Consider the following 56701-nt stretch of genomic DNA (forward strand, 5'->3'; position numbering starts at 1 on the left):
CTCCCACCACTCGCCGGTGCGGGCGGCCCGGTAGCCGTAGAGGCAGCCGACCAGGGCGGGCGAGTCCGCGACGACCATGTCGAAGTCGGGCTGCTGCACGTCGCGTTCGAGGCGCCGCAGGAATCCCTGCCGGTCGCTGTACTCGGCGCCCGCCATGCCGCGATAGGCCTCCACATAGAGGTCGGCGACGGCCTCCCGCTGCTGCTCGGCCTGCCAGCGGCTCAGCCGCCGCAAGAACACCCCTGCCATCTGTGTCTCCCGCCCCGCCCCACTGAGGACGACCCCCCACTGAGGACGACTCCCCGCACAACCTGGACTCCGCATGGTGACAGCACCGACCGGCCAGCGGAACGGGGCGTCAGGCGACGAATCGATGCCGGATCGGTCGGCGACAGCTCCGGGCGTCTCTGAGAAGCTGGTGGTCCGATTGCTTCCGCTTTGAGGTGAAAGGATCGCCGCCGTGGGGCTGCACGAGGTGTCCAGCGAGACCCGTCAGGCGTACGAAGACATCTACAGCCTGCCGATAAGCATGCGGAGGCTGCCCGCGCTCAAGGTCCCGGAGCACAGCTCCGACCCGCGCGCCGTGGCCGCGATGATCAAGGACGAGCTGGCGCTCGACGGCAACTCGTCCCAGAACCTCGCCACGTTCTGCACCACCTGGGCCGAGCCCGAGGTGCACCACCTCATGGACGTGTGCCTGGACAAGAACATGATCGACAAGGACGAGTACCCGCAGACGGCGGAGATCGAGTCCCGCTGTGTGCACATGCTCGCCGACCTGTGGAACTCCCCCGAGCAGGAGACCACCATGGGGTGCTCCACCACCGGGTCCAGCGAGGCCGGCATGCTCGGCGGCCTCGCGCTCAAGTGGCGCTGGCGCGCGGCCCGCAGGGCCGCGGGCAAACCGGCCGACCGGCCCAACCTCGTCTGCGGCCCGGTCCAGGTGTGCTGGGAGAAGTTCGCCCGCTACTTCGACGTCGAGCTGCGCCAGGTCCCGCTGGAGCCCGGCGCCACCGGCCTGCGCCCCCACCAGCTGCGCGAGTACGTCGACGAGAACACCATCGGCGTCGTCGCCATCCTCGGCGTCACCTTCACCTGCGACTACGAACCCGTCGCCGAGATCGCCGCCGAACTCGACGCCATCCAGGCGGACACCGGCCTCGACGTGCCGATCCACGTGGACGCGGCCAGCGGCGGCTTCGTCGCGCCCTTCCTCCAGCCCGAGCTGGTCTGGGACTTCCGCGTGAAACGGGTCGCCTCCATCAACTCCTCCGGCCACAAGTACGGCATGGCCCCGCTCGGCGTCGGCTGGATCGTGTGGCGCTCGGCCGACGACCTCCCCGAGGACCTCGTCTTCCGCGTCGACTACCTCGGCGGCGACATGCCCACCTTCGCCCTCAACTTCTCCCGCCCCGGCGGCGAGATCGTCGCGCAGTACTACACGCTGCTGCGGCTCGGCCGCGAGGGCTACCGCAAGGTGTACGAGGCGTGCGCGGCCAGCGCCCGCGCGCTGGCCGCCGAGATCGAGCGGATGGGCCCCTTCACGCTGCTCTACGACGGCCGGGGCGCGCTGCCCGCCGTCTCCTGGACCCTCACCGACCCCACGAAGGGGTTCACGCTCTACGACCTCACCGAGCAGCTGCGCACCCGCGGCTGGCAGGTGCCCGCCTACCCGCTGCCGCCCGAGCGCCACGAGACCGTGATCCAGCGGGTCCTGGTCCGGCACGGCATCGGCCACGACAAGATCATGCTGCTCGCCCGGGACCTGCGGGCGGCCGTCGAGCGCCTGTCGGGCGGGACGACGGGGGCGCCGGAGACACCCGGGTTCCACCACTGAGGTCCGCCCGCCGCGCGCGGCACCGGCGACGGGACGTCGTCACCGGTGGGCGCGCGGCTCCGGCGCGGGGATGGCCGCGGTGTCGAAGCTGCCGTCGATGATGCGCTCGGCCAGCTCCGACAGGTGCAGCCGCTGGGCGCGGGCATGGCGGCGGAACGCGTCGAACGCCACGTCCGGCGTCGTCTGCCAGCGCTCGGCCAGGATGCCCTTGACCTGCTCGACCACCACTCGGCTGTCCAGCACCGACCGGAGCTGGATGTTCTCCAGGTGGGCCCGCTCCAGGGTGCGCTGCTGGAGGATCGCGAGGGTGGCGACGTCGGCGAAGGCCTGGGCGAGCGCGATGTCGTCCTCGCGCAGCGGCCGGCCGGCGCTCTGGAAGAGGTTGAGCGCGCCGACGACCCGTTTGCGCAGCCGCAGCGGGATCGCGTGCGTGGTGACGTACCCGGTGGCGAGGGCCCGCTCGGTGAAGCCCGGCCAGCGCGTCAGGGAGCCGGCTGCGGTGAGGTCGATGTTGGGCCGGGGCTCCCCGCTGCGGTAGCACTCGACGCACGGCCCCAGGTCGTGCTGGAGGGCGAACAGTTCCAGGAGCCGGGTGTGCTCCTCGGACGCCGCCATGATCTGCAGCTCTTCGTTGGCGTCGGCGAGCAGGATGCCGGCGGCCGCGACCCCGAGGAGCTCCACGCTCCGGGTGGCCAGCCGCTGCAGCAGGTCCAGCACGTCGAAATCGTCGAGGAGCGTGTCCGCCACCTCGACGAAGACCTGTGCCAGACGCTGTTCGCGGGCCAAGTCGATCATCCCTCTCCACCGTCTTTCGGATACGGCCCACTCATATCGTCGCTGAAGCGAAGCCTTCTGGCGACCACGTCCTGTGCCACGGAGGCCAGTGTGCGCTCACTGGCATACGCGTAGGCGCGCAGCCGCACGACCGCCTCCGCCAGCGTCACGCCCAGCTGCACGCTCACCATGCCGGTCGCCTGGTGCACCACGGCCCGGCCCAGCTCCTTCGGCTGGCCGATGAGCATGGTCGTGCCCGCGCCGCCCGGTCCATCGTTCCCCTGCGCCGGGCCGCGGTCGCCGTTGAGGAAGGCGCTGGTGAGCGCGGCGGTCAGCGCGGCGGCGTCGTCGTACTGCTGCCGGGAGAGCCCGCGGGGCTCGGCGCAGAGCACGGTCAGGACGCCGAGCCGGATCGCGCCGATCCCCAGCGGGAAGCAGCACACGCCCGACACACCGAGCTCGCGGGCCGCGGGCAGGAAGGCGGGCCACCGCGCGGGCCGCACCGTCGACAGGTCCGGTTCGAGCACGGGCGTGCCGGTGCGGACGGCGTCGAGCCCCGGCCCCTCGCCCAGCGTGAACTGGAGCTCCTCCAGACGGACGCTCAGCTCGGGGAAGCACCAGATGGGCTCCGCCACACGGCCGTTGCCGACCAGCAGGGACACCGCGAATCCGGCGGCGTCGAGAGCCCGTGCGGCATCCTCGGCGAGGTGCTCGGCCGAACCGAGGCGCAGCGAGCGCAGAACGCCGGCCATGCCGTCGCTGATCACCGCTCTCCGTTTCGCTGTGGCTGCGCGCCTCACCGGGCGGGCCCGGAGACGGCGCACAGGAGGCGGTCCGGCCGATCGGGGCGGCGTCTCCGTCACGTCACCACCGATACGGACCGTGCTTCTGTGCGCGGGGCCTCTGGAGCGCGAAACGAGCCGGACAGCCGAATACGGAGAGCGCCAGGGTCAGGGGCGCCCGCACCGGCAGCGTACTGCGTGCCGGACCTGCGGACGAGCGGACGACGGGCCACGACGCGGCCCGCTGTTACTCCGTGGCCCGGATGGCGTCCATCTTGCTCCTGAGGTACTCCCCGGCCAGGACGGGCGCGTACGACCTGCGGCCGAGCGGTGCCGGCAGGGACTCGACGGTCGTGCCGGGGGCGCAGGAGTGGAAGTACACCAGCGAGGTCAGCTCCTCGTGCGGGGCGTCCGGCTGCGGGGGCAGCACGCGGTGCCTGCCCGAGCGCCAGCGGTCCCCGCTCCACCGGGCCATCAGATCCCCGATGTTGAGCGTGATCGCGCCCGGCTCCCAGGGCGCGTCCCGCCAGCCGTGCACGTCGTCGTGGACCTGGAGACCGCCCCGGCCCCGCTGCCGGTCCAGGAGCGTGAGCAGCCCGAAGTCGGTGTGCGGCCCGATGCGGTGCTGGCCGGGGGCGGCGGGGCCCGTCTCGTGCGCCGCCGGGTACCGGTTGAGGATGAAGTCCCAGTGGGGGTCGGCGGTGTGACGGGTGAAGAGGTCGGCCGGGCCGCCGAGCGCCGCCGCCATGACGGTGAGGAGGGTGTCGGCCAGCCGGCGCATCCGGTCGGTGTACTCGGTCACGAGCGGGTGCAGGACGGGGACTTCGGCGGGCCAGCGGCGGGGGAACCGGGACGCGCCGTCGGCACAGGCCGACCAGATCTCGACGAGGTCGGGCGGGGTGTCGCGACGGTCGTCTCCGGGCCGGGTGCGATCGCCTCCGGGCCGGGCGGGGTCCCCCGCGACCGGGTCGCGCTCTTCTGCGGATGTGCCGTACTCCTCCGGCCGGGCGGGGGCGCCTGCGGACCGGTCGGGGTCGCTTGCGAACCGGTCGGGGTGTCCTGCGGATGTGCCGTGTCCCTCCGGCCGGGTGCGGTCGCCTCCGGACCGGGCACGGCCGCCTGCGGGCTGGGCGGGGTCGCCTCCGACCGGGTCGCGGTCTTCTGCGGATGTGCCGTACTCCTCCGGCCGGGTGCGGTCGCCTGCGACCCGGGCGGGGTCACCTGCGAACCGGCCGTGGTCTCTTGCGGATGTGCCGTGTCCTTCCAGCCGGGTGCGGTCTCCTCCGGACCGGGCGGGGTCGCCCGCGACCCGGTCGCGGGCTCCTGTGGACGTGCCGCGTCCCTCCGGCCATGCGCGGTCCTCCTCGGACCGGCTGACGACGAACCGCTCGCGTCCGATCCAGCCGCGGCGCCCGTCCGTGTAACGCCCCTTGACGTCCGGGTCCAGCCGGAAGAACTCCCGTGCCGCCGCACGGACCCGTCCGGGCAGGGCGGCCGGGATCCCGTGCCCGGTGATGAGGAGGAACCCGGTGTTCCGCAGGGCCCGGTCGACGAGGGCCGGGGTGTCGGGGGAGGCCGAGGGGCCGATGTCGACGACGGGGATGGGCGCGTGCGCCATGAGGGGTCCTTTCGGGTGGGCGTTGGTGGTGCTGTCCGGCACCTTCGGCGCGGGAGCAGCGGTTGCGTCGGCGGGGCGGGAGCGCCCCGCCGGTCGGTGCCGGACCACCATCCGGACCTCGACCGGCCCGCCCCAAGCCCTACCGTGGGAAACGGCAGGATCAGGCGGCGCGAGGGGCGGCAGCGGTGGAATCCGGCGTACTCGACGAGCTCGACCAGCGCCTGCTGCGCGCCCTTCAGCTCGACGGGCGGACCCCCTTCAGCCGCGTCGCCCGCGAGCTGGGCGTCTCCGAACGCACCGTCGCCCGCCGCCACCAGCGCCTTCGCGCGCTCGGCCTGCGCGTCGTCGGCCACCCCGTGCCCGCCCGCCTCGGGCTGACCCGCTGGCTGCTGCGGCTGCACTGCACGCCGGACGCCGCGGGCACCGTCGCCGAGGCGCTGGCCCGGCGCCCCGACACCTCCTGGGTGACGCTCGCGGCCGGCGGCACCGAGCTGTACTGCGCCCTCGACGTCCGCACCTGCGACCAGCGCGATTCCCTGCTCCTGGAGAAGCTCCCGCGCACCCCGCAGGTCCTCTCCGTCGGCGCCCACTGCATGCTGCGCACCTTCGTCGGCGCCACCAGCACCTGGCACGCCACCCGTTTCGGGCCGACGGGCGGCGCCGGGGCCGCGGTGGATTCCGGCACCCCCGCCGCCGACGGCGTCCCCCTCTCCCTCGACGCCACCGACCGCACCCTGTTCACCCGGCTGGCCCGCGACGGCCGCGCGACCCTGCCCGAGCTGGCCGCGGCCGCCGGGCGCTCGCCCTCCAGCGTCCAGCGCCACCTGGACCGCCTCCGGGGCGAGGGCGCCCTGGGCTTCGCGGTCGACTTCGACCCCCGGCTGCTCGGCCACCACATGGCCACCCGCATCTGGCTGAACGTCGCCCCGGCCAGGCTGGGCGCCGTCGGCGAGGCCCTCGCCACCCACCCCGAGATCGCCTTCGCCGCCGCGGTCACCGGCGACGCCAACCTCGTCGCCAGCGGGATCTTCCGCGACCCGGCGGGCCTGTACGAATACCTCGACCGCCGCGTCGGCGCGCTCCCCGGCGTCCAGGGCATCCAGACCTCGCCCACCCTCCGCGAGGTGAAGCGCGTCGCGCCCGCCGGGCCGGCCGCCCCCGTCGTGTCATGAGGGGCGTCCGGACACGCTGCCGTGGGCCTTTCCTCGGCTAGGCTCGCCGCGTGACGGCAGACGAGCCCTCGGCCGACCGGTATGCCATCGTGGCGCTCGCCTCCTCCGCGGGAGGCATCAGCGGCCTCGTGAAGCTCCTCGGCGGCCTCGACGCGGATCTCCCGGTGCCGATCCTGGTGGTCCAGCACCTCGACCCGCGTCACCGGACCGTGCTCGCCGACATCCTCGACCGGCGCACCACGCTGCGCGTCAAGCTCGCCGATGCCGACGAGGCCGCGGTGCCCGGCACCGTCTACATCGCGCCCCCCGACCGGCATCTGCTGGTCGGCACCGGCGGCGTCCTGAGCCTTTCGAGCACGGAACTCGTGCACTTCCTGCGGCCCTCCGCGGACCTGCTGTTCGAGTCGGTCGCGGGCGCCTACGGGCCGCAGGCCATCGCCTGCGTCCTGACGGGCACCGGGAGCGACGGAGCCATGGGCGTCGACGCGGTGAAGTCGCGGGGCGGCACGGTGATCGTCCAGGATCCCGAGACGGCAGAATTCAAGGGCATGCCATCGGCGGCGGTGGGTACGGGCTCAGTGGACTATGTTCTGCCTCTCGACGAGATCGCCGCAGTGATCCGAGGACTAGTCGAGACCAAGAGGCGATGATGAGCCAAACGCCGGACGTTGAACCGGACGAGGAGCTGGAGGAGCTGCTCGGCTTCCTGCGCGACGCGCGCGGATTCGACTTCACGGGTTACAAACGCTCGTCCCTGGGGCGGCGCATCCACAAGCGCATGTCCGACGTCGACGCCACGACGTACGCCGACTACCGCGACCGCCTGGAGACGAACGCGGACGAGTTCGGGTACCTGTTCAACACGATCCTGATCAACGTCACCTCGATGTTCCGGGACACCGACGCGTGGACGTTCATGGAGCGCGAGGTCGTCCCCGAGGTGCTGTCCCAGGCGGCGGCCGACGAGGAGATCCGCGTCTGGAGCGCCGGTTGCTCCAGCGGCGAGGAGGCGTACTCGCTGGCGATCATGTTCGCGGAGGCGCTGGGCACGAACGAGGCGCTCAACCGCGTCAAGATCTACGGCACCGACGTCGACGAGGAGGCGCTGCGCACCGCCCGCTCCGGGATGTACCCGGCCAAGGTGCTCGAACGCCTCGAACCCGCTTTGCGGGACCGCTACTTCGAGCCGAACGGCACGCAGTACAGCTTCCGCCAGGACCTGCGCCGGCGGGTGATCTTCGGTCGGCACGACATCACCCGTGACGCCCCGATCTCGCGCCTCGACCTGCTCGTGTGCCGCAACACGCTGATGTATTTCAACGTGGAGGCGCAGACCCAGATCATCGACCGCTTCCACTTCGCGCTCCGCGAGGGCGGTTTCCTCTTCCTCGGCAAGGCCGAGATGCTCCTCAACGACGCCGACCGGTTCGATGTCCTGAGCATGCGTCAGCGCGTCTTCCGGCGCCGCCCCGGCGAGGCCGGGGCGCCCTACCAGCCGGCCCCGATCAAGGGCAGGCCCGGCCTGGGCCCCGAGATCGGCACGGCGGCCCGGCACCGCCAGCTGCGCGACCTGATCGCCGACTCGATCCCGGCGCCGACCGTGGCCGTGGACGGCGACGGCCAGGTCATCCTGATCAACAGCAGCGCGCGCTCCCAGTTCGGGCTCAGCACGAACGACGTCGGTCGCCCCTTCCAGGACCTGGAGATCTCCTACCGGCCGGTGGAGCTGCGCTCGCTGATCGAGCAGGCCTCGCACGAGCGCCGCACCCTTCGGCTCAACGGCGCGCAGCGGCAGGTCAGTGAGGACGTGCAGTACTTCGACATCCTCATCCACCCCCTCATGGCCTCCAACGGCCTGCCGGCCGCCACGAACATCACCTTCACCGACGTGACCGTGGCCACGCAGCTCAAGGCCGAGAACAAGCGGGTGCGCGAGGACCTGGAGACCGCGTACGAGGAGCTCCAGTCCACGAACGAGGAGCTGGAGACGACCAACGAGGAGCTCCAGTCCAGCATCGAGGAGCTGGAGACCACCAACGAGGAGCTCCAGTCCACGAACGAGGAGCTGGAGACCACCAACGAAGAACTCCAGTCGGGCAACGAAGAGCTGGAGACCATGAACGAGGAGATGCGGGTCCGCACCGAGGAGCTGGACGAGGCCCGTGCCTTCCTGGAGGCCGTGGTCGGCAGCATCGCGGCCGGAGTCGTGGTCCTGGACGCGGGCAAGCAGGTGAAGTGCTGGAACCGCGGTGCGGCCGACCTGTGGGGCCTGCGCTCGGACGAGACCGTCGGCGAGGCCTTCTTCGACCTCGACTTCGGACTGCCCGCGGAGGCCCTGCAGTCGGTCATCCAGGAGTGCCTCGAAACGGGCAAGCGCGTCGGGCCCGTGAGTGTTCCGGCCACCAACCGCCGTGGCAGAGCCATCACTTGTGCGGTGGTGTGTACGCCGTTCGACGGGCACAACGGCGGGGTCGTCCTGATGATGGAAGAACAGCCGGCAGCGGAGCGCTGACTCCCTCTTCCCGGCGTACGCTAGCGATATGAGCCGGGGAGAGAACCCTGTGGGCGTGGCGGCGGTGGTGTGGCGCCGGGCCGCGAACGCCCGCGAGCGGGCGCGCCGGGCCGAGGCCGCCGCGGACGCCCAGGAGATCCTCGCGGCGCGCGGGACGCAACGGCGCGACATCCATCTCAGCGTGGCCGCCGCGCACCGTCGGATCGCGGCCCGGCACCTCTCCTCGGCCCGGCTCCAGGAGGCTTTCGCCCGACGGCTGACGGAAGAGGCGCGGCGACAGAATCCGCGCCCGCTCTTCATGACGGGGGTCGCCGAGGCGTGCGGTGCACGCAGCGCGGCCCTCACTCTGGTGGGCCAGAACCGCTCGCAGCTGGCCGTCGCGGCGTCCGACGACTCCTCCCGCGCCGCCCAGGAGCTGGAGTTCATCCTGGAGGAGGGCCCGGTCAGGGACGCCACCGACCGCCGCGTCCCGGTCAGCGCCAGCGGTCCGTCGGCGATCGAGGCACGCTGGCCGGGGTACGGCCCGGAGCTGGTCGGGCTCGGCCTGAAGTGTGTGCTCGCGGTGCCGCTGGAGGCCTCGGGCCTGTGCCTCGGCGCCCTCACGCTCTACGAACCCCGGCCGCGGCAGATGGGACAGGCGGTCTGTGCCGAGGTCGCCGAGGCGCTGACGCACACGGTGCTGCTCGGCCCCGATCCGGAACCGGAGCTGTACGGGGGCACCGACCACCGGGACACCGTGCACCAGGCGGCGGGCGCCCACTCCGTGCGGATGGGCGGCTCCGTCGAGGACGCGCTGTCCGTGATCAAGGCCAGAGCCTTCGCGGAGGGCCTGTCCACGGACGTCATCGCGCAGCGGGTGCTGGCGGACTCCGGCGAACTGTACTGACGGCGCGGGCGGACGGCTCCGTCGACGCCGCCGACCGAACCGATCCAAGGGAAGAAGGGCTCGGGTGTGACTCCACCGGAACAGCGGCTCGCAGAGGTGTTCGTCGACCTGGCGGGCGCATCCCTTTCGGCGTCCGCCGAGGGCGCCGGTGTCCTGGACCTGCTGGCGCGGTACAGCGTCGAGCTGCTCGACGGCTGCGCGGCGGCCGCCGTGCGCGCGGGGCGCGCCGACGGCGTCGAGACGGCGGGTTCGGAGCCCGCCGTGGGCCGTCTGGAGCTGGCCGCGGCCGGCTGGCGCGAGGGTCCGGGACACGACTGCGAGAGCGCCAACTCCCCTGTGCGGTACGCCGATGTGACCGAACCGGTGGTCCGCACGCGCTGGCCCCGGTACACGGCCGGGGCGAAGGACCTGGGGCACCGCTGGGTCACCGCCCTGCCCCTGCGGACCGCGGACGAACCGCCCGGCGCGGGTGCGCTGACCCTCCTCGGCCCGGCGCCCCTCGGTCCCGGCGCCCTGGCGCTCGGGCAGTCCCTCGCGGACGCCGCGGCCATCAGCCTGGAGCGGAGCCGCCTGCTCGACGAGAGCCGTGTCCTGGTCGGCCAGCTGGAACACGCCCTCGTCAGCAGGGTCTTCATCGAGCAGGCGAAGGGCGCGCTCTCCGTCCGGCTCGCGGTCCCGCCCGACGAAGCCTTCGCCCTGCTGCGCGGCCACGCGCGCGCCGGCCGCCGGCGGCTGAACGACGTCGCCCAGGACGTGATCAGCGGCCGTCTCGCGCTCGGCCAGGAGGACTCCGCCGCCGGCCGGGAGTCCTCCTGACGCGCGCCGGGAGCGCCGCCCGCGGCCGGCCGAGGCGCTTCTGACGTGCCCCGGCGCGCGGACCGACGGATGATCGGTGCGTGAGCCCGACGGACGACCGGAGCGTGCGCGACGACGGCCCCGGGGCACCCGGGGTGCCGTCCGGAGCACCCGGCCGGGTGCCGCCCGGCGGACGGCGGGCGTGGGTGCGGCCGGTGGCCTGCGCCGTCCTGGCCCTGTCGGTGCTTGTCCTGGTCCTCGCCGGCACCGCGCGCAGCACGCTGCTCAACCGCGCGTACTACCAGAGCGTCCTGGACGAGCAGGACGCCTACGAACGGCTCTACGACGAGGTGCTCGTCGACCCGGCGACCACCCGCGTCACCCGCGACCTGCTCGGGCGCCTGCCCGTCCCGCAGGCGCAGGTGACCGCGAACCTGAAGAACGTGCTGCCGCCCGCCACCCTGCGCACCCTGGTGGACGAACAGATCGGCCACGCCGTGGGCTATCTGCGCGGCGACGAGCCGAAGCTCGCGCTCACGGTCGACCTGGAGCCCGTCCTCACCAACATCGGCGGTCTGGCCCAGATCTACCTGGGCGATCTGGTCGCCTCCGTGCAGGGCCGCGAGACGGCCGACTTCCCCGCGTTCACGCGCGAGCTGTCCGGGGCGCTCGGCGACATCGCGGCCGGGCGGCGCCCCGAGTCGCTGCCCGAGCTGCGCCTGGACGCCGAGGGCGCGCGGCAGGCGACGGACTGGCTCCTTCGGCCGGTGCCCGAGAAGGAGCGGGCCGCCCTGCGCCCCCAGGTGGCGGCGGCGCTGGCGACCGGCGACGTGGCCTCCGCGCTCGCCGCCGTGGGCCCGTACGCGCTCGGCGACCGGCAGCGCGACGCCACGGGCGACCTGTCCGCCCTCACCGACGACGGGCACTGGAACGTGGTGCCCGACCTGGAGGAGGCGGGCGTCGACCTGGGCGCGGTCAAGCAGGCGCGGGCCTTCACGAAGCTGACGCTGGGCGTGGTGCAGGGGGCGGCCGTGGCGCTGGGGCTCGCGGCGGTGGCGCTGCTCGCCCGGACCGGGCCGCCGTCGTGGCCCGCGCGGCTGCGCCGGGTGGGGACGGGGCTCGCGGCGGGCGGCGCCCTGGCGGCGCTCGTCCTGCTGTACGTGCGCGGGCAGGTGGACGGCCTGGTGGCGAGGCCGCCCGCCACCTGGCCGCCGTCCCTGAACCGGCTCCTGGACGACCTCCAGCACGGGGCGGCCGACGCCCTGGTGACCGTGGGGTTCGTCGCGGCGGCCCTGCCGCTGCTGGCCGGGCTCGTGCTGGTCGGCGGGGCGTTCGCGTACGACCGGTGGCACGAGCGGGTGCGCGAGCGGCTCTCGGGGACGGCGCTGACCCGGCGTACGGCCGGCTGGTCGCCGCGAAGGCGCACCGGTGTGGTGGGCGTGGCGGTGGGTGTCGTGGTGGCCGCCGCGCTGGCGGGCGCGGTGCTCGCCCCGGCCGCTGCGGGCCGGGACGCCCGCGAGCTGTGCCTCGGCTCGGCGGCGCTGTGCGGCAAGCGCTACGACGAGGTGGCCTTCCTCGCCACCCACAACTCGATGTCCACGACGGCGGACAAGTTCATCGGGCCGCTCCAGGACCCCGACATCGAGGAGCAACTCGACGCGGGCGCGCGCGGCCTGCTCATCGACACCTACACCTGGGAGAAGCCCGACGAGGTCGCGGGCCGCCTCCAACTGGCCGACTTCCCGCCCGCGACGAAGAAGCAGATCACCGGGCTGATCGCCGCCGCCAACCCGCCGCGCCCCGGCCTGTGGCTGTGCCACGGCGTCTGCCGCGCGGGCGCGATCCCGCTCGTGGAGACCCTGAAGCGGATCGGCGCCTGGCTGGACGACCACCCCGGTGAACTGGTGACGCTGGTCGTCCAGGACGCCATCACCGGCGAGCAGACCGAGCGGGCGTTCCGCGAGGCGGGCCTGGAGCGGCTGCTCTTCACCCCGGACGCCGACCCGGACCGCCCCTGGCCCACCCTCGGCGAGATGGTCCGCTCGGGCCGCCGTCTGGTGGTCTTCGCCGAGCAGGCCGACGGTCCCGCGCGCTGGTACCGGAACTTCTACACGTACGCCATGGAGACGCCGTTCGCGTTCCGCACGCCCGGGGAGATGTCCTGCGTGCCCCACCGGGGCGGCACGGGCAAGCGGCTGTTCCTGCTCAACCACTTCATCACCGACGCGGGCGGCAGCCGCCTCGACGCCGCCGAGGTCAACGCGCGGCGCTTCCTCCTGGACCGCGCGCACCGCTGCGAGCGCGAGCGCGGCCGGCCGGTGAACTTCGTCGCGGTCGACTTCGCCACGCTCGGCGACGCGCGGGGCGCGGTGGACGCGCTCAACAAGGAGCGGTGACGGCCCTGTTGGCTCGGGGTCAGAGGTGCATCATCGACATCAGCTCGGGGCTGCGCAGGCCCGTCGACACCTCGGGGAGCGGCTCGCCGGGCCGCAGCCACCCCGCCCGCTCGGCGGCGGCGACGGCCGCCGCCTCGGCCTCGTCGGCGCGGGCGTTCAACTCCGCGTTCTCGCCCAGGTGTTCCTTGCCCGCGGCGTCGGACGCGGCCTGCGACGCCTTGAGCGCGGCCTCGCAGGCGGCGACCGCGAGGTCGCCCGATCCGTCGTGGAGCCGGCCCATCTGCGCGGCCTGGGCGGCGGACGCGGCGGCGTTGCGCGCGCAGCGGGAGTCCGCGGCCGGGTGGGCGGCGCTCTCGGCGAGCACGGCCAGCGCCTGGGCGGACACACGGGCCGCGTGGGCGGCCTTCCAGGCGATGTTCTCGCCCTCGGCCTGCCGCGGCTGTTCCGTGCGCCGCTCCTCGGCGTCCGCACGCTCGATGTACTGGCAGAGCGCGGCGGCGCGCACCGCCGCGCTCCTGGCCCGCGCCGCGTGACTCGCCCTGAGTGCGTCGTGGTTGCGTTCGCTCATGGCCATCTCCTCGTCGGGTGAGCGGCAGGGTGGCACGTCGGGCCTCAACAGAACAGAGACAGGGCCCCGGATGTCGGGGCCGGGACGCCGAGGGCGGGGGCGCGTCGGAGGGCGGGCGGTGCGTGAGAGGGCGGGCGGTGCGTCAGAAGAGGCCCAGCGCCGCGTCCAGCGACCACGTCTGCCAGCTCGCCGCGAACAGGGCGACCACCGAGATCAGCGCCATCATGGCGTTCTGCCCCTGCTCCGCCCAGTCGTGGATCATCAGCACGAGGTAGATCAGGTTGAGCACGAGCCCGCCGACCAGGGCGATCGGCGTGAGGAAGCCGAAGATCAGGCCGAGTCCGAGGGCGAGCTCCGCGTAGGCGACGACGTACGCCATGACGACGGGCCGGGGCTTGACCACGACGTCGAAGCCGCTGCGCACGGCGGACCACTTGTGCTTCTCGGCGATCCCGGCGGCCCAGCCGATCCCGCCCCCGCCGAACCACTCCTTCTTGTCCTTGTGCCGCCAGCTCTCCAGCCACCACAGGCCGAGCCCGATCCGGAGCACGGCCAGCCACTCGGCGCCGCCGAGCCACATCGTCTGCATCGAGAGCCTCCTCAACCGAATCTGACGAGTCGTCAGTTCACCGGATCCGCCGGGATCGCGCAAGGGGTCGAGTTCCGGGTGGGCGCTTGCCGAAGTTCCGGTCGGCCCATAACCTCGATCTGATGGACCGTCAGATACGAGCCGGGGAAACCGGCAGGCAGTAGGGGGCACATCAGTGGTCAGCAGCGAGGACGGCACCAAGGAACTCCCCCGGGTCATCAGCGTGGACGACCACGTGATCGAGCCCGCGCACCTCTTCGAGAGGTGGCTCCCGAGCAAGTACCGCGACCGCGGACCCAAGCCCTTCACCGCGGGCATCGGCGAGTTGGCGTACATCGGCGGCAAGTACAAGTTCACGACGGATCCGGAAGGCCAGATCACCGACTGGTGGGAGTACGAGGGCGACCTCTTCCCGTACAAGCGGATCATCGCGGCCGTCGGCTTCTCGCGCGACGAGATGACCCTCGACGGCATCACCCGGGAGCAGATGCGGCGCGGCTGCTGGGACCCCAAGGCCCGCCTGGAGGACATGGACCTCAACCACGTCGAGGCCTCCCTCTGCTTCCCGACCTTCCCGCGCTTCTGCGGCCAGACCTTCGCGGAGGCCAAGGACAAGGAGGTCGGGCTCGCCTGCGTGCGGGCGTACAACGACTGGATGGTCGAGGAGTGGTGCGGCGACAGCGGGGGCCGGCTGATCCCGCTCTGCCTGATCCCGCTCTGGGACATCGACCTCGCCGTCGCCGAGATCAAGCGGAACGCCGCCCGGGGCGTGCGCGCGGTGACCTTCTCCGAGATCCCGACGTACCTGGGGCTTCCGTCGATCCACTCCGGCTACTGGGACCCGTTCTTCGCGGCCTGCGAGGAGACCGGCACGGTCGTCAACATGCACATCGGGTCCTCGTCGCAGATGCCGGCGGCGTCCCCCGACGCGCCCCCGGCCGTCCAGGCCTCGCTGAGCTTCAACAACGCGATGGCCTCGATGATGGACTTCCTCTTCTCCGGGGTCCTCGTGAAGTTCCCCCGCCTCAAACTCGCCTACAGCGAGGGCCAGATGGGGTGGATCCCGTACGCCCTGGAGCGCGCCGACGACGTGTGGGAGGAGCACCGCGCCTGGGGCGGCGTGAAGGACCTGATCCCCGAGCCCCCGTCGACGTACTACTACCGCCAGATCTTCTGCTGCTTCTTCCGCGACAAGCACGGCGTCGACTCCATCGAGACCGTGGGCGTGGACAACGCGACCTTCGAGACGGACTATCCGCACGTCGACTCGACCTGGCCGCACACCAAGCAGGTGGCGCAGGAGCACGTGGGCCACCTGCCCGACGAGGTCGCGTACAAGCTGCTGCGCGGCAACGCGATCCGGATGCTCGACCTGCCCTTCGACAGGGACTGAGGCCGCGTACGGTCACGCCGGTGGCCGGAAACGATCACCGCTCGCCGCCGAACCGGTGGCGCCCGGGCCCCCGGCGCTATCGTGCGGGTGTTCCCCGGTGGAGAGGCGAGCGGATGACCGACCCCATGACAGAGGCCCTGGTCACGCTGGGCCGTGCCTATGTGCGCCGGGCGCCGGGGATGCTCTTCAAGAGCGCGCTCGCCGCCCGCTTCCTCAACCCGCACCTGCGCGACCACCCGCGCCGCAGGGTCGTCGAGGTGGCGTCCGGCGCGCGCTTCGCCGTCGACACCCAGGACCTGATCCAGCGCTATCTGTACCTGTTCGGCGGGTGGGAGCCGAACATGACGCGGTGGCTGACGAGCCGGCTCGGCCCCGGTGACGTGCTGGTCGACGTCGGCGCCAACATAGGCGTGTTCGCCGTGCTCGGCTCCCGACTGGTGGGCCCCACGGGCCGGGTGGTCGCGGTCGAGGCGTCGCCCGCCTTCCACCGGCGGCTCGTGCGCAACGCCGGGCTGAACGGCTGCGACAACATCCGGGCCGTCGAGGCCGCCGTGTCGGACCGCAGGAAGAAGCTGACGTTCGTCCTCGCCAGCTCCCGCAACATGGGCGCCAACTCGATCGTCCCCTACGACGGTCCCGCCGAGTCGACCTTCGAGCGGGAGGCGGTCACGCTGGCCGAACTCCTCGACGCCGACGAGGTGGCGCGGGCCCGGGTGATCAAGATCGACGTGGAGGGCGCGGAGGGCGGGGTCGTGCGCGGACTGCGGCCCGTCCTCGGCCGGCTCCGCCCGGACGCGGAGATCGCCGTCGAGGTCACCCCCGAGCGCATGGCCCGGCTCGGCGACTCGGCCGACGAACTCCTCGCCACCATGCGGGAGTACGGCTTCCACACCTACCGGCTCGGCAACGACTACGCCCCCGGGGGCTACCCGCGCGCCCTGCGGCACCCCGCGCCGCCCGAGCGCTGGCGGGGGCCGGTGGTGGGGGAGACGGAGCTGGTGTTCTCGCGGGTGGACGCGGAGGTCCTGTGAGCCACGGTGTCCTTGGCGGGGTGCCTCAGGGGGACGCCGGGTCGCCGGAGTGGCGCCATCGCAAGTGTTCCAGGGCCCGCGCCCGTGCCGCCACGACGGCCATGCGGGCGGTCCGTTCGGCGCCGTCCGTGTGCGGGGCCTGGCCGGTGACCTGGCCCTCCCACTTGCGGTAGAAGAGCCCGACCTCCGACGAGAACCAGCCGCGGGCAACGGAGTTCAGCGCCAGCAGCAGCCCCGTGTCCTCGGACGCCGGGAGGGCCATCCAGCCACCCAGCGCGAGCAGCAGCCCGCGCCGCACGCACAGCGAGGCCGGGTGCACCTGCGCGAGATGGTCGTGCGCCGCCCAGTGGTCGAGGACCGCACCGCGCTCGACCGGCCCGTGCGCCGGGTCCCCGGGAAAGCCCACGGTCGAGCCGTCGGGCAGCAGGTCGAGCACGCGGGAGGTGGTCCAGCCGAGCTCCGGGTCGTCCTCCAGGGCCGAAAGATCGCGGGCCAGCACGCCCGGCGCCAGCCGGTCGTCGGCGTCCAGGACCTTGACGTACGCCCCCTCCGCGCGCGCCAGCGCCATCGTGCGGGCGACCCCCGGGCCGCCGGGGCGCCCCTGCCGGAAGGAGACCCGCGCGTCGTCCGGGACGTACCGCGCGACCTCGTCGGTCCTGCCGTCCTCCTGGATCAGCCAGTGCCACTCCCAGCCCGCGGGCAGCTCCTGGGCGCGCAGGGAGTCGTACGCGTCGGGCAGAAAGCGCGCCGAGGGCGCGTGCACGGCCGTGACGACGTCGATCCGCCGGGGCACGGCTCACCACCTTTCCGGGGCTCGTCCGACCGTCGGACGCGGCTCAGGATACGGCCCCGGACTGTTCAATGGCTTGAAGGTTCCGGCTTGTTACCGCAGGGGCAATCCGGCGAAATCCAAGGACCGCCCGCACGGAGTTCCAGGGTCCGTCCGCCACGGAGATCCAAGGCCCGGCCGGACGGAGATCCAGGCCCTGCCCGCACGAAGCATGGCCACACCACCGAGCTGACCCGAAGATATTCGGCCGACCCGGGGCGCAAGGGAACGCGAGGATCTCCATTGCCCGAATTCCGGCCACGCGAACCGCCGTATCGAAAAACTTCTCGCCACGGGACACCTGTACGGGGAGGGCGGATCTCGGCCATGGCCGGCGGGACCACGAAAAATGCCCGACCGCTGGCGACGGGGGATGCACCAGCGATCGGGCTGTTGCCAACACTAACAAGGCTGCTTGTCCGAGGGGAATCAACTGCCGTGTCGAATTGAGGAGTTGTGATCGGGATCACGCTGCGGAACCGGGGCTTCCAGGTGTCGGGCGGCATTGACCGTGCCGTGCCGCCACATTGGTCACGCCTTGGCCCCGTTACGCCTCGCAGGGCGGCTCGTAGTCGAGCCGGGACAGATACTCGCTCCATTTCTCCCGCGTCAGAACACCCCGAGTGGTCGAGCAAACGCGGCTAATTGCCGCGTCGGTGTCCAGGTTCCACAGGCGGACCGTATCGGTGCCGCTGGACACCCCGAGCATGTGGCTTTGCGGGCTGAACGACAAAAAGCTGCCGGTCTTGGCGTTGGGGCTCATCGACTCGCCGATGGCGGTGGCCTCGGAAGGCCGCTGGACGTCCCACAGCCGCACCTTGTTGTCGTTGCCGCCGCTCGCCAGCGCGTCGCCGTCCTCGCTGAACGTCAGCGACACGACCGCGTCCGTGTGCCCGGTGAGCGTGGGGCCGAACCGCTTGGCCCTGCGCGGGTCCGCGACGCTCCACAGCCGGACCGTGCCGTCGTCGCTGCCGCTGGCCAGGGCGTTCCCGTCGGGGCTGTAGGCGAGCACGTTGATCGCGCCGAGGTGTCCCTTCAGGGCGTCGCCGAGCCGCTTCGCGCGGCGCGGGTCCCGCACGTCCCAGAGCCGGACCGTGCCGTCCGCGCTGCCGCTGGCCAGGGTGTGGCCGTCCGCGCTGAAGACCAGGGCGTTGACGTACCCCTTGTGCCCGGTGAGCGGCGCGCCGACCGCACGCGGACGGGCCGGGTCGGCGACGTTCCACAGCTGGATCGTGCGGTCCGTCTGCGCGGTCGCCAGCGTGCGCCCGTCCGCACCGAACGCCAGCGCGTGCGACCCGGCGAACCGCGTCCGCAGCGCGACCGGCGGCCCGTAGGCGACCGGGTGCGCGGGATCCCTGACGTTCCACAGCTGCACCGCGCGATTGCCCGTGAGCACCGCGAGCGTGCGCCCGTCGGGCGAGAACACCAGGGAGCGCACGTCCCCCTCGGCGGGCTCGAACGGCTTGCCCAGCGCCGTGGGCCGGTCGGGGTCCGCCACGTTCCACAGCCGCACCCGCTCGTCGCGCGCGGCCGTGGCGAGCACCTTCCCGTCGGGGCGGAACCCACCGATCCGGCCGAGCATGTCCGACGTCGGGATCGACCACAGGCGGACCTTGTTGTCACCGCTGCCGGTGGCGAGCGTGCGCCCGTCGGGGCTGAAGCCCAGGGCGTACATCTCCCCGCTGCTGCCCGCGAGCGGCTCGCCGACCTGCGAGGGACGCGCCGGATCGCGGACGTTCCACAGGCTCGCGGTGCTGTCCGCGCTGGCGGCCGCCAGCATCGTGCCCTCGGGGTTGTAGGCGACGGACCACATGGGCCCGGTGTGGCCGGTCAGCGGCGCGCCGAGCGCCTTCGCGTGCGCCGGATCGCGTACGTCCCACAGCCGGATGGTCTCGTCCGAGCCGCCGCTGGCCAGGGTGCGGCCGTCCGGGTTGAAGGCCACGGAGTGCACCGTGCCGGTGTGCCCGGTCAGCGGCTCGCCGACCCGCTCGGGACGGCGCGGATCGGCCATGTCCCACAGCAGGATCCTGCCGTTGTCGCCGCCCGCGGCCAGCGTCCGCCCGTCGGGGCTGAACGCCACGGAGCGCACGGCGCCGGTGTGGCCCCGCAGCGTGTCGAGCCGCTCGGGCCTGCCCGGATCGGCCACGTCCCACAGCCGCACGGTGTTGTCCTCGTTGGCGGAGGCCAGGGTGTGCCCGTCCGGGCTGAAGGCCAGCAGATACGTGGTGCCGCCGTGGTTGGCCAGCGGCTCGCCCAGCGGGCGCGGGTGGCGCGGGTCGGCCACGTCCCACAGCCGGATCGTGCCGTCGTCCGACGCGCTGGCCAGCGTGGTGCCGTCCGGGCTGAAGACCGCGCTGCTCACCCAACTGGTGTGGCCCGTGAGGGGCTTGCCCAGCGGCTCGGGGCGCGTGGGGTCCGCGACGTTCCACAGCCGGACCGTCCGGTCGTAGCTCGCGGTGGCGAGCAGCCGTCCGCTCGGGCTGAACGAGGTGAGGTAGACGGCGCCGGTGTGGCCGAGCAGCGGGGTGGCCAGCGGCGCGTTCACGATCGAGATCAGCCGGTTCTGCGTGGCCTCGTCGTCCGGCCGCAGGCGGTGCGCCACCAGGTCGAGCTGCGCGGACAGCGACGGATCCGTGGTCTGCGCGCGGTCGGCCTCGGCGACCACCTGCTGGAACACCGCGTCGTCCCGCTGCTGCCCGGCGACCACCGCGGAGACGACGGCCACGATCGACAGGACGACCAGGGCGGCCACCGCGCCACGGGCGATCCAGACCGTACGCCTGCGCAGCCGCGCCGAGGCCGCGAGGAACTCCACCGCGGCCCGGGTCAGGAAGGTGTCCCCGGCCGACTTCGCCCAGGCGCGCGCCTGTTCCAGGCGGGAGCCGCGGTAGAGCAGCGACGCGTCGCGGTCCGACTCCTCCCAGGCCCGGCCGTCCTCCTCGAGGCGCTGGCGCAGCAGATGGTCGTTGCGGTCCTCGTCGATCCAGTCGCGCAGCCGCGGCCAGGCGTGCAGCAGCGCCTCGTGCGTGATCTCCACGGTCTCCGCGTCGAGCGTCACCAGGCGGGCCTGGACCAGCGCCTCCAGCGACTCCTCGGTCTTGCCGGGGTCCGACGACTCCTCCGCGAGCTGGCGCCGCGTGCCCCGTCTGCGGGTGGCCTGGGTGTCCTCGCCGAGGCGGACGAGACGGAGCAGGAGGAGGCGGGCGGCCGAGCGTGCCGCCGGGTCGAGGCCGGACCAGGCGCGCTCGGCGGTCGCCGCGACCGCGCCCTGGATGCCGCCGGCCGCGCGGTAGCCGGCCAGCGTGAGCCGTCCGGTCTTGCGCCGCTGCCAGGTGGCGAGCAGGGCGTGCGAGAGGAGCGGCAGCACGCCCGCGTCGTGCGCCCCGCGCGGTCCGTCCGTGCTCACCTCGCGGATGATCAGCTCCGCGAGACCGGGTTCGAGTTCGAGCCCCACGGCCTTGGCGGGTCCGGTCACCGCCTCGCGCAGCTCGGTGGTGGTGAGCGGCCCCAGCACCATGTGGCGGTGCTGGAGGGCGTCGGCGAGCTCGGGGTGGGCGAGGCACTGCTCGTAGAAGTCGGCGCGGATGCCGAGGACGACGAGGGCGGGGGCGCCGCCGGGGCCACCGCGTCCCTCGGCGTCGCCGGGCTCGCCGGGGTCCCTGGGCTCGCCGGGCTCCCTGGGCGAGCACGCGGCGTGCAGCAGCCGCACGAAGGTACGCCGCTCCGCCTCGTCCGAGCAGAGGGTGAACGTCTCCTCGAACTGGTCCACGATGACGACCGGACGGCCACCCTCCGGCGCCTCCCGCCGCGCCCACTCGCCGAAGGCCCCCCGCACGGCGGACGCGAACGCGGCGCCGCCGGGCTCGTCGCCGTCCGCGGCCGGGCGGTCGGACGACGTATCGGACAGGACGCGCTTGAGCTCGGGTATGCGCTGTACGAGTTCCGCGAGGGGATCGCCGCCGGGCACGAGCTGGAGCACGGGCCCCGCCGGGCCGTCCGCACCCTCGTCGCTCAGTACGCCGTCCCGCAGCGCGGGCACGAGACCGGCGTTCAGCAGAGAGGACTTCCCCGCGCCGGACGCGCCCACGAGCATCACGAGCCCGCCCGACTCGCCGGTCGCGCGGAGCTGCTCGACGAGCGCCCGCGTGCTGCGCTCCCGGCCGAAGAACCACCGGGCGTCCTCCTGGCGGTACGAGGCCAGCCCCCGGTAGGGGCACACACCGGGGATGGCGGGCGCCTCGGCGGGGGCCCGCGTCTCGTCCTCGGCGCCCGACGCGGCACGGTCGGCGGCCGGGTTGGCCACCGCGCGCTCCCACAGGAGCTGCCACTGGGCGAGGTCGTACAGTCCCGCGGACACCGGCGAGGGCCGCTCGCGACGGGCCTCGGGGATCAGGACGTGGAGCACGGCGGCGAGGGCGGCGAACTGGGCGGGCACGTTCCTGGCCCGCCGCCAGTCACTGATCCGCTGCGCGGAGACCCGTACGGGACGGCCCCGCTCGTCGATCCGCTGAAGCCGCACGACCGACTCGGCCACGCGCTGGAGGGGCGGATTGCCGGCCTCCTTGTAGAGCAGCGCGAGGCGCTCCGCGAAGGCCGTACGCGCTCCCGAGTCGGAACCCACGGCCTCCACCCTTCACTTCCGCCGCACCTGGACATCCGGACCGGAAAACTCACTTTATACGGCTGACCTGCGGCTAAGCGGTCCGGATGACTCCGGAACCTCCTCGGGGAGAGCCACAGCTGGCAGGATCGCGACCAGTTGCCGACCAACCGCGCAGCGTCAGGGCAGGCCAGCGGCCCGTTCCTCGGACGGGCCTCCTGAGGCGCGCACACGCTCTTGGCCGGCTTTCGCCGGACGGACGAAGTGGTGGCGGTGATCCCGCCACGTGAAACTCGCAAGACCCGTGCAGTCGGTCATCTCCGGACCACCTTTCGCGAGGAACGCGGATCCGGACTCTCCACCGACCCGCGCCGATACGCCGACATGGCGCGGTTCGACAGCGGCCGCGTCGTTCGGCACCGGTCCCCACGAGGGGAGGGACCGGCGCCGAAACGACGCGGCACAGCACGCTCCCCGGCACGCTGTTGGGCACCGGGCGACCTCATGAGCGGCACTCCCGACCGCTCCGGTCCCTCCGGCACCCCGGTCCGCGCTGCGCTGCTGCTTCACGGCACCCTGCTCCTCACCCTCAACAACGCCGAGGGGCACACCCTCCTACCCGCCCGCTGCCCCTGATCGACCACCGCAAACGGCCGTGGCCCGCGCCACGACGGCCCCGCCCGCACGCGCCCCACCGGCGATTGTCATCATTTGCCCCATGAAGGGACGCGCCGCACGCCGCCGCGAGCCGTCGCGCCGCCGACGCGCCCTGCACGCCACCTGCTACCTGCTGGTCGCCCTGGGCATGCTCGGCGGCTCCGTGGCGTTCGGCGCCCTCGAACTCGCGGCCGCCCTCGGCAAGGGGACGTCGACGGGAACCCTGACGGTCGACCACTGCGAGACGAGATCCAACGCCCGCAGCGGCGACAAGCGCGTCTGCCTAGGCACCTTCCGCCCGGACGGCGACGGCACGCCCGACAAGGGCGCGGAGACGGACTCGGTCGACGGCGAAGCGGGCCAAGGCCTGCGCGTGACGCGCACGCTCCTGGGCGAGTACATACGCCACGACCGGCGCGACGCCGGCGGAGCCTTCGTCCGGACCCTGGCCTTCGGAGTCGGGGGAATCGGCTTCGGGGTGGCCGCGGCGTACCGGGGGAGCCGCAGGGTGCGGCGGAGGATGGACTGAGCCGAGCCACTGGCCCCACGCAACGCATCAGGGCCAGTACCGGAACTCCGGTACTGGCCCTGATCACTGTCGGGGTGGCGGGATTTGAACCCACGACCTCTTCGTCCCGAACGAAGCGCGCTGCCAAGCTGCGCTACACCCCGATGTCGTTGCTCCACGGGCTCGCATTGCTGCGGGTCGCGGCGACATCGATTACTTTAGCGGACCGGCGGCCGGAGACGAAATCCGGTTTTCGCGGGGCCGGGGCAGGGGCGGATCCGGTCCAGGCCGACGACCAGGAGGGCCAGCGCGTAGAAGGCCAGGCCGAAGACGACCGCGTTGCCGAGGACCCCGGCGTAGCCGTGGGCGTCGACGTCCAGGAACGGGTACGGGTAGCGGGCCGTCGAGCCCGGTGACATCAGGGCGCCGCGGGTCAGCGCGAACGCCAGGTATGCGAGCGGGTAGAGCAGCCAGAGGCCCGCGTGGCGCGGGCGCAGGCCGCCCGGTCTGGTGAGCAGCAGCCAGTCCAGCGCCACGGCGATCGGCGTCACGGTGTGCAGGAGCTGGTTGGAGACGGAGTGCCAGCCGGCGTGGGTCCCGGTGTCCGCCGTCATGGCGAAGCCGCTCGCGTCGTTCGCGAGGACCAGGTGGTAGACGAGGCCGGTGATCGAGATGAAGAGCAGCGTGCCGGCCGTCACCCAGGGCGGCAGCGGCGACCGCCCCCGCCAGGCCCGCCACGCGGACATGCCGAGGACCACCGCCACCAGCACGTTGCTCTGGATCGTGAAGTAGCTGAGGACGCGCAGCGGGCTGCCGATGGCCAGGTCGATGACGATCCCGGTCACCGCGGCGAGCGCGATCAGCGCGCGGAAGGCGGCCGTGAGGGGACGGCGTACGGGCGGTACGACCGCTTCCGCGGGGATACCTGTGGGAATCGGCGCGATCATGCCCCCACCGTAGGCACCGTTCCTGTCAGCCGCCCGCCGGGCGTCACCGCGCCCCGGAGGGACGCCGTCAGCCCCGTTCCGTCAGCGTCAGCAGCGTCGCCTCCGGAGGGCACGCGAACCGCATCGGCGTATAGCGGTTGGCCCCGCACCCCGCCGACACGTGCAGGAACGAGGTCCTGCCCTCGGCCTCGTGCGTCGAGAGGCCCTTCACGCGGTCCGTGTCCAGGTCGCAGTTGGTGACGAGGGCGCCGTAGAAGGGGATGCAGACCTGCCCGCCGTGGGTGTGCCCGGCGAGGATCAGCGGATAGCCGTCGGCCGCGAAGGCGTCCAGCGAGCGCAGGTACGGCGCGTGCACGATGCCCATGGAGAAGTCGGCCCCGGTGTCCGGGCCGCCCGCCACCTGCGCGTACCGGTCGCGCTTGATGTGCGGGTCGTCCACACCGGTGAGCCCGATCTCGTACCCCTCGACCTTCAGCGAGCCGCGCGTGTTCGTGAGGTTCACCCAGCCCGCCGCGTCGAACCCGTCGCGCAGGTCCTCCCAGGGGTTGTGGATGACGCCGACCGCGGGCGCGTTGCCGTTCAGGCCGTGCCTGCCCTGGACCTTCTCGACCAGGTAGCGGGCGGGGTTGCGCGGCCTGGGGCCGTAGTAGTCGTTCGAGCCGAAGACGTACGCCCCGGGGAACTGCATCAGGGGCCCGAGCGCGTCCAGCGTCTCCGGCACGCCCTCCGGGTCGGAGAGGTTGTCGCCGGTGTTGATCACGAAGTCGGGCCGCAGGCCCGCGAGCGAGCGCAGCCACCGCTGCTTCTTGCGCTGCCCCGACACCATGTGGATGTCGGACACCTGGAGGACCCGCAACGGCCCCATCCCCGACGGCAGTACGGGCACCGTGACCCGCCTCAGCCGGAAGAACCGGGCCTCGAAGCCGACCGAGTAGGCGAGACCGGCCGCGGCCGTCGCCGTGATGCCCAGAGGTACTGCGTATCGCGCGCGCATCTCCCCATCGTGTCAGACCTCAGAGGCCCCGAAATCCGCAGGGCGGCACGGCAACGGGCGCGCACCCCAGGGAAATCGGCGGGCAGGAACCCGTCCGCACCTGCCACAATCAACCCATGACCACGCTCAAGTCGAAGCTGCAGGAACACCTCAACGCCGCGATCAAGGGGCGCGACGAGCTGCGCTCCTCGACGCTCCGGATGACCCTCGCCGCGATCACGAAGGAGGAGGTCGCGGGCAAGGAGAAGCGCGAGCTCTCCGACGACGAGGTGCAGAAGGTGATCACGCGCGAGGCCAAGAAGCGCCGCGAGGCCGCCGACGCGTTCGCCCAGGGCAACCGCCCCGAGCAGGCCGAGCGTGAGAAGGCGGAGGGCGAGGTCCTCGCCGAGTACCTGCCCAAGCAGCTCTCCGACGACGAGCTGGCGGCGATCGTCGCCCAGGCCGTCGAGGAGGCGAAGGCCGCCGGCGCGGAGGGCCCGCGCGCCATGGGCCAGGTCATGAAGATCGTGAACCCGAAGGTCGCGGGCCAGGCCGAGGGCGGCCGCGTCGCCGCCACGGTCAAGAAGCTCCTCGCGGGCTGAGCCCCTCTTTCCCCGGCGTACGCGCAAGACGTACGCACATGAGGGCGCCCCCTGACCCAGGGGGCGCCCTCATTCCTGTGCTCACGGCCCGGCAGGGCTACCGCTTCCCGTGCTCACGGCCCGCCAGGGCTACCGCGGCCAGCCGCCGCCGATCCCACCGTGGCCGCCGCCGCCGTTCCCGTTGCCGTTTCCGCCCAGCATGTCCGGCGGGATCGAGATGTCCGGCCAGGGGTCGCCGCCGCCGTCGCCGCCGTTCCCGCCGCCGATGAGGCCACCGCCACCGCCACCGTTGCCACCGCCGCCGCCCGGCTTGCCGTCGTCGTGGTCGCGGTCCCGGCCCTTGCCCTTGTCCTTGTCGTCGCCGGGCAGGCGGACCGTGTTGAAGCCCGGCGCCGGCTTGCCCGCCAGCGCGCCGCTCATCGCGTCCCGCCAGATCGGACCCGGCACCTCACCACCGAAGACCTTGCCGTACGGGACACCGCCGATGGTGATGTCGACCATCTGCCGCTTGTGCTGCGGGTCGCCGACCCAGACCGCGCCCGACATGTTCGGGGTGTAGCCCACGAACCAGGCGGCGTAGCGGTAGTCGGTCGTACCGGTCTTGCCCGCGCTGGCGCGCGAGCCGAGCCCGGCCTGCTTGCCCGTACCGTCCTCGACCACGCCCTTGAGCAGGGCGTTGATGGTGTCGGCGGTCTTCTGGGACATCGCGCGCGAGCACGTCGACTTCGGCACCGGCAGCGACTTGCCGCCGAGCGTGGTGATCGACTCGATGGCGATCGGCGTGCAGTACGTGCCGCGCGAGGCGAAGGTCGCGTACGCGCCCGCCATCGTCAGCGGCGACATCTCCTGGGTGCCCAGGGCGATCGACGGCGCCTGGATCATCTCCTTGCCGTCGGCGCGCTTGATGCCCATCTTGTCGGCCAGCTTCGTCACCGGGCAGATGCCGATGTCGCCGATGAGCTGCACGTAGTAGGTGTTGACCGACTTCGCGGTCGCCTCCCGCATGCCGTACGGGCCGACCTCGGACTCGTTCTCGTTGGTCAGCTTGTCGCCGCCCGAGTTCACCCAGTCCTTGCCGTCGCACGCCGAGACCCGCTGCGGATACGGCATCTCGTACGGCGACGAGTAGCTCTGCCCCGCCGACTTGCCGCCCTCCAGGGCGGCCGCCGCGACGATCGGCTTGAACGTCGAACCGGGCTGGTAGCCCGCGCCGCCGCCCATGGAGTCGTCCACGGAGAGGTTGATCGTGGTCTCGTCCTTCTTGAAGCCGTAGGGCCGCGACTGGCCCATGCCGAGGATCTTGCCCGTGCCCGGCTCGACGATGGAGGCGGCAGTCGCCACGTCGTCGGTCTTGTTCACGTGATCCTTTATCGACGCCTGCACCGACTCCTGCGTCTGCGGGTCGAGCGTCGTGCGGATCTTCAGGCCGCCGCGGTTCCAGACCTTGGCCCGCTCCTCCTTGGTCTTGCCGAAGACCGGGTCGTTGAGGAACACCTCGCGGACGTAGTCGCAGAAGAAGCCGGCGCCGTTGACCGAGGTGATGCAGCCGTTCTTGGGGCGGCTCACGTTCAGCCCGAGGTCGGTCTTCTTGGCCTTGTCGGCCTCCGCCTGCGAGATGTCGTGCGTGTCGGCCATGCGCTGGAGCACCACGTTGCGCCGCTTGGTGGCCTCCGCCGCGTCGTTGACCGGGTCGTACCGGCTGGGCGACTGCACGATGCCGGCCAGGAGCGCGGCCTCCTGGACCTTCAGGTCCTTGGCGGGCTTGGAGAAGTAGCGCTGGGCGGCCGCCTCGATGCCGTACGCCTGCTGACCGAAGTACGTGATGTTCAGGTAGTTCTTGAGGATGCGCTTCTTGCCCAGCTTGTCCTCGACCTGAATCGCGTACTTCAGCTCGCGGATCTTGCGGCCGAGCGTCTGCTGCGTGGCCTCGGCGACCTTCGTCGGGTCGTCGCCCGCCTCCTCGACGAAGACGTTCTTCACGTACTGCTGCGTGAGCGTCGATGCGCCCTGCGAGACGCCGCCGCTCTGCGCGTTCTGGTTGAGGGCGCGCAGGATGCCCTTGAGGTCGACCGCGCCGTGCTCGTAGAACCGGGAGTCCTCGATCGCGACGATCGCCTTCTGCATGTACGGCGAGATGTCCTTGAGCGGGACGACCGTGCGGTCACGCGAGTAGACCGTGGCGATCGATCCGCCCTGGGAGTCCAGGATCGAGGTGCGCTGGCTGAGCGGCGGCTGCTTCAGATTGGAGGGGATCTCGTCGAACCCCTCGACCGAACCCTTGGCCGCGAGACCCAGCGCGCCGGCCGCGGGCAGCGCGATGCCTGCCAGCACCGCACCCGCCAGAACGCTGACTCCGAGGAACTTCGCGGCCTGCTGAGTTGGTGACAGACCACCGCCCGAGCGCTTCTTTCCCATGAGGGCAGCCTACGTTCTGATTCGCCGGACAGGCCTTAATGCCTTGGCCTAAGCTGCTCTCAACTGTCACAGCAGTGCGGTTGAGCAACAAGCCCTCTGCTGTTCCCGAATCCGGCGGATTTATGTCCGAATTCGCCTCATGTGGCGCCTGGCGTCCGTTGTGACTCAACTGAACTATCCCGTTTTGCCGGGTTCCTCACGCATGTCGCCAGCTCACTCCGTCGGGTGATCTGCCGCTTACGCATAGTCCGTTCGGACCATTCAAGATTGGGCCCGAAGGGGGTGTTGCGCTGTGCCCACCTTCCGTAACGTCCTCAACTGGCGGCGGTGAATATGCCGCTGCCGCCGTGGGGGAGCCTCGATTCGGGAGAGGACGGCGCCGGTATGGGCTGGGTAACCGACTGGAGTGCGCAGGCGGCCTGCCGCACTACCGATCCGGATGAACTGTTCGTTCAAGGAGCAGCGCAGAACAGGGCCAAGGCGGTGTGCACCGGATGTCCGGTGCGGACCGAATGCCTGGCCGACGCGCTGGACAATCGCGTCGAGTTCGGCGTGTGGGGTGGCATGACGGAGCGAGAGCGCCGCGCACTGCTGCGCAGGCGTCCCACCGTCACCTCATGGCGCAGGCTCCTGGAGACAGCGCGCTCCGAGTACGAGCGTGGCGCGGGCCTGCTGCCCGTGGACTTGGAGGACGAGGAGACGTACGAGAGCTACGCGGCAGTGGGGTAGCCGGACGGGTCGTCCGACCCGGAGCCGTCACCCCGTCAGCCGATCCCCGATGGCCCGGAGTCCCGCGAGGTCGTGCACATCGCCCGGCAGCGCGGCCACTTCGGCCACGGCCACCTCAGGGTGGAGCGCGGTGAAGCGATCGCGCGTGCGCTGTTCGCGCGCGAGGAGCTGCATGCGCTCCGCGTGCAGACGCAGCAGCCCCGCGGTCAGCTGCTCGACGGACGGGTCGGCAGTGGGCTCGTGGGGTCCGGAAGGCTCGGCGGTGTCCGAGTCGTGAGCGGCGCCGTCCGATGTCTCGGAGGCGCTGTCGGACTCACGGTCAGCACCGTCGGGAGTACGCGTGGCACCGTGGGTGCCACCGGAAGTCTCGGGGGAAATCTCGGGAAGCCTGGGAGTCTCTGAAGGAGAGGGATTCTCGGGGGAGTTACGAACTCCAACCTTCCCGCCCTCCTGATCCACAATGCGGCTCTCCTCAAGATTTTCCGCCGCGGCAAGCGCCCGCTCGGCCGACAGCTGAGCGGCGCCGCTGCCGTGCACGCGGTTGAGGACGAGACCCGCGAGCGGCATGTCGTCCGCGGCCAGCCGCTCCACGAAGTACGCGGCCTCCCGCAGCGCGTCCCGCTCGGGCGAGGCCACCACGAGGAACGCCGTGCCGGGCGCCTGCAACAGCCGGTACGTGGCATCGGCCCGCGTACGGAACCCGCCGAACATGCTGTCCATCGCGGCCACGAACGTCTGTACGTCGCGCAGCAGCTGCCCGCCGAGCAGCTTGCCGAGGGCTCCGGTCATCATCGACATGCCCACGTTCAGGAACTTCATCCCGGCCCGGCCGCCGACCTTCGCCGGCGCCATGAGCAGCCGGATCAACTTCCCGTCCAGGAACGAGCCGAGGCGCTTGGGCGCGTCCAGGAAGTCGAGCGCCGACCGGGAGGGCGGTGTGTCGACGACGATCAGGTCCCACTCGTCCCGGGACCGCAGCTGGCCCAGCTTCTCCATCGCCATGTACTCCTGCGTGCCCGCGAAGCCCGCCGAGAGCGACTGGTAGAAGGGGTTGCCGAGGATGGCCTTCGCCCGCTCCTCGTCGGCGTGCGCCTCGACGATCTCGTCGAAGGTGCGCTTCATGTCGAGCATCATGGCGTGCAGCTCGCCGTCGCCCTCGACGCCCTTGACGCGCCGCGGGACGTTGTCCAGGGAGTCGATGCCCATGGACTGCGCGAGCCTGCGCGCCGGGTCGATGGTGAGCACGACGACCTTGCGGCCCCGCTCGGCCGCACGCAGCCCGATGGCGGCCGCCGTGGTCGTCTTGCCGACGCCTCCGGAGCCGCAGCAGACCACGATGCGGGTCTTCGGGTCGTCGATCAGCGCGTCGACGTCCAGGGTGCGGGCGGAGTCCAGGGTCCTTGCCGGGTCTGGGGTCCGTGCCGGTTCCGGAGTCATGCGATCCCTTGCTTCCGCAGTGCCGTGGCGAGCTCGTAGAGGCCCGCGAGGTCCATCCCGCCCGCCAGCAGCGGGAGTTCGTGCAGGGGGTGGCCGAACTCCGTGAGCTGGGCCCGCTGGTCGCGCTCCAGGGCATACCGCTCGGCGTACTCGGCGGCCTGCTCCAGGAGCGGGTCGACGAGACGCTCCGCGCCACCGCCGCGCCGCGCCCCGCCGAGCCCGGCGGCGGACAGGGACTTGGCGATGGCCGTACGCGGCGTCCGGTCCAGGCCCAGCTCCAGCTCGGCCTCGTCGAGGACCGCGGGGCGCACCATGTTCACGATGACCCGCCCCACGGGCAGCCGGGCGTCCCGCAGCTCGGCGATGCCGTCCGCGGTCTCCTGGACGGGCATCTCCTCCAGGAGGGTCACCAAGTGCACCTCCGTCTCGGGGGACTTGAGGACCCGCATCACGGCCTGGGCCTGATTGTGTATCGGGCCGATCTTGGCGAGCCCGGCCACCTCGTCGTTCACGTTCAGGAAGCGGGTGATGCGGCCCGTCGGCGGCGCGTCCATCACGACGCAGTCGTACGCGTACCGCCCGCTCTTGTCCTTGCGGCGCACGGCCTCGCAGGCCTTGCCGGTCAGCAGGACGTCCCGCAGACCGGGCGCGATGGTGGTGGCGAAGTCGATCGCGCCGAGCTTCTTCAGGGCCCGGCCGGCGCCTCCCAGCTTGTAGAACATCTGGAGGTAGTCGAGCAGCGCAAGCTCGGGGTCGATCGCGAGGGCATACACCTCCCCGCCCCCGGGAGCGACGGCGATCTTCCGCTCCTCATAGGGCAGCGCTTCGGTCTCGAAGAGCTGCGCGATGCCCTGCCTGCCCTCGACCTCGACGAGGAGGGTCCGCTTGCCCTCCGTCGCGAGGGCGAGCGCGAGGGCCGCGGCCACCGTGGTCTTGCCGGTACCGCCCTTGCCACTGACGACCTGGAGCCTGCTCACGTCTTCGAGCCTAACCAGTCGCCGCCCGGCCCACGCAGGACCCCACCCTGAGTGGCCCCCCACATCGACCCTGAGCATTCCCTGACACCGACTACAGTCGGCCATATGACCAAGTGGGAATACGCAACCGTGCCTCTGCTCGTCCACGCCACGAAGCAGATTCTGGACACCTGGGGCGAGGACGGCTGGGAGCTGGTCCAGGTCGTGCCCGGCCCGAACAACCCCGAGCAGCTGGTGGCCTACCTGAAGCGGGAGAAGCAGGCATGAGCGCCGTCGAGGACAAGCTCGCGTCGCTCGGCCTGACCCTGCCCGAGGTCGTGCCCCCGCTGGCGTCCTACCAGCCGGCCGTCCAGTCCGGCGTGTACGTCTACACCGCCGGCCAGCTGCCGATGGTGGACGGAAAGCTCGCCGTGACCGGCAAGGTCGGCGCCGAGGTCACCCCCGAGGAGGCCAAGGACCTGGCCCGCACCTGCGCGCTGAACGCGCTGGCGGCGGTCAAGTCGGTCGCCGGTGACCTGGACCGCATCGCGCGCGTCGTGAAGGTCGTCGGCTTCGTGGCGTCGGCGCCGGACTTCACCGGCCAGCCCGGCGTGATCAACGGCGCCAGCGAGCTGCTCGGCGAGGTGCTCGGCGACAAGGGCGTGCACGCGCGCAGCGCGGTCGGCGTGGCCGTGCTCCCGCTGGACGCGCCGGTCGAGGTCGAGTTCCAGGTGGAGCTGACGGAGGCGTAAACGCTGTTCGACCCCCTGGGGGCGGGAGTTCCCGCACCAGGGGGCTCCGATGGTTGCCTCTCGAACATCAGCCCACTAGGGGATAGCCTCCGCCCATGGCAAATGGGCAGTGGTACCCCCCGGAGTGGCCCGACCGCATCCGCGCCCTCGCGAGCGGCGAGCTGACTCCGGCGACCCCGCGCCGCGCCGCGACCGTCATGCTCCTCAGGGACGGCGCGGACCAGGGCGCACCTGAAGTACACATGCTGCGCAGACGCGCCTCCATGGCCTTCGCCGGAGGCGCGTACGCGTATCCGGGCGGGGGCGTCGACCCGCGCGACGACGACCGGCTGGTGCGCTGGGCGGGCCCCACGCGCGCGTCCTGGGCCGCCCGGCTCGGCGTCGACGACGAGGCGGCCGCCCAGGCGATCGTCTGCGCGGCGGTCCGTGAGACGTACGAGGAGGCGGGCGTCCTGCTCGCCGGGCCCACCCCGGAGACCGTCGTGGGCGACACGACCGGCGCGGACTGGGAGGCCGACCGGGAGGCCCTGGTGGCCCGTGACGTCTCCTTCGCGGAGTTCCTGGACCGCCGGGGCCTGTTCCTGCGCAGCGACCTGCTCGCCGCGTGGGCCCGCTGGATCACGCCCGAGTTCGAGCCCAAGCGCTACGACACGTTCTTCTTCGTGGCCGCCCTGCCCGAGGGGCAGCGCACCCGCAACGCGTCCACGGAGGCCGACCGCACGGTCTGGATCCGTCCCTCGGAGGCCGCCGCCGGCTACGACAAGGGCGAGCTCCTGATGATGCCGCCCACGATCTCGACGCTGCGGGCCCTGGGCGTCCATGCGTCGCCCCGCGCGGCCCTGGCCGCGGCGCCGTCCCAGGACATGACCCCGGTCCTCGCCCAAGCCCACCTCAGGGACGGCGAGTTGGTCCTCTCCTGGCCGGGCCACGACGAGTTCACGAAGCGCATCGCGACGGACGGCACGCGGTGACGTCCCCCCGGGGACGGTCCCCGGGGACGGCCCCGCACCCGGCATTGGTGCCGATACCCCGGCGGCACCGGGGCGGGTGCCCTCTTTATCGCTCCCCGGCACGGTCCGGCTGCGCCGGGGCTGGAGCCACGGTCATCGCCACCCGGCACGGTCCGGCGGCGCCGGGGCTGGGGCCACACTTATCGCTGCCCGGCACCGTGGGCTGTGCCCACCCGTTCCGCCGTGCGGAACGCCTGCCCACAGCGGGGACGGCCACCGGCCCGCCCCCACCGGGGCGCGGTCGCAGACGCTCCCGAGGGGACGTGGGGGTATGTGCGAACGGAGCACCGAGCCAGCTCTGGCGTCTTTGGACTTGGGGCGGGGCGCAGGGATGGCGAGTACGCACATACCCCCGCGGCCCCGCCCCACAGACGAACCCAAGGCGCACCAGCCCAAGGCGCCCCGCCAGACGCTCGCGGCCCCGCCCCACAGACGAAGCAAGGGCGCAGACGCCAGCCCAAGGCGACACGCGCCTCAGGAACTCACGACCTCACGACAGGAGTCACCCCCGCATGACCGATGCCGCCGCCCTGCCCGGCCAGCCCCGCGGCGGGGTCCTCAGTGGCCCCGCCACCGCCCGCGCGGTCAACGTCCTCGCGCCCAACCCCTCCGCGATGACCCTGGACGGCACGAACACCTGGATCGTCGCGGAGCCGGACTCCCCGCTCGCCGTGGTCGTCGACCCGGGCCCGCTGGACGACGCCCACCTCAGCCACGTCATCGAGACCGCCGAGAAGGCGGGCAAGCGCGTCGCCCTGACGCTCCTCACCCACGGCCACCCCGACCACGCGGAGGGAGCGGCCCGCTTCGCGGAGCTGACCGGCACCCACGTACGCGCCCTCGACCCGGCGCTGCGCCTGGGCGACGAGGGCCTCGCGGCCGGTGACGTGATCACCACGGGCGGCCTGGAGATGCGCGTCGTCCCCACCCCCGGCCACACCGCGGACTCGCTCTGCTTCCATCTGCCCGCCGACCGCGCGGTCCTGACGGGCGACACGATCCTCGGCCGCGGCACGACCGTCGTGGCGCACCCCGACGGCCGTCTGGGCGACTACCTGGACTCGCTGCGCAGGCTGCGCTCCCTGACGGTCGACGACGGCGTCCACACGGTCCTGCCGGGCCACGGCCCGGTCCTCGACGACGCCCAGGGGGCCGTCGAGTTCTACCTCGCGCACCGCGCCAACCGGCTGGCCCAGGTCGAGACGGCCGTGGAGGACGGCTACGTGGAGGCCTCGGACGTCGTCGCGCACGTGTACGCCGACGTGGACCGCTCCCTGTGGCCGGCGGCGGAACTCTCGGTGCGGGCGCAGCTGGACTACTTGCGGGAGCACGGCCTGATCTGACGAGCGACCGGGGACTGACGAGGACCGGGGACTGACGAGCGGCCCGGGACTAGGGGGCGGTAGGGGGCCCGAACCGTCCCGTACCGCCCCTAGTGTGCGGACCGTTCCGGCACTCGGCACCTCGACGGAAGGCAGGCGGTCGTCCGTGGCGACAGTCCTCATCACCGGTTGCAGCAGCGGCATCGGCCTGGAGACGGCGTTGGCGTTCGCGCGGAGAGGGGACCGGGTCCACGCCTCGATGCGCGACACGGCCAAGGCGGAAGACCTCCGCACACGCGCGCGTGCCGAGGGCCTGGACGTGGAGGTCCTGGCCCTCGACGTCACCGACGACGCGTCCGTGACCGCCGCCGTCCGCGCGGTCGAGGAACGCGACGGCGCGCTCGACGTCCTCGTGAACAACGCCGGCATCGACTTCACGGGCGCCGTCGAGGCCACGCCCTGGGAGCAGGCCCGTGCGGTGATGGAGACCAACTACTGGGGCGCGCTGCGCACCGTCCGCGCCGCCCTGCCCGCCATGCGGGCCCGCGGCGGCGGCGTGATCGTCAACGTGAGCTCCTTCGCGGGCCGCATGTGGGCGGTGCCGCACGGCGGCTTCTACACCTCCAGCAAGGCCGCGCTCGGGGCCGTGAGCGAGGCGCTGGCGGCGGAGGCGGGGCCGTTCGGCATCCGCGTGGTGTGCGTCGAGCCGGGCAGCTTCGCCTCGCGCATGCGCGCCAACGCGGGCCTTCGGGAGTCCGCCGAGGGCGACGCGTACGCGGCGGACGAGGCATGGCTCGCGCGGTTCCTGTCCCGCGTGGGCGAGGCCTCCGGAGACTGCGCCGAGGTCGCCACGGCCGTCGTCGCCGCCGTGGAGAACCCCGAGGCCCCGCTGCACACGGTGGTCGGCAAGGACGCGGAGATGGCGCTGGAGTTCACGGCGGGGATGTCGTACGAGGACTGGTACCCGCAGTTCGTCCAGCAGGCGGAGTCCGTGGCGGGCCCGCGCCCGACCCCTGGGAACAGCTGACGGGCACGCAACCCGCGCGTACCGCCCGAGACGTCCGAGAGCGGCCTCAGGGCTGCTCAGGGCTGCTCAGGACCGCTCAGGGCTCCTCAGGGCTGCTCAGACCGCTCAGGGCCGCGGCGCCTTGACCCCGTGCACGCGCGCGTACTCCTCGGCCAGCCACGGCCCGGTCTCCTCGGTGTACGAGGCCAGGACGCCCCGGTCGGCGACGGGTGCGTACGCGACGGCGGCGGCCGCACGGATCCGCTCGCCCCACTCCGGGTAGTACCGGCCGAACACCTCGGCCATCCGGTCGAGTTCGCCGGTCCAGCCGCCCCAGCGCGGCATGACGAGCGTGAAGGCGGTCCGCACGAGGTGCCGGGACACCGCACGGCACAGCCGGCGCAGCGCGTCCTCGTCGTCGCCCGCGGCGGCGATCCGCTCGCGCCAGCGCGGCAGGAGGAGCGCGAGGTCGCCGTTGGTCTCGCGGGCGAGCAGCGCGTCGGGCCGGTAGCGCGGCAGGAACTCGGCGAGGTCGTCGCCGAGCAGCGGCGTGCAGAGGCAGGCGACGAACCACCCCAGGTCGTACGTCTCCGGCGCGCTCAGCACCCGCGCCCGCCCGAGCAGCAGCGCCCCGACGCCGTCGACCTGCCCGAACTCCGCGTCGAGCGCGGCCTCCAGCGCGTCGACGGCGGCCCGGTCGGCCTCCGTGGGCTCCTCGCGCAGGACGATCAGCAGGTCGAGGTCGGACCGCCCGGCCCGCGCGGTCCCGCGGGGCACGGACCCGTACAGGTACGCGCTGTCCAGGCGCGCCCCGAAGAGCGCGAGCACCCGGTCACGCGCGGCGGCGACGACGGGCCGGAACGCGTCCGGCACGCGCGCGAGGGACCCTTCCCGCGCGATGTACCCGTCCGCGTCGAGCCCGGTCCCGGCATCGTTGACGGCACCACTGGTGGTCATGGGGCAACTGTGCAACGCGTCGGGCCCCGCCTCCGAAGAGGCAGGGCCCGGCATCGTACGAACGGGTCGTCAGCGCGACCGCTTGGCGAGGCGCTCCACGTCCAGGAGGATCACGGCGCGGGCCTCCAGCCGCAGCCAGCCGCGTCCCGCGAAGTCCGCGAGGGCCTTGTTGACCGTCTCGCGGGAGGCGCCGACCAGCTGGGCCAGCTCTTCCTGCGTGAGGTCGTGCACGACGTGGATGCCCTCCTCGGACTGCACGCCGAAGCGGCGCGACAGGTCGAGGAGCGCGCGGGCCACACGGCCCGGAACGTCCGAGAAGACCAGGTCGGACATCTGGTCGTTGGTCTTGCGCAGGCGCCGGGCGACGGCGCGCAGCAGCGCGGCGGCCACCTCGGGCCGGGCGTTCAGCCACGGCTGGAGGTCGCCGTGGCCCAGGCCCAGCAGCTTCACCTCGGTGAGTGCGGAGGCCGTGGCCGTCCGCGGACCCGGGTCGAAGAGCGACAGCTCACCGATGAGCTCACCGGGACCGAGCACCGCGAGCATGTTCTCGCGGCCGTCGGGCGAGGTGCGGTGGAGCTTCACCTTGCCCTCGGTGACCACGTACAGGCGGTCTCCGGGGTCGCCCTCATGGAAAAGCGCATCCCCGCGCGCGAGCGTCACCTCACTCATGGAGGCGCGGAGCTCCGCGGCCTGCTCGTCATCGAGCGCCGCGAAGAGCGGGGCGCGCCGCAGAACGTCGTCCACGAGTTCTCTCCTTGTCGACCTGCTCAGGGGATCTTGGTTCCCCCGCATATCAGGGGACCGTGTTCCCCATTTTGCCGGACGGTCCAAACAGTGTGATCAGTCACAAGTCTGCCGCACTGGCGTCGCATGCTGTGCGGGAGGGGGCCAATTGGGGGCCGATCCATGGGCTCAAGGACGGATGTCAGTGCCGGGCTCTAGGCTGGCCGGGTGTCCAAAAAGCCGGTGACAGCGCAGGCCGAGGGGGCTGAGCAGGTGGCCGCACCCCGCGATTCCGCTGTGGGCGAACACGCGTCCAGTAACCCCGGTAAAGCGACAAAACGGACAAGGTCGGCGGTTGCGGCTGAGGGCCCGACACGGTCCGTACGTCCCGCATCCGCACCCGCACCCGCACCCGAGTCCGCGCACCAGACTGCCCCGGCGAAGAAGGCACCCATGGCGAAGAAGGCGGCGCCCGCCGCGAAGAAGACGACGGCTCCGGTGAAGAAGACTCCCGCCACGAAGACGGCAGCCGCCACGAAGACGGCAGCCGCCACGAAGAAGACGACCGCCTCCAAGACGGCAACCCCCAGGACGGCAACCTCCAAGACGACAGCCCCCAAGAAGACACCGGCCACCGCCAAAACGGAGTCCCACACCGCCCTCGTCCGCCGCGCCCGGCGGATCAACCGCGAGCTCGCCGAGGTGTACTCGTACGCCCACCCGGAGCTGGACTTCGAGAACCCCTTCGAGCTCCTGGTCGCCACGGTCCTCTCCGCCCAGACCACCGACCTGCGCGTGAACCAGACGACCCCGCGCCTGTTCGCCAAGTACCCGACTCCGGAGGACCTCGCCGCGGCCGTCCCCGAGGAGGTCGAGGAGCTGATCAGGCCGACCGGCTTCTTCCGCGCCAAGACGAAGTCGATCATGGGCCTGGCGAAGGCGCTGCGCGACGACTTCGGGGGCGAGGTGCCGGGCCGGCTCGACGACCTGGTGAAGCTGCCGGGCGTGGGCCGCAAGACCGCCTTCGTCGTCCTCGGCAACGCCTTCGGCGTCCCCGGCATCACCGTGGACACCCACTTCGGCCGTCTGGTGCGCCGCTGGAAGTGGACCGAGGAGACGGACCCGGAGAAGGTCGAGACGGCCGTCGCCGCGCTCTTCCCCAAGAGCGAGTGGACGATGCTCTCGCACCGGGTGATCTTCCACGGCCGCCGCATCTGCCACTCCCGCAAGCCCGCCTGCGGCGCCTGCCCGATCGCCCCGCTCTGTCCTTCGTACGGAGAAGGGGAGACGGACCCGGAGAAGGCGAAGAAGCTCCTGAAGTACGAGATGGGCGGCCTCCCGGGCCAGCGCCTCAAGCCTCCGGCGGACTACCCGGGCAAGCCGGCGCCGCCGCTGGCCGGGGGGTGACGAGGACGCCGGGTGGAACGAACGGGGAGGACAAGAGCGTTGTCCAGAGACGGACGGGGGTGCCGATGACGCACGCGAGCGACACGACCAGCACGACCAGCGGGACGACCACGGACGGAGAAGGGCAGCAGCGGCCGGACCACGGCCGCCACGACGGCCCGGCCCTCCTCAGCAAGGACGGCCTGCCCCCGTGGCTGACCCCCGTCGTCGACGCCGCCGAGACCATCCAGCCGCTCCAGCTGAGCCGCTTCCTGCCCCCGGAGAGCGGCGCCGGACGCCAGTCCGCCGTACTCGTCCTCTTCGGAGAGGGCGAGCAGGGCCCCGAGCTGCTGCTCATGGAGCGCGCGGGGTCCCTGCGCTCGCATGCCGGCCAGCCCTCCTTCCCCGGCGGCTCCCTCGACCCCGAGGACGGCGACCCACGGACGGACGGCCCGCTGCGCGCCGCCCTGCGCGAGGCCGAGGAGGAGACGGGCCTCGACCCCCGCGGCGTCCAGCTCTTCGGCGTGCTGCCCCGCCTCTTCATCCCGGTGAGCGATTTCGTCGTCACGCCCGTGCTCGGCTGGTGGCGCACACCGACCCCGGTGGGCGTCGTCGATCCGAACGAGACCGCCCGCGTCTTCACGGTTCCCGTGTCCGATCTCACGGACCCCGCGAATCGCGCGACGGCCGTCCACCCCAGCGGTCACCGCGGTCCCGCGTTCCTCGTCGAGTCCGCTCTGGTCTGGGGTTTTACGGCCGGAGTGATCGATAGACTCCTGCACTTCGCAGGCTGGGAGCGCCCGTGGGACCGCACCAAGCAGGTCCCGCTCGACTGGCGCGCATGACAAGGTTGCGGGGACGAGGCGACCGCGATGCGAGGCGAGGATTGAATCGGTGAACGTGCTGGATGTCCTGTTGCTGCTCGCCGCGGTGTGGTTCGCGATCGTGGGCTATCGCCAGGGCTTCGTGGTCGGCATCCTCTCGGTGATCGGGTTCCTGGGCGGCGGTCTCGTCGCCGTCTATCTGCTGCCGATCATCTGGGACGCGCTCACGGACGACGACGCGGCCGGGGTCAGTACGACCGCGGCGGTGGTCGCCGTCGTCATCGTGATCGTCTGCGCGTCGATCGGCCAGGCCTTCACCACCCACCTCGGCAACAAGCTGCGCAGATACATCACATGGCAGCCCGCCCGCGCCCTGGACGCGACGGGCGGCGCGCTGGTCAACGTCGTGGCGATGCTCCTGGTCGCCTGGCTGATCGGCTCCGCCCTCGCGGGCACGACGCTGCCGACGCTCGGCAAGGAGGTGCGCAACTCCAAGGTCCTCCTCGGCGTCTCCCGCGCGCTGCCCGGCCAGGCCGACACGTGGTTCGCCGACTTCTCCTCGGTGCTCGCGCAGAACGGCTTCCCGCAGGTCTTCAGCCCGTTCTCGAACGAGCCGATCACCGAGGTCCAGCCCCCCGACCCCAAGCTCGCCAAGAGCCAGGTCGCCACGACCGCCAAGCGTTCCATCGTGAAGGTCCGCGGTGAGGCCCGCAGTTGCGGCAAGGTCCTCGAAGGCACCGGCTTCGTCTTCGCCGACCGCCGCGTGATGACGAACGCGCACGTGGTCGGCGGCGTGGACTCCCCGACGGTCCAGATAGGCGGTCAGAGCCAGACGTACGACGCGAAGGTCGTCCTCTACGACTGGGAGCGGGACATCGCCGTCCTGGACGTGCCCACGCTCAGGGCGCCCGCCCTGCAGTTCACGTCCAAGGACGCGACCAGCGGCGCCGGCGCGATCGTCGCGGGCTTCCCCGAGGACGGGCCCTACGACGTCCGCCCCGCGCGCGTGCGCGGCCGCATCACGGCGAACGGCCCGGACATCTATCACCGCGGCACCGTGCGCCGTGACGTGTACTCGCTCTACGCGACCGTCCGCCAGGGCAACTCCGGCGGCCCGCTGCTCACACCCGACGGCAAGGTCTACGGCGTGGTGTTCGCGAAGTCCCTCGACGACCCGGACACCGGCTATGCGCTGACGGCGGACGAGGTGCGCGAGGACATCGAGCGGGGCCGCACCGCCAACCAAGAGGTCGACAGCCAGGGCTGCGCGCTCTAGGGCGGCGGCCGGGAAGCCCGGGGGACGGGGTCAGTCGCGCGTGTGCCGAAGCCGCGCGGAGACCCATCGGGCCCTCCGGCGGAGAATGCGGGGAATGCCCATTTCCTGAGGGGGGCCGTGATGGCCCGGATCCTGTGGCCCGCCCCTCTCGTGGCTGTTCAGCGCTGTGGCCGAGCGGCGATTGCGTGCTGCGTCACTGTAGTCGTGCGTCCAGCCCATACCCCGACGTGTGCCCGTGCCTCATGGTCGGTAACCGCGCACAGGGGCCCCAATTGGCCTATGCGCCAGGCAATTGGCGTTCGTAGGACAGGTGTTCTCATCCACCCCGCCAAACCCCACCAGACCGCCCATCCCGACCGCGTCACCGATCCGGTTCGGGGTCCTTCAGCCAGTTGACCAGCTCCGTGGAGAACGCCACCGGGTCCTCCTCGTGCGGGAAGTGGCCGAGGCCGTCGAACAGGCGCCAGCGGTAGGGCGCTTCGACGTACTCGCCGGAGCCCGCCGCGCTGCGCGTCCGCATCACCGGGTCCAGCGAGCCGTGCAGGTGCAGCGTCGGCACCCGCACCGGGCGCTTCATGCGGCGGTTGAACTGGATGCCGTCGGGCCGCGCCATCGACCGCACCATCCAGCGGTACGGCTCGATCGAGCAGTGCGCCGTCGACGGGATGCACATGGCCCGCTGGTACGTCAGGACCGCGTCGTCGTCCGGCAGGCGCGGTCCCGACCAGTCGCGGACCAGACGGCCCACCAGGGCCCCGTCGTCGGCGACCAGTTGACGCTCCGGCAGCCACGGCCGCTGGAAGCCCCACACGTAGGAGCCCGCCGCGGTCTGCTTGCGGTCGGAGAGCATCGCCGAGCGCCAGCGCCGCGGATGCGGCATCGAGGACACGGCGAGGCGGCGCACCAGCTTGGGCCGCATCACGGCCGCCGTCCACGCGAGATAGCCGCCCAGGTCGTGCCCGACGAGCGCGGCGTCCGGCTCGCCGAGGGAGCGCACGACGCCCGTGATGTCGAGCGCGAGGTTCGCCGGGTCGTAGCCGCGCGGCGTGCGGTCGCTGCCGCCCACGCCCCGCAGGTCCATCGCGACGGCCCGGAAGCCCGCGTCGGCGAGCGCCACCAGCTGGTGCCGCCACGTCCACCAGAACTGCGGAAAGCCGTGCAGCAGCAGGACCAGCGGCCCGTCACCCATCTCGGCGATGTGGAAGCGCGCTCCGTTGGCGGCCACGTCCCGGTGGGTCCAGGGCCCCTCGACGCGCACGACCGATGCGGGTTGCGCCGAATGGGCGGCGGGGGCGAGGTCCTGAGGGGCGGGGTCCGTCATGAAGACGAGCGTGCCACAGCGTCCGCCGTCTCACCGACTCGGCCACTCACGGCACCCACAGGGCTCACCGGCCGGGGGTGCGGCTTGACGTTCCCCAGTACGGCGGCCGTCTCCTTGGCCGAGGCGGCGACCTTCTGCGGGCCCTTGCCCTTCTTGGCCTTCTTCGCGAAGACGACACCGATCAGCGCGAGCAGCCCGGCGACCAGCACATTGGCCGCGAAGGACAGCACGAAGCAGATCGCGAGGTTCCAGTTGCTCCAGGTGCGGATGCCGTACGCGAGGGCGAAGCTCAGCATCGGCAGCGAGAAGATGAGGACGGCGCCGGCCGCGGCGAACGCGGCACCGCCGAGCGCACCGCGCTTGACGTCCTGTCGCAGCTGGGCCTTGGCCAGCGCGATCTCGTCGTGCACCAGCGCGGACATCTCGCTGGTCGCCGTGGCGACCAACTGGCCGAGGCTGCGCTCGGAGCCGACGGGGGCGTCGGGTGAGCTCATCGCGTTCTCCCCTTTTTCTCTTCTGATCTCTTCTGAGATATGTCTGCTCAGATCATGCCGGACCGCTGCCATCCTCGCGTTCCCCACCCGAGACTTCGGCAAGCCTGCGGTGTTCCGCGGCCTTCTTCTCGTAGATGGCGGCCATCCGGAGGTGGTACTCCGGGTTGTCCATCTCGTAGACGTCGGGGATGCCGTCGAGGTCGTCGTCGCGCTCCTCGTCCTCCCACAGCCTGCGGTACTTGGCGTTCCGCATCTTCAGGAGGACCCCGGAGAGCACCGCCGCTATGAGCGAGCCGATCAGGACGGCCGCCTTGATCTCGTCGGTGAGCAGCGGGTCCTCGGTGAAGGCGAGTTCGCCGATCAGGAGCGACACCGTGAAGCCGATGCCCGCGAGGGAGGCGACCGCGAACACGTCGGGCCAGGCCAGGTCCTCGTTCAGCTCGGCCCTGGTGAAGCGCGCCGCGAGCCAGGTGCCGCCGAAGATGCCGACCGCCTTGCCGACCACGAGGCCGAGCACCACACCGAGCGTCTCCGGCTGGGTGAAGACGTCGCGCAGCGCACCGCCCGAGACGGCGACACCGGCGCTGAACAGGGCGAACAGCGGGACGGCGAGCCCCGCGGAGATGGGGCGCACGAGGTGCTCGATGTGCTCGCCGGGGGAGTGCTCCTCGCTGTCGCTCTCCTTGTGGCAGCGCAGCATCAGGCCCATGGCGACGCCCGCGATGGTGGCGTGGACGCCGCTGTTGTACATCAGCCCCCAGATGGCCAGACCCAGCGGAACGTAGATGTACCAGCCGCGCACCCGCTTCCTGAGCAGCAGCCAGAAGACGGCGAGGCCGAGGACGGCACCGCCGAGGGCCGCGAAGTTCAGCTCGCTGGTGAAGAAGACCGCGATGATCAGGATCGCGAAGAGGTCGTCGACGACGGCGAGCGTGAGCAGGAAGGCGCGCAGGGCGGACGGCAGCGAGGTGCCGATGACCGCGAGGACCGCGAGCGCGAAGGCGATGTCGGTCGCGGTCGGCACGGCCCAGCCGTCCATCGAGCCGCCGCCGACGGTGTTGGTCAGGACGTAGACGAGTGCGGGCACGGCCATGCCGCACAGCGCCGCGACGACGGGCAGGGCAGCGGCCTTGGGATCGCGCAGGTCACCCGCGACGAGCTCGCGCTTGAGCTCGATGCCGGCCACGAAGAAGAAGACGGCGAGCAGTCCGTCGGCGGCCCAGTGCTGGATGGACAGATCGAGGCCGAGCGAACCGGGCCCGATGTGGAACGTGCGTACGGATTCGTATGAGCCGCCGGCCGTGTTGGCCCAGATCAGCGCGGTGACGGCGGCGACGAGCAGCAGGACGCCGCCGACGGTCTCGGTGCGCAGGGCATTGGCGACGAAGTTCCGCTCGGGCAGGGAGAGGCGTCCGAGGAACTTTCGCTTGTCAGTGCTGGGGGCGGGCGCGGCCACGAGAGTCGACCTCCGGTCGGGTAGGCAGGACAGAGCACATGCCGACCAGACTTCCCGGCGCACCTAGATGTTTCTTGTCGCGTTGTTGACGCGATCCTTAGCTTACCTAACGTACGCCCGGGCGTATCCAGTGATCTTCACCTTAAGCACAAAAAGGGCACCCGGCGCGCTTGGCGCCGGGTGCCCTCTTCGCTCCCGCAGGGATCCGGTCACTCCCGGAGGGATCCGGTCACTCCCCAAGAGATCCGGGATCAGTCCTCGCTGGGCGCCGCCGGCAGCCTCGACTGGATCAGGTCCATCACCGAGGAGTCCGTGAGTGTGGTGACGTCACCCAGCTCGCGGTTCTCCGCGACGTCCCGCAGCAGGCGCCGCATGATCTTCCCGGACCGGGTCTTCGGCAGCTCGGCCACCGGAAGGACCCGCTTCGGCTTGGCGATCGGGCCGAGCGTGGCACCCACGTGGTTGCGCAGGTCCGCGACGAGCCCCTCGTCCTCGGCGTTCGCCGAGCCGCGCAGGATCACGAAGGCCACGATGGCCTGGCCCGTCGTCTCGTCCGCCGCGCCCACGACCGCCGCCTCGGCGACCGCCGGGTGCGAGACGAGCGCCGACTCGACCTCGGTGGTGGAGATGTTGTGCCCGGAGACGAGCATCACGTCGTCCACCCGGCCGAGCAGCCAGATGTCGCCGTCCTCGTCCTTCTTGGCACCGTCACCGGCGAAGTACTTGCCCTCGAAGCGCGACCAGTACGTGTCGATGAACCGCTGGTTGTCGCCCCAGATGGTGCGCAGCATCGACGGCCACGGCTCGGTCAGGACGAGATAGCCACCGCCGCCGTTCGGCACCTCGCTCGCCTCGTCGTCGACGACGGTGGCGGAGATGCCCGGCAGCGCGCGCTGCGCGGAGCCCGGCTTGGTCTCGGTCACGCCGGGCAGCGGCGAGATCATCATCGCGCCCGTCTCGGTCTGCCACCAGGTGTCCACGATGGGGCACTTGTCGCCGCCGATGTTCTTGCGGTACCAGACCCAGGCCTCGGGGTTGATCGGCTCGCCGACCGACCCGAGCACCCGCAGCGAGGACAGGTCGAACTTCGCGGGGATGTCGTCGCCCCACTTCATGAACGTCCGGATCGCCGTCGGCGCGGTGTAGAGGATCGTGACCCCGTACTTCTGGACGATCTCCCAGAAGCGGCCCTGGTGGGGGGTGTCGGGGGTGCCCTCGTACATCACCTGCGTCGCGCCGTTCGCCAGCGGGCCGTACGTGATGTACGAGTGGCCGGTGACCCAGCCGATGTCGGCCGTGCACCAGTAGACATCGGTCTCCGGCTTGAGGTCGAAGACCGCGTGGTGGGTGTACGACGCCTGCGTGAGGTAGCCGCCGGAGGTGTGCAGGATGCCCTTCGGCTTACCCGTGGTGCCCGAGGTGTAGAGGATGAAGAGCGGGTGCTCGGCGTCGAAGGCCTCGGGGGTGTGCTCCGCGGACTGCTTCTGCGTGGCCTCGTGCCACCACACGTCGCGGCCCTCGGTCCAGGCCACGTCCTGGCCGGTGCGGCGCACCACGAGGACGTGGCGCACGCCCTCGACGCGGCCCAGGGCCTCGTCCACGGCGGGCTTGAGCGCGGAGGGCTTGCCCCTGCGGTAGCCGCCGTCGGCGGTGATGACGACCTTGGCGTCCGCGTCCTTGATGCGGGCCGCGATGGCGTCGGCGGAGAAGCCGCCGAAGACCACCGAGTGCGCGGCGCCGATGCGGGCGCAGGCCAGCATCGCGACGACCGCCTCGGGGACCATCGGCAGATAGACGGCGACGCGGTCGCCCTTCTGGACGCCCAGCTCGGTCAGGGCGTTGGCGGCCCGGCTGACCTCGTCCTTGAGCTCGGCGTAGGTGATGGCCCGGCTGTCGCCGGGCTCACCCTCGAAGTGGATCGCCACACGGTCGCCGTTTCCGGCCTCCACGTGACGGTCCACGCAGTTGTACGCGACGTTGAGCTTCCCGTCGGCGAACCACTTGGCGAACGGCGGGTTCGACCAGTCGAGCGTCTCGGTCGGCTCCGTGGCCCAGGTCAGCCGGCGGGCCTGCTCGGCCCAGAAGCCGAGCCGGTCAGCCTTGGCCTGCTCGTACGCCTCCGCGGTGACGTTTGCGGCGGCCGCCAGCTCCGCCGGCGGCGCGAAGCGACGCTCCTCCTTCAAGAGGTTGGCCAGGCTTTCGTTGCTCACGACATCTCCCTTTCCCAGGGTGTCCGTTGTGTCCGAAGCCACAGCTCATCAGACACAACCCGTGGTGACAAGGGCCTGCCGAAAATTGGTTTAGACCTTTACCCGGACGGTGCCCGCCGGACCTCGGCTAGACCTTGACCCGTGCCGTGGGCGCCACCTGATCGAAGACCTCGTCGGGGAGTTGCTCGGCGTCGGTGCCCTCCGTCAGCAGATAGGCCTGCGCCTCTCCGACGTGGAAGTACATACCGTGCAGCTCAAGATCGCCTTCGGCAAGGCGACGCGCCACCGACTCGTGCGCCCTCAGGTGCTCCAGCTGCTGGACCACATTGGTCAGGCACAGTTGCTCGACGGCATCGGCCGGCGCACGCCCGGCGAGCCGCGCCCACGCCCTGTCCTGCGCGCCCATCCGCTCCAGGCTCGCCATGCCGTGCCGCAGCCACCGCTTCAGCGGCGTCTGCGCACCCCCGGGCGGAGTGTTGAGCAGCGCCTGCATCGCCCCGCACCCGGAGTGCCCGCACACGGTGATGGACCGCACCTTCAGGACGTCGACCGCGTACTCGATCGCGGCCGCCACCGAGTCGTCACCGCTCTCGGCACCCGGCAGCGGGACCAGATTGCCCACATTGCGTACGACGAACAGGTCGCCGGGACCGCTCGACGTGATCATCGAGGTGACGACCCGGGAGTCCGCGCAGGTCAGGAAGAGCTGCGCGGGCTGCTGCCCCTCGCGCGCCAGCCGGGCCAGCTCACCGCGCACCAGCGGCGCCGTGTTCCGCTGGAACGCGCTGATGCCGGTCGCCAGTTGATGGCTGCTGGGCTGCCCCTCCCGCTGCTCCTCCTGCGGTCGGTCGCAGTGGTGGTTGCGCCACGGGGTCCAGGGGCGGCAGCAGGAGTGGGCGGCGCCGGCGGGCTCGGCGATGCGGGTGCCGCCGCGCCCGGTGATCTCGACGGTGCCGCCCTGCGCGGTGTGCTGGTCCTGCCAGCACTGCAGTGATTCGAACGCGGCATGGTCCATGAACGAGCCGTCCAACTCCACGATTGCTTCTGCTCCTTGAGGCACGAGATGCATGGCCCGGCTGAGCCTCGGCACGGCGAGGAACGTCAACTGGCCGCGCACGCGCACGTGGTGGACCCCGTCCTCCTCGCAGTGGATGATCCGGGTGCGGGCGAGGCGGTGCAGCGCGACGGCCACGGCGACGGCGACACCGAGCGCCACGCCTTCGAGGACGCCGAGGAAGACCACGCCGAGGGTGGTGACGGCGTAGACGAGGATCTCGCGGTGGCGCGTGATCGTACGGATGTGGTTGAGGCTGACCATCTGGATGCCGACGGCCATGACGAGGGCGGCGAGCGCCGCGAGGGGGATGAGCTCCAGGACGGGCACCAGGAACAGCGCGGCCACTACCACCCAAACGCCGTGCAGCATCGTGGAGTTCCGGCTGACGGCGCCGGCGCGGACGTTGGCCACGCTGCGCACGGCGACGCCGGCCACGGGAAGCCCGCCGAGCGCGCCGGAGACGATGTTCGCCGAGCCCTGGCCGAGCAGCTCGCGGTCGAGGTCGGAGCGGCGCACGCCCACGTGTACCTCGGGCCGGCGGGCGACGAGCTTGTCGACGGCGACGGCGCCGAGCAGCGACTGCACGCTGCACACCAGCGTGATGGTGAGCACGGCGGCGACGAGCCCCAGCGCGGGGCCCTCGGGCAGTCCGACCAAAGCGTGACTGCGCCAGGAGGGCAGGTCGACCTCGTCGACCCGGAGTCCGGCGAGCTGGGAGACGGCCGTCGCGGCGGCGACCGAGACGAGCGCGGCGGGCATGATCCGGGCGATGCGCCCCACCCGCCCGGGAATCCGCGGCCACAGCAGCAGGAGCGCCAGCGTCAGGAGGCTGATCGTCAGGGCGGCCGGTTGCAGGTCCGCCAACTGGGCGGGCAGCGCGCGGAGGTTGTCGAGCACGGAGCTCTGCGGGGTGCCGCCGAGGACGATGTGCAGCTGGGCGACGGCGATGGTGACACCGATGCCGGCCAGCATGCCGTGGACGACGGCGGGGCTGACGGCGAGCGCGGTGCGGGCCACGCGCAGGCAGCCGAGGCCGAGTTGGGCGACTCCGGCGAGGACCGTGATGGCGCAGGTGGTCCGCCAGCCGTACCGGTGGATGAGGTCGGCGGTGACGACGGTGAGGCCGGCGGCGGGGCCGCTGACCTGGAGCGGTGATCCGCCGAGTGCTCCGGCGAGGATGCCGCCGACGGCGGCGGCGACGAGGCCCGCCTGGAGCGGCGCTCCGGTGGCGAGGGCGATGCCGAGGGACAGCGGCAGGGCGATCAGGAAGACGGCGACCGACGCGGAGAGGTCGGCGCCCGCGATGCGGAACCTCTTGCGGTGCGGTGGGCCGTGGGGCCCCTGCGCGCTGGTCTTGTGGGTCGATTCGGTGGTGCGAGTGGGAACGCAGGCAGACATGTTTTCCCGTCTCCTCCGGGGCGGCGCGGTCGCGGAACAAGGGGTCCTCCGGAAGGCCTCCGGAGGGCGGGTCGCGGCCGTGGGTCACGGCGTGCAGCGGCGGGATATCTCAACTCTCGGTAAATGAACCGTAATGCAGAGTAAAGGTCGTGGGCGGATTATCAGGGCAAATGGGGCAATTTATCACTCTGATGAGTGAATAAGGAATCTCGTCGGCTTGTCGGAACGTGTCATTTCGGGGTCCATGCGAGGTTGCGTACCGATCTGTCCCGACTTGCACGGAAAGAAGGTGGGCGGAACATGGCCGCCACCCGGAGGATCACCGCGAGCCTCACCGCCCTCGTGGCGTGCGTAGCCGCACTGGCCGGCTGTGCCGGCGGCGCGTCCGGCACCAAGGAAGGCGCGCACGGCGCGAAGAAGCCGGCCGGAGCCCCGGCGCCCAAGGCCCCCGTCCGCATGATCGGCGACGGGTCGACGGCCTTCACCGGCAAGCAGCCGAACCTGCCCCGCCCCGCCCGCCTGAAGCCGGGCGAGAAGCCGCCCCAGTTCGTGGTCTTCTCCTGGGACGGCGCGGGCGAGGACGGCCAGAAGCTGTTCTCGCACTTCCGCAAGGTGGCCAAGCGCAACAACGCCACGATGACCTACTTCCTCAGCGGCGTGTACATGCTTCCCGAGGAGAAGCGGAAGCTCTACAAGCCGCCGCAGCACCTGGCCGGCAGCTCGGACATCGGCTTCAACGACCGCCAGGGGATCAAGGACACCGTCGACCAGCTCCGCGGCGCCTGGCTGGAGGGCAACGAGGTCGGCACGCACTTCAACGGCCACTTCTGCGGCGCCGGACGCGGGGTCGGCGAGTGGTCCGTCGAGGACTGGAAGAGCGAGATCAACCAGGCCAAGTCCTTTGTGAAGGGCTGGAAGACGAACACGGGCACGACGAAGGCGCAGCCCCTGCCCTTCGACTACGACAAGGAACTGATCGGCGCCCGCACGCCCTGCCTCGAAGGCCAGAAGAACTTCATGCGCGCGGCCCGCGAGCTGGGCTTCCGCTATGACACCAGCGGCGTGAACAACCAGGTGTGGCCCAAGAAGAAGGAGGGGCTGTGGGATCTGTCGATGCAGCTCGTCCCGGTCCCCGGCCGCCGGTTCGAGACGCTGACGATGGACTACAACTTCATGGTCAACCAGTCCGGTTCGACCTCGCACGGCGACCCGGCCAAGCACGAGTACTGGGGCGACCAGATGCGTGACGGCCTCCTCCAGGGCTTCGACCGCGCCTACCAGGGCAACCGCGCGCCGCTGATCATCGGCAACCACTTCGAGTCCTGGAACGGCGGTACGTACATGCGCGCCGTCGAGGAGACCGTCGAGCGGGTGTGCACCAAGCCCGAGGTGCGCTGCGTCTCCTTCCGTCAACTCGCCGACTGGCTCGACGCGCAGGACCCGAAGGCGCTGGCGAAGCTGACGAAGCTGCCGGTGGGCAAGGCGCCGAAGGAGGGCTGGCCGGCGTTCCTGGCCGCCGGCCCCGCTCCGGCGCCGAAGGGTGTCCCGGGCGCTCCGGCGGTCAAGCCGTAGCACCCGGCGGTCGAGCGGCACCCCGGGGCCGGGTCAGGCCGTGGCGACCAGCTGCTCACGCAGGACGAAGTCGGGGTCGACCTGGGCCGCCAGGTCGGCACCCGTCCTCTCGTTGCCCCAGCTCTGCGCGTTCTTCAGGTGGAAGTGGACCATCTGGCGGGTGTAGCGCTCCCAGTCGCGGCGCTCGTACGTGGCGTCGACGGCCGCCTGGAGCGCGCGCAGGGAACGGCGGTTGTCCTCCTCCAGGAGCTCGAAGCGGGCCGGACGGCCCTTCTCCATGGCCCGCACCCAGTCCGAGTGCCCGACGGTGACCAGCAGGTCGTCGCCGACCTGCTCGCGCAGGAAGTCGACGTCGTCCTGGCCCTGGACCTTGTTGCCGACGACCTTGAGGTCGACGCCGAAGTCGCGTGCGTACTCCTTGTACTGGCGATAGACGGAGACCCCCTTCTTCGTCGGCTCGGCTACCAGGAACGTCATGTCGAAGCGCGTGAACATGCCGGAGGCGAAGGAGTCCGAGCCGGCGGTCATGTCCACGACCGCGTACTCGTCACGGCCGTCGACCAGGTGGTTCAGGCACAGCTCCACCGCTCCGGTCTTGGAGTGGTAGCAGGCGACACCGAGGTCGGCTTCGGTGAACGGCCCGGTGACCATCAAACGCACGGTGGCGTCGTCCAGTTCCACCGGCCGCGCGCACGCGTCGTACACGGGGTTGTCCTCGCGCACCCGCAGGAGCCGCGAGCCCTCTCCCGGGGGCGTCGTCTTGATCATCGTGTCGGCGGAGGCGATCCGGGGGTTGGAGCCCCGCAGATAGTCCTTGATCAGGGGCAGGCGGGCGCCCAGGGCGGGCAGCTCGGCGGCCTCCGCCTCGTCGAGGCCGAGCGCGGGGCCCAGGTGCTGGTTGATGTCGGCGTCCACCGCGATCACGGGCGATCCGGTGGCGGCGAGGTGGCGGACGAAGAGCGAGGACAGCGTGGTCTTGCCGCTGCCGCCCTTCCCCACGAAAGCGATTTTCATGACCACGAAGGGTAGTCGTATGTTTACGTTCGGTGCATAGGTCACGTGAAGAAGACCACTCCTTCGTGGAGCGGCGCCCTGGAGTACGTAGGGTCGTACTCATGAGTACGACAGCCGATCCGCTCGCAGCCCTCGGGGCGCTCCCCGGTGTGCCCGACTCCGTGGCCTCCGTGCGCAAGGCCGTGGACCGGGTCTACGGACACCGCATGATGCGGCGCCGCAGCAACGAGATCACCTCGGAGGCGGCGCTGCGCGGCGCCCGCGGCTCCGCGGCGCTCTCCGGCGCCGACTGGGCGCTCGAAGAGGTCCGCCGGCGCAGCGACTTCAGCGGCGACGACGAGGCGCGCACGGTCGGCGCGGCCCTGCGGCTGACCGCCGAGGCCGGTCAACTCCTGTCCATCTGGCGGCAGTCGCCGCTGCGGGTCCTGGCGCGTCTGCACCTGGTCGCCGCGGCCGACTCCACCGAGGGCGCGGGGCGTCCCCGTCTGGCGGGCGAGCCCGTCGACGAGCCGCTGATCGAGCTTCCGCTGCCGGACGCCGACGAGGTCGCGGGCCGCCTGGAGGGGCTGTCGCAGCTGATCATCGCGGGCAGTTCGGCGCCGGCGCTGGTGACGGCGGCCGTCGTCCACGGCGAGCTGATCAGCCTGCGCCCGTTCGGCTCGCACAACGGCCTGGTCGCGCGGGCCGCCGAGCGCATCGTCCTGGTGGGCAGCGGCCTCGACCCGAAGTCGGTGTGCCCCGCCGAGGCGGGCTACGGAGAGCTGGGCCGGGCGGCGTACGTGGCGGCCCTGGACGGCTACGCCTCCGGCACCCCGGAGGGCATGGCGGCGTGGATCGCCCACTGCGGCAAGGCCGTAGAGCTGGGCGTCAGGGAGTCGACCGCGGTCTGCGAGGCGCTTCAGCGCGGCGCGGCGTAGGGGTCCGGAAGGAAGTCCGGGAGAGGGGCCGGAAGGGCCCGCAAGGGTCCGACAGGGCCTGGAAAAGGGTTGCGGCGGTACGGAATCCGTACCGCCGCTGGCATGTCCACCGGGTTACCAAGCGTCCTCGAAGTGTTGCCCATCAGGTCGGGAACCTTGCCCGTCACCTGGTGCGGCTGGCCCGTAATCGACGGGTCGACGTCGCGTGGGTGCCTGGTGTTCATGCTTCGGTCCGTGGGGCCTTCGTTGCGTTTAAAGGTGATCCTCTCGGATGTCCTTGGTCTCGCGGGCCGTTGAATCCTTTGTACTCCAGTCCCGCGGGAAGCGGAAGCCCTGACTGCACTTCTTTACTTTTAGGTTCAAACAGGTCTGAATCGGGCGCCGGTTTCCGGCCTGGTCAGGGGCCTGTTCGGGGGCCTGTTCGGCGGGTCCGGCGGGCGTGCTCCGGCTAGCCGACCGCTGCCCGGCGGCGGCTGGCCAGCCAGACGATGCCCGCTGTGGCCGCGGCGGCGCCGACCGCGGCCGCCGCGACGAGAGCCGGCCGGGGCGGCACGGAGAGCGTGGGCAGGCGCTGCTTCAGCCGGACCGGGCGGTGGAAGTCGAGGATCGGCCACGCGCGCGTGACGGCCTCCCGGCGCAGCGCCCGGTCGGGGTTGACCGCGAAGGGGTTGCCGACGGACTCGAGCATCGGCAGATCGGTCGCCGAGTCGCTGTAGGCGTAGCAGCGGTCGAGGTCGTACCCCTCCGACTGCGCGAGTTCCTTGATCGCCTCCGCTTTCGTCGGGCCGTAGGCGTAGTACTCCACCTCGCCGGTGAAGCAGCCGTCGTCGCCGACCACCATGCGGGTCGCCACCACCCGGTCCGCGCCGAGGAGTTCACCGATCGGCTCGACCACCTCCGCCCCCGAGGTGGAGACGATGACGACGTCGCGGCCCGCCGCGTGGTGCTCCTCGATGAGCGACGCGGCCTCGTCGTAGATGATCGGGTCGATCAGGTCGTGCAGCGTCTCGGCGACGATCTCCTTGACCTGCTGGACGTTCCACCCCCGGCACAGTGCGGAGAGGTACTCGCGCATCCGCTCCATCTGGTCGTGGTCGGCGCCGCCCGCCAGGAAGACGAACTGCGCGTACGCGGTGCGCAGTACCGCTCTGCGGTTGATCAGGCCACCTTGGTAGAACGACTTGCTGAAGGTGAGCGTGCTCGACTTCGCAATGACCGTCTTGTCCAGGTCAAAGAAGGCAGCAGTGCGAGGCAAGGAGTGGTTTTCCACGAGCCCGAGCATAGGCGCCCACCATTCGGCGTAAGCTGAGGCGCGTGGGTTTGCCTGAGAAGGCTCTCGGGTACACCATGGAAGTCACGGATCGTTCGCGACCGTGCTAACCCGGTCTGGCTCCTCCCCCCCCGAGCCGGACCGTGGGGACGACCCCCGCTCTCCCCCCCGGCGGGGGTCGTCGCATGTCCGGACGGGTTTTTGGACCGTCCCTCGATCACCTTCCGCCCTCCGGGCCCCCTCTGCTCGCCGTCTCGGCGGTCCTGCGGCCTACCCACGATTCGTCACTGTGAGTAGTCGCAGGGCTGCTCTGTGGAAGTCGTCCCGAAGTCGGCGGGATGTCACTGGTATGGGTGATGGAGATATTCACAGCCCCCGCCTTGTCCACAGTTATTGACCAAGATCCACACGATTTACCGGATCGCCGCACGCTGATTCCACCCGTTCCGCTTGCGGAGTTCATGGCCGGATTGCTTTGTCCGGTTCTTCGCCGATGCGGGACGCGGCATTCACAGGGGCTTGCGGTGAGAGGGGGATGGAGATCGTGGGTGGAGTCATTTCACGCGACAGGGTCGCGCCGTCCGACGGACGGCCGGGCGGACCGCTGATCGTCACGGAGGACGTGGAGCTGCTGGACGACCTGCTCCGGCTGTGCGCGGCGGCGGGCGCCCTGCCCGAGGTGCACCACGGCGGGCCGGAGCGCAGGCAGGGCTGGGACTCGGCGCCGCTCGTCCTGGTCGGGGACGACGCCGCCGACCGGGTGCGCGGCTCCGCGCGGCGGCGGGGTGTCGTGCTGGTCGGGCGTGACCAGGACGATTCCGGGGTCTGGCAGCGGGCCGTGGAGATCGGCGCCGACCATGTGCTGCTCCTGCCGGACGGCGAGCAGTGGCTCGTGGACCGCATCGCCGACGTGGCCGAGGGCGTGGGGCGGCCCGCGCTCACCGTCGGGGTCATCGGCGGACGCGGCGGAGCCGGGGCCTCCACCCTGGCCTGCGCCCTCGCGGTCACGGCGGCGCGGGCCGGTCGGCGCACGATGCTCGTCGACGCGGACCCGCTCGGCGGCGGCCTCGACGTCCTCCTGGGCGGCGAGGCCGCCGACGGACTCCGGTGGCCCGCCTTCGCCGCGTCACGGGGCAGGGTCGGCGGCGGAGCACTGGAGGAATCGCTCCCCGAGCTGCACGCGCTGCGGGTCCTGAGCTGGGACCGCGGCGACGCGGTCACGGTCGCCCCGGAAGCCGTGCGGGCGGTGGTCTCCGCGGCCCGACGGCGTGGCGGCGCGGTGGTCGTGGACCTGCCGCGCCGGGTGGACGAGGGGGTCGCCGAGGCACTCGCGCAGGTGGACCTCGGGCTCCTCGTGGTGCCCGCGGAGCTGCGTGCGGTGGCGGGCGCGCGAAGGGTGGCGTCGGCGGCGGGGCTGGTGCTGCGGGACCTGAGGGTGGTGGTCGCGCGGGGCGCCGGGCCCGGCGGATCCGGCGGACTGGACTCGGAGGAGGTGGCGCGCCTGCTCGGCCTGCCACTGGTCGGCGAAGTGCCCTGGGAGGCGGGCCTGTCGGAGGCGCAGGCCGCGGGGACACCACCCGGGGGAGCGGCGCGCGGACCGCTGGCGCGGTTCTGCGCCGCCTTCTGGGACCGGCTGCCGGCCGACGCCGTGGGAGGGGGCGTATGAGCGCCGTCGTCGGGGCCCGGATGCTGGACGGGGTGCGCCAGTGGCTCGCGGAGAGCGGCACGGAGCCGACCCCGGCCCGGGTCGCCGAGGCGCTGCGGGCGCAGGGCCGGGTGCTCGGCGACGCCGAAGTGCTGGGCGCCGCGGCACAGTTGCGCTCGGAGCTGGTCGGAGCGGGCCCCCTGGAGCCGCTGCTCGCCGACCCCTCGGTCACCGACGTGCTGGTCTCCACGCCGGACCGGGTGTGGGTGGACCGGGGCGGCGGCCTGGAGCTCACGGGCGTCACCTTCCGGGACGCGGCGGCGGTGCGGCGGCTCGCACAGCGCCTCGCTGCCGTGGCGGGGCGGCGCCTGGACGACGCGAGGCCCTGGGTGGACGCCCGCCTCCCGGACGGCACGCGCCTGCACGCGGTACTGCCACCGGTGGCCGTGGGCTCGACCTGCCTCTCCTTGCGGGTCGTACGCCCCCGGGCCTTCACGCTCACCGAACTGATCACCGAGGGCACGGTCCCGCCCGGCGGCGACCGGGTCCTGCGCGCCCTCCTCGACGCCCGCCTGTCCTTCCTGATCAGCGGAGGCACGGGCAGCGGCAAGACGACCCTGCTGAGCGCGCTGCTCGGCCTGGTCGGCCCCAAGGAGCGGATCGTACTGGCCGAGGACTCCGCGGAGCTGCGGCCCGACCACCCGCATGTGGTGCGCCTGGAGTCCCGCCCCGCCAACCAGGAAGGGTCGGGCCGGGTCGGGCTGGACGACCTGGTGCGCCAGGCCCTGCGGATGCGGCCCGACCGCCTCGTCGTCGGCGAGGTGCGGGGCGCGGAGGTGGTCCATCTGCTGGCCGCGCTGAACACCGGACACGAGGGCGGCTGCGGCACGGTCCACGCCAACGCCGCGAGGGACGTGCCCGCACGCCTGGAAGCCCTGGGGACGGCGGCGGGCCTGGACCGGGCCGCCCTGCACAGCCAGTTGGCGGCCGCCCTGTCGGTGGTCATCCATCTCGTCCGCGACCGGACGGGCCGCCGCCGTATCGCCGAGGTCCATGTGCTGAAGCGGACCGGTTCGGGCCTGGTGGAGACGGTGCCGGCGCTGCGCCGGGCCGAGCGGTCCTTCACCAGGGAGCAGGGCTGGCCCCGTCTGAACGCCCTCCTCGGAGGCGACCCGGCGTGGGGTGAGGTCCGGTGAGCGCGCCGATGTGGGCGGCGGCGGTCTGCGCGGTCGTCGCGGCCTGGCTGCTGAGCCGACGGGACCGGCAGGCGCGACGCGCACACACGCTGTTCCCCGGGAGCACGCTCCCGGCGAGATCCCGTGACCGCCCCCTCCACCACCTGCTCGCGACGGCCCGCGAACGCATGGGCCACGAATGGTGGTGCCTGGCGGCCGGGGCGGTGATCGCGCTGCTCGGGGAGTCCCCGGTGCCGTTGGCCGTGGGCGCGGCCGGAGTGCCGCTCGCGGGCCGGGTGCGCCGGGCCCAAGAGGCGCGACGGGAACGACTGCGCCGTGGCAACGCGGTGATCGCGCTCTGCGGGACGCTCGCGGGCGAGGTGCGAGCGGGGCGGCAACCAGGCGAGGCCCTGCGCATGGCCCTGGACGAGGCGGTCGACGCGGGCGTGGCGTCCCCCGACGCCCGGGGCGCGGTGCTGGCGGCGGCGCGGTTCGGCGGCGATGTGCCGGGGGCGCTGAGGGAGGCGGCGCGGGAGCCGGGCTCCGAGGGCCTGCTGGGACTCGCGGCGTGCTGGCGGGTGGCGGTGGACCGCGGCGCGGGTCTCGCGGCTGGCCTCGACCGTCTGGAGGCCGCCCTCCGCTCGGACCGCGACCAGCGGGCCGACCTGAGAGCGCAGTTGGCCGGCGCGCGATCGACGGCCGTGATGCTCGCGGGACTCCCGGCCCTGGGCCTGCTGATGGGCAGCGCGTTGGGGGCGGAGCCGCTGAGGGTGCTGCTGCACACGGCCCCGGGTCTCGGCTGCCTGGCGGCGGGCGCGGTGCTGGAGGGCGTCGGGGTGTGGTGGGCGCTGCGGATCGTACGAGGGGCGGAGAGGCGATGAGCGGTGTCCACGGGCTGGGGGTGGTGGCG

General features: G+C 72.1%; 49 protein-coding genes and 1 tRNA gene (1 of these 50 only partly in view). 26 read left to right on the forward strand and 24 right to left on the reverse strand.

Features of this window, described 5'->3' with window-relative positions; genetic code table 11:
- Positions 1 to 249, reverse strand: the 5' portion of a protein-coding gene (locus AB0L89_RS27255) for a hypothetical protein (protein WP_365146066.1). The gene continues 285 nt to the left of window position 1, outside the view; only the first 249 of its 534 coding nucleotides appear in the window; its start codon is at positions 247 to 249; the stop codon falls past the left edge of the window.
- 211 nt (positions 250 to 460) lie between these two features.
- Here AB0L89_RS27255 and AB0L89_RS27260 point away from each other — a divergent pair, with 211 nt between their 5' ends.
- Positions 461 to 1837, forward strand: coding sequence for a glutamate decarboxylase (locus AB0L89_RS27260; RefSeq protein ID WP_365146068.1), 1377 nt, complete (start codon positions 461 to 463; stop codon positions 1835 to 1837).
- Positions 1838 to 1876: 39 nt separating this feature from the next.
- Here the strand turns inward: AB0L89_RS27260 and AB0L89_RS27265 are convergent, their stop codons facing one another.
- From AB0L89_RS27265 to AB0L89_RS27275, 3 genes are all read right to left on the reverse strand, one after another.
- Positions 1877 to 2632: a GAF and ANTAR domain-containing protein gene (locus AB0L89_RS27265; protein ID WP_365146071.1), complete on the reverse strand. Its 756-nt coding sequence runs from the start codon at positions 2630 to 2632 to the stop codon at positions 1877 to 1879.
- A complete protein-coding gene (locus AB0L89_RS27270) occupies positions 2629 to 3378 on the reverse strand; it encodes a GAF and ANTAR domain-containing protein (RefSeq protein ID WP_365146074.1) in 750 nt (249 codons plus the stop codon). Before AB0L89_RS27270 ends, AB0L89_RS27265 begins: the two co-directional genes overlap by 4 nt.
- A 262-nt stretch (positions 3379 to 3640) precedes the next feature.
- On the reverse strand, positions 3641 to 5011 hold the full coding sequence (locus tag AB0L89_RS27275) for a 2OG-Fe(II) oxygenase family protein (RefSeq protein ID WP_365146077.1): 1371 nt from the start codon (positions 5009 to 5011) through the stop codon (positions 3641 to 3643).
- 185 nt (positions 5012 to 5196) lie between these two features.
- On the opposite strand from AB0L89_RS27275, the gene AB0L89_RS27280 reads away from it, so the two are divergent.
- From AB0L89_RS27280 to AB0L89_RS27305, 6 genes are all read left to right on the forward strand, one after another.
- Entirely contained in the window at positions 5197 to 6183 is a 987-nt protein-coding gene (locus AB0L89_RS27280) for an Lrp/AsnC family transcriptional regulator (RefSeq protein ID WP_365146081.1), read from the forward strand.
- 50 nt (positions 6184 to 6233) lie between these two features.
- Positions 6234 to 6833: a chemotaxis protein CheB gene (locus AB0L89_RS27285; protein ID WP_365146084.1), complete on the forward strand. Its 600-nt coding sequence runs from the start codon at positions 6234 to 6236 to the stop codon at positions 6831 to 6833.
- Positions 6833 to 8695 (forward strand): CheR family methyltransferase, encoded by a 1863-nt coding sequence (locus AB0L89_RS27290; protein WP_365146087.1) that lies wholly within the window; start codon positions 6833 to 6835, stop codon positions 8693 to 8695. The genes AB0L89_RS27285 and AB0L89_RS27290 overlap by 1 nt, the downstream gene beginning before the upstream one ends.
- Positions 8696 to 8723: 28 nt before the next feature.
- Complete coding sequence (locus tag AB0L89_RS27295; protein WP_365146090.1) at positions 8724 to 9581, forward strand: GAF domain-containing protein; 858 nt, start codon at positions 8724 to 8726, stop codon at positions 9579 to 9581.
- 66 nt (positions 9582 to 9647) lie between these two features.
- Positions 9648 to 10397, forward strand: a complete 750-nt coding sequence (locus AB0L89_RS27300; RefSeq protein WP_365146093.1) for an ANTAR domain-containing protein — start codon at positions 9648 to 9650, stop codon at positions 10395 to 10397.
- An 80-nt stretch (positions 10398 to 10477) separates the two neighbouring features.
- Positions 10478 to 12772 carry a hypothetical protein gene (locus AB0L89_RS27305; protein WP_365146096.1) on the forward strand — a complete coding sequence of 765 codons (2295 nt, stop codon included), beginning with the start codon at positions 10478 to 10480 and terminating at the stop codon, positions 12770 to 12772.
- Between the two features lie 19 nt (positions 12773 to 12791).
- On the opposite strand, the gene AB0L89_RS27310 is transcribed toward AB0L89_RS27305, so the two are convergent.
- The gene (locus AB0L89_RS27310; protein WP_365146099.1) at positions 12792 to 13340 is read right to left on the reverse strand and encodes a hypothetical protein; all 549 of its coding nucleotides are present in this window, start codon (positions 13338 to 13340) and stop codon (positions 12792 to 12794) included.
- Positions 13341 to 13482: 142 nt separating this feature from the next.
- On the reverse strand, positions 13483 to 13929 hold the full coding sequence (locus tag AB0L89_RS27315) for a DoxX family membrane protein (protein ID WP_365146102.1): 447 nt from the start codon (positions 13927 to 13929) through the stop codon (positions 13483 to 13485).
- 175 nt (positions 13930 to 14104) lie between these two features.
- Here AB0L89_RS27315 and AB0L89_RS27320 point away from each other — a divergent pair, with 175 nt between their 5' ends.
- Positions 14105 to 15322 (forward strand): amidohydrolase family protein, encoded by a 1218-nt coding sequence (locus AB0L89_RS27320; protein WP_365146105.1) that lies wholly within the window; start codon positions 14105 to 14107, stop codon positions 15320 to 15322.
- A gap of 113 nt (positions 15323 to 15435) precedes the next feature.
- Positions 15436 to 16353 carry an FkbM family methyltransferase gene (locus AB0L89_RS27325; protein ID WP_365146108.1) on the forward strand — a complete coding sequence of 306 codons (918 nt, stop codon included), beginning with the start codon at positions 15436 to 15438 and terminating at the stop codon, positions 16351 to 16353.
- 25 nt (positions 16354 to 16378) lie between these two features.
- Here AB0L89_RS27325 and AB0L89_RS27330 read toward each other — a convergent pair whose 3' ends face one another.
- Together AB0L89_RS27330 and AB0L89_RS27335 are read right to left on the reverse strand one after the other, a co-directional pair.
- Positions 16379 to 17146 (reverse strand): glycosyltransferase family 2 protein, encoded by a 768-nt coding sequence (locus AB0L89_RS27330; RefSeq protein ID WP_365146111.1) that lies wholly within the window; start codon positions 17144 to 17146, stop codon positions 16379 to 16381.
- A 583-nt stretch (positions 17147 to 17729) separates the two neighbouring features.
- Positions 17730 to 21812, reverse strand: coding sequence for an AAA family ATPase (locus tag AB0L89_RS27335; RefSeq protein ID WP_365146114.1), 4083 nt, complete (start codon positions 21810 to 21812; stop codon positions 17730 to 17732).
- A 474-nt stretch (positions 21813 to 22286) separates the two neighbouring features.
- Here AB0L89_RS27335 and AB0L89_RS27340 point away from each other — a divergent pair, with 474 nt between their 5' ends.
- Together AB0L89_RS27340 and AB0L89_RS27345 are read left to right on the forward strand one after the other, a co-directional pair.
- Positions 22287 to 22418: a hypothetical protein gene (locus tag AB0L89_RS27340; RefSeq protein WP_365146116.1), complete on the forward strand. Its 132-nt coding sequence runs from the start codon at positions 22287 to 22289 to the stop codon at positions 22416 to 22418.
- An 82-nt stretch (positions 22419 to 22500) separates the two neighbouring features.
- Entirely contained in the window at positions 22501 to 22968 is a 468-nt protein-coding gene (locus tag AB0L89_RS27345) for a hypothetical protein (RefSeq protein WP_365146118.1), read from the forward strand.
- Between the two features lie 69 nt (positions 22969 to 23037).
- Here the strand turns inward: AB0L89_RS27345 and AB0L89_RS27350 are convergent.
- From AB0L89_RS27350 to AB0L89_RS27360, 3 genes are all read right to left on the reverse strand, one after another.
- Positions 23038 to 23111 (reverse strand) — tRNA-Pro (locus AB0L89_RS27350).
- Positions 23112 to 23165: 54 nt separating this feature from the next.
- Positions 23166 to 23894: a Pr6Pr family membrane protein gene (locus AB0L89_RS27355; protein WP_365146121.1), complete on the reverse strand. Its 729-nt coding sequence runs from the start codon at positions 23892 to 23894 to the stop codon at positions 23166 to 23168.
- A 67-nt stretch (positions 23895 to 23961) separates the two neighbouring features.
- Positions 23962 to 24888: a metallophosphoesterase gene (locus AB0L89_RS27360; protein ID WP_365146124.1), complete on the reverse strand. Its 927-nt coding sequence runs from the start codon at positions 24886 to 24888 to the stop codon at positions 23962 to 23964.
- 116 nt (positions 24889 to 25004) lie between these two features.
- On the opposite strand from AB0L89_RS27360, the gene AB0L89_RS27365 reads away from it, so the two are divergent.
- Positions 25005 to 25469 (forward strand): GatB/YqeY domain-containing protein, encoded by a 465-nt coding sequence (locus AB0L89_RS27365; protein ID WP_365146127.1) that lies wholly within the window; start codon positions 25005 to 25007, stop codon positions 25467 to 25469.
- 129 nt (positions 25470 to 25598) lie between these two features.
- Here the strand turns inward: AB0L89_RS27365 and AB0L89_RS27370 are convergent, their stop codons facing one another.
- Positions 25599 to 27884 carry a transglycosylase domain-containing protein gene (locus tag AB0L89_RS27370; protein ID WP_365146130.1) on the reverse strand — a complete coding sequence of 762 codons (2286 nt, stop codon included), beginning with the start codon at positions 27882 to 27884 and terminating at the stop codon, positions 25599 to 25601.
- Between the two features lie 384 nt (positions 27885 to 28268).
- Here AB0L89_RS27370 and AB0L89_RS27375 point away from each other — a divergent pair, with 384 nt between their 5' ends.
- Entirely contained in the window at positions 28269 to 28613 is a 345-nt protein-coding gene (locus AB0L89_RS27375; protein WP_030782081.1) for a WhiB family transcriptional regulator, read from the forward strand.
- A gap of 27 nt (positions 28614 to 28640) precedes the next feature.
- Here the strand turns inward: AB0L89_RS27375 and AB0L89_RS27380 are convergent, their stop codons facing one another.
- Together AB0L89_RS27380 and AB0L89_RS27385 are read right to left on the reverse strand one after the other, a co-directional pair.
- Entirely contained in the window at positions 28641 to 30050 is a 1410-nt protein-coding gene (locus AB0L89_RS27380) for an ArsA family ATPase (protein WP_365146133.1), read from the reverse strand.
- Positions 30047 to 31027, reverse strand: a complete 981-nt coding sequence (locus AB0L89_RS27385) for an ArsA-related P-loop ATPase (RefSeq protein ID WP_365146136.1) — start codon at positions 31025 to 31027, stop codon at positions 30047 to 30049. Before AB0L89_RS27385 ends, AB0L89_RS27380 begins: the two co-directional genes overlap by 4 nt.
- Positions 31028 to 31132: 105 nt before the next feature.
- Between AB0L89_RS27385 and AB0L89_RS27390 the strand changes: the two genes are divergently transcribed.
- The 5 genes from AB0L89_RS27390 to AB0L89_RS27410 all read left to right on the forward strand — a co-directional run bounded on the left by AB0L89_RS27390 (position 31133) and on the right by AB0L89_RS27410 (position 35117).
- Positions 31133 to 31294: a DUF4177 domain-containing protein gene (locus AB0L89_RS27390; RefSeq protein WP_003975360.1), complete on the forward strand. Its 162-nt coding sequence runs from the start codon at positions 31133 to 31135 to the stop codon at positions 31292 to 31294.
- A complete protein-coding gene (locus AB0L89_RS27395) occupies positions 31291 to 31758 on the forward strand; it encodes a RidA family protein (protein WP_365146139.1) in 468 nt (155 codons plus the stop codon). Before AB0L89_RS27390 ends, AB0L89_RS27395 begins: the two co-directional genes overlap by 4 nt.
- Before the next feature lie 95 nt (positions 31759 to 31853).
- The gene (locus tag AB0L89_RS27400; protein WP_365146142.1) at positions 31854 to 32729 is read left to right on the forward strand and encodes an NUDIX hydrolase; all 876 of its coding nucleotides are present in this window, start codon (positions 31854 to 31856) and stop codon (positions 32727 to 32729) included.
- A gap of 551 nt (positions 32730 to 33280) precedes the next feature.
- A complete protein-coding gene (locus AB0L89_RS27405; RefSeq protein WP_365146145.1) occupies positions 33281 to 34111 on the forward strand; it encodes an MBL fold metallo-hydrolase in 831 nt (276 codons plus the stop codon).
- Between the two features lie 145 nt (positions 34112 to 34256).
- Positions 34257 to 35117 (forward strand): SDR family oxidoreductase, encoded by an 861-nt coding sequence (locus tag AB0L89_RS27410; RefSeq protein WP_365146148.1) that lies wholly within the window; start codon positions 34257 to 34259, stop codon positions 35115 to 35117.
- A gap of 105 nt (positions 35118 to 35222) precedes the next feature.
- Here AB0L89_RS27410 and AB0L89_RS27415 read toward each other — a convergent pair whose 3' ends face one another.
- Together AB0L89_RS27415 and AB0L89_RS27420 are read right to left on the reverse strand one after the other, a co-directional pair.
- Positions 35223 to 36053, reverse strand: a complete 831-nt coding sequence (locus AB0L89_RS27415) for a nucleotidyltransferase domain-containing protein (protein WP_365146151.1) — start codon at positions 36051 to 36053, stop codon at positions 35223 to 35225.
- 69 nt (positions 36054 to 36122) lie between these two features.
- On the reverse strand, positions 36123 to 36797 hold the full coding sequence (locus tag AB0L89_RS27420; protein ID WP_016642758.1) for a Crp/Fnr family transcriptional regulator: 675 nt from the start codon (positions 36795 to 36797) through the stop codon (positions 36123 to 36125).
- Between the two features lie 432 nt (positions 36798 to 37229).
- On the opposite strand from AB0L89_RS27420, the gene nth reads away from it, so the two are divergent.
- From nth to AB0L89_RS27435, 3 genes are all read left to right on the forward strand, one after another.
- Positions 37230 to 38183 carry an endonuclease III gene (gene nth, locus AB0L89_RS27425; RefSeq protein WP_365146154.1) on the forward strand — a complete coding sequence of 318 codons (954 nt, stop codon included), beginning with the start codon at positions 37230 to 37232 and terminating at the stop codon, positions 38181 to 38183.
- 65 nt (positions 38184 to 38248) lie between these two features.
- Positions 38249 to 39007: a CoA pyrophosphatase gene (locus AB0L89_RS27430; protein WP_365146157.1), complete on the forward strand. Its 759-nt coding sequence runs from the start codon at positions 38249 to 38251 to the stop codon at positions 39005 to 39007.
- A 49-nt stretch (positions 39008 to 39056) separates the two neighbouring features.
- Complete coding sequence (locus AB0L89_RS27435) at positions 39057 to 40262, forward strand: MarP family serine protease (protein ID WP_365146160.1); 1206 nt, start codon at positions 39057 to 39059, stop codon at positions 40260 to 40262.
- Between the two features lie 30 nt (positions 40263 to 40292).
- Here AB0L89_RS27435 and AB0L89_RS27440 read toward each other — a convergent pair whose 3' ends face one another.
- The 6 genes from AB0L89_RS27440 to AB0L89_RS27465 form a co-directional block, all read right to left on the reverse strand.
- On the reverse strand, positions 40293 to 40481 hold the full coding sequence (locus AB0L89_RS27440; protein WP_079036593.1) for a hypothetical protein: 189 nt from the start codon (positions 40479 to 40481) through the stop codon (positions 40293 to 40295).
- A gap of 142 nt (positions 40482 to 40623) precedes the next feature.
- Positions 40624 to 41583 (reverse strand): alpha/beta hydrolase, encoded by a 960-nt coding sequence (locus AB0L89_RS27445; RefSeq protein ID WP_365146162.1) that lies wholly within the window; start codon positions 41581 to 41583, stop codon positions 40624 to 40626.
- Positions 41580 to 42077 carry a phage holin family protein gene (locus AB0L89_RS27450; protein WP_365146165.1) on the reverse strand — a complete coding sequence of 166 codons (498 nt, stop codon included), beginning with the start codon at positions 42075 to 42077 and terminating at the stop codon, positions 41580 to 41582. The genes AB0L89_RS27445 and AB0L89_RS27450 overlap by 4 nt, the downstream gene beginning before the upstream one ends.
- A gap of 52 nt (positions 42078 to 42129) precedes the next feature.
- Positions 42130 to 43533 carry a Na+/H+ antiporter NhaA gene (nhaA, locus tag AB0L89_RS27455; RefSeq protein WP_365146167.1) on the reverse strand — a complete coding sequence of 468 codons (1404 nt, stop codon included), beginning with the start codon at positions 43531 to 43533 and terminating at the stop codon, positions 42130 to 42132.
- A gap of 251 nt (positions 43534 to 43784) precedes the next feature.
- Positions 43785 to 45785 carry an acetate--CoA ligase gene (gene acs / locus AB0L89_RS27460; protein WP_365146170.1) on the reverse strand — a complete coding sequence of 667 codons (2001 nt, stop codon included), beginning with the start codon at positions 45783 to 45785 and terminating at the stop codon, positions 43785 to 43787.
- An 85-nt stretch (positions 45786 to 45870) separates the two neighbouring features.
- On the reverse strand, positions 45871 to 48198 hold the full coding sequence (locus AB0L89_RS27465) for a SulP family inorganic anion transporter (protein WP_365146173.1): 2328 nt from the start codon (positions 48196 to 48198) through the stop codon (positions 45871 to 45873).
- Between the two features lie 300 nt (positions 48199 to 48498).
- Here AB0L89_RS27465 and AB0L89_RS27470 point away from each other — a divergent pair, with 300 nt between their 5' ends.
- Positions 48499 to 49770, forward strand: coding sequence for a hypothetical protein (locus tag AB0L89_RS27470; protein ID WP_365146176.1), 1272 nt, complete (start codon positions 48499 to 48501; stop codon positions 49768 to 49770).
- A gap of 33 nt (positions 49771 to 49803) precedes the next feature.
- Here the strand turns inward: AB0L89_RS27470 and AB0L89_RS27475 are convergent, their stop codons facing one another.
- Positions 49804 to 50784: an ATP-binding protein gene (locus tag AB0L89_RS27475; protein ID WP_365146179.1), complete on the reverse strand. Its 981-nt coding sequence runs from the start codon at positions 50782 to 50784 to the stop codon at positions 49804 to 49806.
- A gap of 101 nt (positions 50785 to 50885) precedes the next feature.
- Here AB0L89_RS27475 and AB0L89_RS27480 point away from each other — a divergent pair, with 101 nt between their 5' ends.
- The gene (locus tag AB0L89_RS27480; RefSeq protein WP_365146182.1) at positions 50886 to 51701 is read left to right on the forward strand and encodes an oxidoreductase; all 816 of its coding nucleotides are present in this window, start codon (positions 50886 to 50888) and stop codon (positions 51699 to 51701) included.
- A gap of 448 nt (positions 51702 to 52149) precedes the next feature.
- Here AB0L89_RS27480 and AB0L89_RS27485 read toward each other — a convergent pair whose 3' ends face one another.
- A complete protein-coding gene (locus AB0L89_RS27485; protein ID WP_365146185.1) occupies positions 52150 to 52983 on the reverse strand; it encodes an HAD-IB family hydrolase in 834 nt (277 codons plus the stop codon).
- Positions 52984 to 53506: 523 nt separating this feature from the next.
- Here AB0L89_RS27485 and ssd point away from each other — a divergent pair.
- From ssd to AB0L89_RS27500, 3 genes are read left to right on the forward strand one after another with little or no spacing between them, the layout of a single operon-like run.
- Positions 53507 to 54637: a septum site-determining protein Ssd gene (gene ssd, locus AB0L89_RS27490; protein ID WP_365146188.1), complete on the forward strand. Its 1131-nt coding sequence runs from the start codon at positions 53507 to 53509 to the stop codon at positions 54635 to 54637.
- Complete coding sequence (locus AB0L89_RS27495) at positions 54634 to 55812, forward strand: TadA family conjugal transfer-associated ATPase (RefSeq protein ID WP_365146191.1); 1179 nt, start codon at positions 54634 to 54636, stop codon at positions 55810 to 55812. Before ssd ends, AB0L89_RS27495 begins: the two co-directional genes overlap by 4 nt.
- An 8-nt stretch (positions 55813 to 55820) precedes the next feature.
- Positions 55821 to 56672, forward strand: coding sequence for a type II secretion system F family protein (locus tag AB0L89_RS27500; protein WP_365146559.1), 852 nt, complete (start codon positions 55821 to 55823; stop codon positions 56670 to 56672).
- Positions 56673 to 56701 lie beyond the last annotated feature (29 nt).

The organism is Streptomyces sp. NPDC052114 (genome assembly GCF_040680155.1).
GTDB lineage: Bacteria > Actinomycetota > Actinomycetes > Streptomycetales > Streptomycetaceae > Streptomyces.

What these genes read in the sequence shown, in the direction of transcription:
- AB0L89_RS27265 (WP_365146071.1), bottom strand. Translation starts at nt 2,632, where the DNA reads ATGATCGACTTGGCCCGCGAACAGCGTCTGGCACAGGTCTTCGTCGAG.
- AB0L89_RS27275 (WP_365146077.1), bottom strand. Translation starts at nt 5,011, where the DNA reads ATGGCGCACGCGCCCATCCCCGTCGTCGACATCGGCCCCTCGGCCTCC.
- AB0L89_RS27290 (WP_365146087.1), top strand. Translation starts at nt 6,833, where the DNA reads ATGAGCCAAACGCCGGACGTTGAACCGGACGAGGAGCTGGAGGAGCTG.
- AB0L89_RS27295 (WP_365146090.1), top strand. Translation starts at nt 8,724, where the DNA reads ATGAGCCGGGGAGAGAACCCTGTGGGCGTGGCGGCGGTGGTGTGGCGC.
- AB0L89_RS27310 (WP_365146099.1), bottom strand. Translation starts at nt 13,340, where the DNA reads ATGAGCGAACGCAACCACGACGCACTCAGGGCGAGTCACGCGGCGCGG.
- AB0L89_RS27315 (WP_365146102.1), bottom strand. Translation starts at nt 13,929, where the DNA reads ATGCAGACGATGTGGCTCGGCGGCGCCGAGTGGCTGGCCGTGCTCCGG.
- AB0L89_RS27325 (WP_365146108.1), top strand. Translation starts at nt 15,436, where the DNA reads ATGACCGACCCCATGACAGAGGCCCTGGTCACGCTGGGCCGTGCCTAT.
- AB0L89_RS27340 (WP_365146116.1), top strand. Translation starts at nt 22,287, where the DNA reads ATGAGCGGCACTCCCGACCGCTCCGGTCCCTCCGGCACCCCGGTCCGC.
- AB0L89_RS27345 (WP_365146118.1), top strand. Translation starts at nt 22,501, where the DNA reads ATGAAGGGACGCGCCGCACGCCGCCGCGAGCCGTCGCGCCGCCGACGC.
- AB0L89_RS27355 (WP_365146121.1), bottom strand. Translation starts at nt 23,894, where the DNA reads ATGATCGCGCCGATTCCCACAGGTATCCCCGCGGAAGCGGTCGTACCG.
- AB0L89_RS27360 (WP_365146124.1), bottom strand. Translation starts at nt 24,888, where the DNA reads ATGCGCGCGCGATACGCAGTACCTCTGGGCATCACGGCGACGGCCGCG.
- AB0L89_RS27365 (WP_365146127.1), top strand. Translation starts at nt 25,005, where the DNA reads ATGACCACGCTCAAGTCGAAGCTGCAGGAACACCTCAACGCCGCGATC.
- AB0L89_RS27370 (WP_365146130.1), bottom strand. Translation starts at nt 27,884, where the DNA reads ATGGGAAAGAAGCGCTCGGGCGGTGGTCTGTCACCAACTCAGCAGGCC.
- AB0L89_RS27375 (WP_030782081.1), top strand. Translation starts at nt 28,269, where the DNA reads ATGGGCTGGGTAACCGACTGGAGTGCGCAGGCGGCCTGCCGCACTACC.
- AB0L89_RS27380 (WP_365146133.1), bottom strand. Translation starts at nt 30,050, where the DNA reads ATGACTCCGGAACCGGCACGGACCCCAGACCCGGCAAGGACCCTGGAC.
- AB0L89_RS27390 (WP_003975360.1), top strand. Translation starts at nt 31,133, where the DNA reads ATGACCAAGTGGGAATACGCAACCGTGCCTCTGCTCGTCCACGCCACG.
- AB0L89_RS27395 (WP_365146139.1), top strand. Translation starts at nt 31,291, where the DNA reads ATGAGCGCCGTCGAGGACAAGCTCGCGTCGCTCGGCCTGACCCTGCCC.
- AB0L89_RS27400 (WP_365146142.1), top strand. Translation starts at nt 31,854, where the DNA reads ATGGCAAATGGGCAGTGGTACCCCCCGGAGTGGCCCGACCGCATCCGC.
- AB0L89_RS27405 (WP_365146145.1), top strand. Translation starts at nt 33,281, where the DNA reads ATGACCGATGCCGCCGCCCTGCCCGGCCAGCCCCGCGGCGGGGTCCTC.
- AB0L89_RS27415 (WP_365146151.1), bottom strand. Translation starts at nt 36,053, where the DNA reads ATGACCACCAGTGGTGCCGTCAACGATGCCGGGACCGGGCTCGACGCG.
- nth (WP_365146154.1), top strand. Translation starts at nt 37,230, where the DNA reads ATGGCGAAGAAGGCGGCGCCCGCCGCGAAGAAGACGACGGCTCCGGTG.
- AB0L89_RS27430 (WP_365146157.1), top strand. Translation starts at nt 38,249, where the DNA reads ATGACGCACGCGAGCGACACGACCAGCACGACCAGCGGGACGACCACG.
- AB0L89_RS27440 (WP_079036593.1), bottom strand. Translation starts at nt 40,481, where the DNA reads ATGGGCTGGACGCACGACTACAGTGACGCAGCACGCAATCGCCGCTCG.
- AB0L89_RS27445 (WP_365146162.1), bottom strand. Translation starts at nt 41,583, where the DNA reads ATGACGGACCCCGCCCCTCAGGACCTCGCCCCCGCCGCCCATTCGGCG.
- AB0L89_RS27450 (WP_365146165.1), bottom strand. Translation starts at nt 42,077, where the DNA reads ATGAGCTCACCCGACGCCCCCGTCGGCTCCGAGCGCAGCCTCGGCCAG.
- AB0L89_RS27465 (WP_365146173.1), bottom strand. Translation starts at nt 48,198, where the DNA reads ATGTCTGCCTGCGTTCCCACTCGCACCACCGAATCGACCCACAAGACC.
- AB0L89_RS27470 (WP_365146176.1), top strand. Translation starts at nt 48,499, where the DNA reads ATGGCCGCCACCCGGAGGATCACCGCGAGCCTCACCGCCCTCGTGGCG.
- AB0L89_RS27475 (WP_365146179.1), bottom strand. Translation starts at nt 50,784, where the DNA reads ATGAAAATCGCTTTCGTGGGGAAGGGCGGCAGCGGCAAGACCACGCTG.
- AB0L89_RS27480 (WP_365146182.1), top strand. Translation starts at nt 50,886, where the DNA reads ATGAGTACGACAGCCGATCCGCTCGCAGCCCTCGGGGCGCTCCCCGGT.
- AB0L89_RS27485 (WP_365146185.1), bottom strand. Translation starts at nt 52,983, where the DNA reads ATGCTCGGGCTCGTGGAAAACCACTCCTTGCCTCGCACTGCTGCCTTC.
- ssd (WP_365146188.1), top strand. Translation starts at nt 53,507, where the DNA reads ATGGAGATCGTGGGTGGAGTCATTTCACGCGACAGGGTCGCGCCGTCC.
- AB0L89_RS27495 (WP_365146191.1), top strand. Translation starts at nt 54,634, where the DNA reads ATGAGCGCCGTCGTCGGGGCCCGGATGCTGGACGGGGTGCGCCAGTGG.
- AB0L89_RS27500 (WP_365146559.1), top strand. Translation starts at nt 55,821, where the DNA reads ATGTGGGCGGCGGCGGTCTGCGCGGTCGTCGCGGCCTGGCTGCTGAGC.